Origin of the sequence: Acinetobacter sp. (assembly GCF_039596015.1) — a bacterium.
Classification (GTDB): domain Bacteria; phylum Pseudomonadota; class Gammaproteobacteria; order Pseudomonadales; family Moraxellaceae; genus Acinetobacter.
Window position 1 is genome coordinate 173,015 of sequence record NZ_JBCNKN010000003.1, and the last position, 57,671, is coordinate 230,685.

Genomic DNA, 57,671 nt, shown 5'->3' on the forward strand with positions numbered 1-57,671 from the left:
GCCTTTTTGTGCTGCAATGGTGCTGGCTAAAATGACATCAATACGTTCCGATGCGCTGATAATCAGTTCACCTGCTACGAACTTATTGAGCTCATGTTCAATGCTCGATGCAATCAGACTACTATGCAAAATACGACGTTGTTCGGCTTCGCCTTGATTGACCCATGTTGCCTGAATGCTTTGGGCTATATCTAAGGTGCGGGGAACGCTAAGTGTATTACTAAAAGGGACAAGACCGATTACAGGCAACTGTTTAGTGCCAATATACCGATTGTGTTGTTGCAATTGTATTGTGAAATTTTGGATTTCCGATTCAAGACGTAAGGTCGTATCAACCGCAACAGGAACTTGTGCTGAGGTTTCAGGCAGACCTTTTGTTCGCATGAGTAGAATGCCAGCAACCCGTTGACTTTCTGCTCCACCAAAATAGCGTAAACTGGCTTCGATTTTTTGTGCTGTTTGCTGTGGTTGGTTTAAGTCCGCTTTGCTGACGAGAATGATTTTGGCATCAAGTGCTTTAGCAAGCTGTGCATTTAACTCATTGGCAAAGTAGTCTTCGGCTGTTGCAACCAAACCTTCAACAATCACAACCTGATGTTGTTTGGCTGTTTCACGATGCAGCCGCACTGCATCTTCGAGTAACTCATCAATTTCATCTGAAGCAACTGCGTTGAGCAAATCTTGATGTGGAATTGAAGCGACAATAGGTGTCTTAAAAAGTTCGTTATATAAAGAAGCCGTCCCGTGGTCTGTGTTGTCCTGACTTTGACTGAATGGCTTTATAAAACCTGCTTTAATCCCGTTGCAGTCTAATGCGTAAATCATTCCTAAACAGGCAGAGGTTAAACCGACACCTTCACCTGTTGGAATTAAAAGTAGGGTATTCATAGAGACACCTAATGCTTTGCTTGTTGTATAAATATTTTTTAAGCAATTTCAGCTTGCTTGATTTGTTGTAACTCTTCTACCACGCATTCAGTTTCTTTGGCAATACGACCTTCCTCATCGGTTGGAATCACCCAGATTTGAGGACCTGTGCCTGCATCAATTCGACCTTCAGTACCACGTTTTAGGGTGTTGTTGCCATCTTTGTCGAGTTTGAAACCGAAGAGATGTAAATAACCAACCGTTTTTTCACGAATATGTGCTGAGTTTTCACCAATTCCACCAGTGAAAATCAAACCATTCAGTGTTGGTAATCCACAGCTAATACCGGCAAGTGATTTTGCAAGCCGATAACAGAACACCTCAATGGCAAGTGCAGCATCTTCATTGCCAGATTCAGAGGCTTCAATTAAGGTACGCATATCATTGGATAAGCCAGATAAACCGAGTAGACCGCTTTGGCTGTTAAGCATACGGTCAATTTTATAAATATCCCAGCCGAGGTTATTGGCAATAAAACTGTGCAAGCTTGGGTCTACGTCACCGCTACGTGTTCCCATTACCACCCCTTCAAGCGGTGTTAGACCCATAGACGTATCAATACTATTGCCGTTCCAGATTGCACAAGTTGAGCTACCATTACCTAAATGTGCTGTGAGCCAGCCACCTTGTTTAAATTGCCCTGCAAGTTCTGAACCGCGTTCTGAGACATAAGCATGACTTGTCCCGTGAAAGCCGTAACGACGGACATTGTGTTCTGTATAAAGAAATTTTGGCACTGCATAACGATAGGCATGGGCAGGCATAGTTTGGTGAAATGCCGTATCAAAGACCGCGATTTGTGGTAGCTCTGGGAACAAACGCATGGTGGCTTCAATTCCGACCAAGTGCGCAGGGTTATGCAATGGCGCAAGAGGCGTTGCATCACGAATACGTTGAATAATAGCAGGCGTGAGTAATTCTGCTTTGGTCAGGGTTCCACCATGAACAACACGGTGTCCAATGGCTTGTGGATTATAATGGGCCAAGCGTCCGAGTAGAATTTCTAGCGCCTGTTGATGATTTGCATTTGGAATATTTAGTTCAAGTGGTTCGCCTCCAGCAGTAATTCCTTTAATGCGGGCATTTTCTGAACCAAGATTCTCTGCAAGTCCATAAATACGATCTTCACGGCGCTCAGACACCAAAGCATATTTAATTGAAGATGAACCACAATTGATTACTAAAATAGCTTTAGACACGTTGTTATTCCCAATTCTAATTTAAAATCTTAATTCTGTTTTGATCTGAGTCGGTACATTGCACAGATCTGATTTCCATATTTTTAACATGGGTTATTTTTTATACCAAGCTAGACTTTAGCACATTAGACTTAAGCACTATCGATCTTATATCTCTATTTAATATCCCGCCAGACTCGTATTTTACATTTTTAATATGTGTTTTTCTTATAAAATTAATCGTTTTTTTATATATGTTTATAGCGGGATTTTAAGTTTAATAAAGCAGATTTTGTATCATTTAAGCGCTATAAATTTAATGTTTTTTGAATGTGATTTTGTTGTTTTGACTCCCCTTTAAACATTGTTTTACAAATTGTATACACAAGCACAATTAAGATAAAACATTAACAGTATGTATTCAGCAATGATGAGTTAAATTGCAATTTGTCCATTTAACTTTAGTGGATAAAGACATTATTTTTATTTTAAAAATATATTTTATATTGTTGATTTGGCATGAATTGTATCGTATTTTTTTGGTATCTATCATCGCCGCATTCATCATTAAATGTTAGGGGTGTTTACTTGGTTGTCAGCCCCTTTGGTCGAGGTGGGGCGCTAATCATTTTTTTAAATCAGACCACTTTTACGAAAATGAGCAGGGGGCTTGCATGTCACTTTACGCCCGAATAGTATTGAGTGTCTCTTTTTTCCAAATGATCTAAAAAGATATATCGTTTATTTGTATTTATTTTACCGGTTTTATCCGGTTGAAAGGAGCGTACATGGTCTTGCCGAATGTTACTCTGGCAAAAGTTACCGAGCGTGTGATTGCACGTAGTCAAGCAACTCGTTCTGCATATTTGCAACGCATTGAACATGCGCAAGGCAAATTTCCTGCTCGTGGTGCATTGTCATGTGCCAATTTAGCTCATGGTTTTGCCAGTATGGATGGCAATGATAAATTAATTATTAAAGTGGGGCGCGAACCAAATATTGGGATTGTGTCTTCATATAATGAAATGCTTTCAGCACATGCACCGTATAAAACTTTTCCAGATTTGATCAAAGCTGCGGCTCGTGAAAATGGTGGTGTTGCGCAATTTGCGGGCGGAGTACCTGCGATGTGTGATGGCATTACGCAAGGTAATGCCGGAATGGAGTTGTCATTATTTTCTCGTGAAACCATTGCAATGGGAACAGCGATTGCTTTGTCACATAACATGTTTGATGCAGCGTTGTGTCTAGGTGTTTGCGACAAGATCGTGCCGGGATTGTTGATTGGTGCTTTGCAATTTGGTCATCTTCCAACCATTTTTGTTCCAGCAGGCCCAATGACCAGCGGTTTGTCAAATGATGATAAAGCCAAAATCCGTCAGCAATTTGCAACGGGTCAGGTGGGGCGAGATGCCTTGCTTGAAGCTGAGTCGGCTGCATATCATGGTCAAGGGACATGTACGTTCTATGGTACTGCGAATAGTAACCAAATGTTGATGGAAGTGATGGGCTTGCATTTACCAAGCGCTGCATTTGTTCATCCACATACGCCATTACGTGATGCTTTAACTGAAGAGGCTGCCAGACGTGTACTCGACTTAACCGTTGAGCGTGGGAACTATACACCGATTGGTCATGTCGTGGATGAAAAGTCGATTGTGAACGGTATTGTGGCATTACTGGCAACAGGTGGTTCGACCAACCATACCTTACATCTTATTGCGATTGCCCGCGCGGCAGGTATTTTGATCGATTGGGATGACTTTGATGAGTTGTCTTCGGTTGTACCATTGTTGGCTAAAGTTTATCCAAATGGTAAGGCGGATGTGAATCATTTCCAAGCTGCGGGCGGGGTTGCTTTTCTCATTCGTAACTTACTGGCAGCAGGTCTATTGCATAACGATGTTACAACTGTCGCTGGTAAAGGTCTGGAACATTACACCAAAGAACCAAAGTTGATTGATGGTCAGTTGACATGGGTTGATAGCGTGGTTGAAAGCCTAGATCGCAATGTATTGCGCAGTTTTGATGAGCCATTCCAGCCTGATGGTGGTTTACGCCTTATGCAAGGGCGTTTAGGTCGTGGTGTCATCAAAATTTCAGCAGTTGCTCCCGAGCATCGCAAAGTGACTGCGCCCGCTATTGTGTTTGATTCTCAAGAAGCCGTTCAGGCTGCTTTTGACCGTGGTGAATTACATCGTGACTTTGTGGCGGTGGTCCGTTTCCAAGGTGCTCGTGCGAATGGTATGCCTGAATTACATCGTCTAACCCCTGTATTGGGTGTGTTGCAAGATCAGGGTTTTCATGTGGCATTAGTAACGGATGGCCGTATGTCTGGAGCCTCAGGTAAGGTTCCAGCAGTCATTCATTTATCTCCTGAAGCGTTGCTCAATGGCCCGATTGGCAAAGTTCAAACGGGTGATGTGCTGGTGATTGATGCTGAAGCTGGTGTGTTAGACATCGAGTTGGATGAACAAGTGTGGCAGTCACGTGCTGTTGCCCAACCACAGCATCAGGCTGAAAACGAAGTTGGCTTTGGTCGTGAGTTGTTTGGTGTGTTCCGCGCGGCGGCTGCACCAGCTGAGCATGGGGCTTCTGTGTTTGGTACATTGGTTGGCGAAGTCGCTCAACCTTAGACTTAAAGAATAAAGGGAATAGAAAAGTCATGATGAAGATTGAAGATGTTGTTCAATTAGGGCCTGTAATTCCAGTACTGGCATTTGATTCTGCTGAACAAGGCGAACAGGTATCGCGTGCGTTGCATACAGGTGGCGTGAAGGTCTTAGAAATCACGTTGCGTACCGCAGCTGGTCTTGCTGCGATTGAGCGTGCGAGTCAGTTGGCTGACGATATTGTTGTTGGTGTAGGTACGATTACCAAGCCTGAGCACTGTGCACAGGCCAAAAAAGCTGGGGCTAAATTTGGTGTGTCTCCGGGCTTGACCAAAGATTTGCATTTGGCGGCACAAGATGCAGGTTTGCCATTATTGCCAGGTGTCATGACACCAAGTGATTTGATTCAAGCCATTGAGTTGGGTTATGACATTGTCAAGTTTTTCCCAGCACAACAAGCGGGTGGTGTGCCAATGCTTCAGGCATTTTATGGCCCATTTCCAAACCTACGCTTTTGCCCTACGGGTGGAATCACAGCAGAGACAGCGCCGAATTTCTTGAAACAACCGAATGTCGTGTGTGTTGGGGGGTCATGGTTAACACCGAAAGCAGCAGTTGCTTCACAAGATTGGGCTGAGATTACACGTTTGGCTCAAATCGCAAGTCAACTACGCATTGTGTAAATGCGGTTTTACAAAGGTCAGAGTTATATCGACGTGACCAATGGATGCTGGGCACACTTAAATATGAAAGTGTCTCAATGATGGGAAATGAGTTGATTGAAGACACTCGTTTGGGGAGTTTGCCCAAGATAGTATAACTCCAGGGAGAAATTGACATGGAAACCGTTCAAGGCGGTATGTTGCTGATCTATACAGTAATTGCGGTTATTGCATTGGTCGTGATGATTGCGAAGTTTAGAATCTATCCGTTTCTAGTGCTTATTATTGTTTCGCTTGGCCTTGCGCTTGCTGTTGGTATGCCAATGGAAGGGATTGTCAAATCATATGAAGCTGGGACAGGAAAAACCTTAGGTCATCTCGCGATTGTGATTGCATTGGGGACCATGCTTGGCAAAATGATGGCCGAGTCAGGTGGGGCAGAACGAATCGCAATCACTTTAATTAAATGGTTTGGCGAAAAAAATGTTCATTGGGCAATGATGTTTATTGCGCTCATTGTTGGCTTGCCTGTATTTTTCGAGGTCGGTTTTGTACTGCTGATTCCAATTGCTTTTAACATTGCCAAAAAAACCGGTAAATCACTTTTGGTGGTGGGATTACCGATGGTTGCAGGATTATCTGTTGTACATGGTCTGATTCCACCGCATCCAGCGGCTTTATTAGCGGTACAGGCTTATCATGCGGATATTGGTAAAACCATTGCTTACAGTTTAGTGGTGGGGATTCCAACAGCAATTATTGCAGGGCCGTTATATGCGCTGTGGATCAACAAATACGTCAAGTTACCTGAGCATAACGTATTGGCGGCACAATTTGTCGAACCAGATTCCAATGCCAGAACCCGCGAACTACCAAGTTTCAGGATTACATTATTTACAATTTTGTTGCCAGTCTTTTTGATGTTAATCGGAAGCTGGGCTGATCTTTTCTTTGCACCAAAAACTTTCCCAAATGACCTGTTGCGTTTCATTGGTACATCTGACATTGCCTTGTTAATTGCAGTATTAGTCAGTTTTATTACCTTTGGTACGATGCAGGGTTTTAACCGTGAGCAGATTGAAAAATTTTGCGGTGGCTGTTTGGCATCTATTGCTGGTATTACGCTGATTGTCGGTGCTGGTGGTGGTTTTGGGGGGATTCTGCGTGACAGTGGTATTTCTGATCAAATTGTATCTACAGCATTACAGGCTAATTTATCCCCGTTGTTATTGGGCTGGTTTGTTGCGGCATTGATTCGTTTGGCAACAGGTTCTGCTACGGTTGCGATGACCACGGCTTGTGGCATTGTCGCGCCGATTGCATCGGCTGCTGGGGGCGTTGTAAGACCTGAACTGCTAGTTTTGGCAACAGGTTCTGGTTCATTGATTTTCTCGCATGTGAACGATGCAGGGTTTTGGTTAATTAAAGAATATTTTGGCATGACCGTGGGTCAAACACTGAAAACATGGTCTGTTTTGGAAACGATTATTTCGGTGTTGGGTTTATCTTTCACCTTGCTGCTTAGTGCTGTTTTGTAATTAAAGGTAGGTAATCATGATTGTGATTGCAATGGGTGTCTGTGGAACAGGCAAAACACGAATTGGTGAGCTGTTGTCGGAACGCTTGGCTTGTGAATTTATTGATGGAGATACACTGCATTCAGCTGCGAATAAAAGCAAAATGCAACAAGGTATTCCATTAACTGATGAAGATCGTATGCCATGGTTGCATGCGATTCGTCAGGTGATTGAAGCAAAACAACGAGGGGGAGAAACAGCGGTCTTGACCTGTTCATCTCTCAAGCGGGCTTATAGAGATATATTGCGTGGTCATGATGAAGATATCCTATTTATTTATTTGAAAGGCTCGTATGAATTATTACAGCAGCGACTTGCTGAGCGAGCTGGTCATTTCTTTAACCCATGTTTGTTACAAACACAGTTAGATACTTTAGAAGAACCAGATATGAATGAAGCAATTGCCATTGATATTGTACTCACACCAGAACAGATAATTGAGCGAATTACCGAGAAGCTAGGGGAGCTGACAGTATGTGCTGGGGGTAACCTCATTTAGAAACGTTATCAAAGTCTTGAGATATTTGCCTTGTGGTATGCAAGGCGGATATCACTAATGGAATTAGTGTTGACATGAACAAGGCCTTATTACCAGTGGGCAAGGTTCGGATATATAAATAAAGGGGCAAGACGAATGAGTCATTCAAATAATTTGAAGCAAAAATTTCCTGTAGCAGACAATATTCCTGAGAGTGTGCGTCTGCCATCCCAAATTCATCAGCGTGTCTCATTGGTGGATGGTGAGCTTAAGGTATGGGATGGTGCAATCAAGACGACATTGTCCCCAATCTGGACTCAGCAGCCAGATGGTAGCTTGCAGCAAGTTGAGCTTGGCAGTTATCCAGTCATGGGCGAGAAAGAAAGTGACGAAGCGTTGGAAGCCGCAGTACGAGCCTATAACAATGGCCGTGGCGTATGGCCAATGATGAAAGTCGCTGAGCGCATTGCCTGTATGCAGAATTTCATTCAGCGTATGGTGGAACAGCGAGACTTGATTATTAAATTAATCATGTGGGAAATTGGCAAGAGCTTAGCTGACTCTGAGAAAGAGTTTGACCGAACTGTCACCTACATGCGTCAAACGATTGATGCCCTAAAAGATCTGGACAATGCCAACTCTCGCTTTGTGATTGCTGAAGGTACTATTGGCCAAATCCGACGTACCCCATTGGGTGTGGTGTTGTGTATGGGGCCATACAACTATCCGTTGAATGAAACCTTTGCAACCTTAATTCCAGCCATGTTGATGGGGAATACCATCGTTTTTAAACCACCTCAATTCGGCACCTTGCTGTTTGAACCATTGTTAGAAGCGTTCCGTGAATCATTCCCGAAAGGTGTGATCAATACCATCTATGCACCTGGTTCTCTGGTAGTTCCACACATGCTAGCATCTGGAAAAATCAATGTTTTGGCGCTGATTGGCTCTAGTACAGTGGCCGATTACTTGAAAAAACAACACCCTAAGTCCCACCGTCTACGTGCAATTTTGGGATTGGATGCGAAAAACGCAGCGATTATTTTGCCAGATGCAGACTTGGATCTAACTGTGAAAGAGTGTCTGTTGGGTGCGTTGTCATTCAATGGTCAGCGTTGTACCGCATTGAAAATGCTGATGGTACATCGCTCGATAGCGGATGAATTTGTGAACCGCTTAACGGCTGAATTGGCTAAACTAAAAGTGGGTATGCCGTGGGAAAAAGGTGTGTCTATTACTCCGTTGCCGGGTATGCATCGCACGACTTACATGACTGAAGTCATTGAAGATGCCGTGGCTAAAGGCGCCAAAGTGGTTAACCCAGCGGGCGGTGAATTCTGCCAAACGATGTTCTATCCAGCTGTAGTTTATCCAGTGACTGAGGGGATGAGACTATATCGTGAAGAACAGTTCGGCCCAGTCGTACCCGTCACTGTTTATGATGACATTGAAACTGTGCTGGAATATGTAACAACTTCTGATCATGGTCAGCAGGTCAGTATTTTTGGTAGCGACCCTGAGCAAGTTGGTCATTTGGTTGACCCGTTAGTTAATCAGGTTTGCCGTGTAAATATTAACTGTCAGTGTCAACGTGGTCCAGATGTGTTCCCATTCGGCGGTCGTAAAGATTCTGCGGAAGGTACATTATCTGTGCATGATGCGCTGCGTGCGTTCTCTATCCGTTCTATGATTGCGGCTAAACAGACTGATGACAGCAAAGGCATGTTGGCTTCTATGGTGTCTGAGCACTACTCTAAATTTGTGAATACCGACTTTATTTTTTAAGTGGTATATGGTTAAAAACCAGCCTTCTGGCTGGTTTTTTATGGCTATAAAATTTGAATAATCAATAAAAAATACCCGATATGCTGATCAGGTATTTTTTGAAATAAGAGCTTGATTATTGACGAATTTGTCCATCGCCAAACACAATCCATTTTTGTGAAGTGAGCCCCTCTAAACCAACAGGGCCACGTGCATGAATTTTGTCTGTTGAAATACCAATTTCTGCACCTAGACCATATTCAAACCCATCTGCAAAACGTGTTGATGCATTAATCATGACTGAGCTTGAGTCAACGCGCGCTAAGAACTGACGAGCCAGAGTATAATTTTCGGTCACAATCGCATCGGTATGGTGTGAACCATATTTGTTGATGTGGCGAATGGCTTCGTCCATGTCTGCAACGGTTTTGACTGCCAAAATTGGACCTAGATATTCAGTGTACCAGTCGTCTTCTGTTGCAGCCTTCACTTGGTCACCTAAAATGGCTTGAACCTCTGGTGAGCCACGTAACTCCACTTGTTTTTCAGCATAGCGTTTCGCAATTTGCGGTAAAAATGTTGTAGCAACATCCTGATGAACCAATAAAGTTTCCATCGCATTACATACGCCATAACGATGTGTTTTTGCATTGTAAGCAATGTCGAGCGCTTTGGTTAAATCGGCTTGTGAGTCGACATAAACATGGCAGTTCCCATCTAAATGTTTAATTACAGGAATACGTGCTTCTTTACTAATACGTTCGATTAAGCCTTTACCGCCACGTGGAATAATGACATCTACATATTCGGTCAGGGTAATCAGTTGCCCGACAGCAGCACGGTCACTCGTTGCAATGACTTGAACAGAAGATTCAGGCAATCCGACTTGTTTTAATGCCTGCTGAATTGCATTTGAGATGGCTTTATTGGACTCTAATGCTTCTGAACCACCACGTAAAATAATGGCATTGCCAGATTTAAGTGCTAAAGACGCGGCCTCTAACGTGACATTTGGGCGAGACTCGTAAATCATGCCCACCACACCTAAAGGCACACGCATTTTGCCCAGTTGAATGCCTGATGGACGATAGGCTAAATCTGTAATTTCACCAATAGGGTCAACCAAGGCAATCACATCTTGCAGACCTTCTAACATGCCTGCAAAGCGTGTGGGAGTGAGTTCTAGTCGATCGAGCAAGGCGCTATCCAGTTGGTTGTCACGTCCTTTTTGCATGTCAATTTGATTGGCTGCCAAAATTTCAGCCTGCTGAGCTTGCAAGCTGTTATAAATGGCTTGTAATGCAGCATTTTTAATTTTGGTTGGCGCACTTGATAAAATCTGAGAAGCTTCTCGTGCTTGTTGTCCAACGGTTTGCATGTATTGTTCGATTGACTGTTGCATCTCGGTAAAATCACTTATTGGATTAGCTTGATAGTAACAGTCTCATCTGAGAAATTGAACTACTTAACAGTATTCTGAAAAAATAAAGGTGAGGAATCAATAAGTCATTTTAGATTTACCTATGATTCACTCACCTTTGGTTTAAAATCAGAAGACTATTTATTGGCGATGGTTTGTTTAAATTGCTCAATGGCATGTTTTGCAGTTTGCCATTCGCTGCCTAATGCCAGTTGCTCACCGATGTCGATATCAGGAATTTTACCACGCATACGTTCTAGACGGGTTTGGTCTGGGAAAGGAAAACCCTCAAGCCCTTGAAGAGCAAGGCTAGCAGCTTCGCGGTCATTACAGACCAGTCCCATATCACAACCTGCTTGTAATGCTGCCTGAATACGTGCATCTGCACCACCCACAACACATGCTGCTTGCATGGTGAGATCATCAGAGAACAGCACACCATTAAATTTCAGTTGTTTACGTAAAATTTCCTGAATCCAGTAGCTTGAGAAACCAGCAGGGTTAGAGTCAACCTGTGGGTAGATGACATGGGCAGGCATCACTGCATCCAGTTCAGGCATTAACTGAATAAAACTTTGCATGTCTTTTTCATAAATTTCTTTGTAGCTGCGCATATCAACCGCAGCGGCCACATGCGAATCTGCTTTTACAGAGCCATGTCCAGGGAAATGTTTCCCTGTGGTTGCCATTCCTGCACGGTGCATGCCTTTCATGAAAGCACCTGCCAGCTCAGGAATATCTTCGACATTTTTGGCAAAGCCCCGATCACCAATCACATCACTGACATCATCAACATCAAGTACAGGCGCAAAGCTAAAGTCGATACCAACTGCCAGAACTTCGGTTGCCATCAACCAACCACACTGTTCGGCAAGAACTAATGCTTGCTCAGGATGCTGTTGGTATAGCTCGCCAAAACGTCCCATGGCAGGTAAAAGTGTAAACCCATTTTTTAAGCGCTGAACCCGTCCACCTTCTTGGTCAACGGCGATCAGAATCTCTGGACGGATACGACGAATATGGTTGGTGAGTGCTCTGACTTGTTGAGGGGATTCGATGTTACGTGCAAATAAAATCAGACCGCCAACTTGAGGGGCTTGTAAAATTTCAATATCTTGCGGAGTCAGCGTTGTCCCAGCAATATCCAACATTAAAGCGCCAATCATAAAAGCTTCCGTCGAGTTAATTTCAAAAATAATTTGGATTTTGCAATGAATTGCTACATTTTGTCAGCACAGAATATGATAAAACTACACGACAGAATATAAATAGATTGATTAAGATCTTGAATCTTATCACATCTGCTCATGATATATTGTTCATGAAAAAATACGATAAACTTGTCTGCACGTCAAAAAACGAGCAGCAATCCAAAATTTGGTGAACTCCAAGGAAGTATGATTAATATATGAAACTTCAAACAATTGCATGTGCAGTTGCATTAGCAACTGGTGGTTTGTTTTTTACCCATGCTATCAACGAGGCTATTGCTGCAACCAATACAGAGTCAGTTGTTAAAAATATACAACCAACACAGGCGCAGAAATTAGTTACTCGCCAACTTGCAACCTTGGTCGATCGCCAGCATTATTTGAATATGCGCTTAGATGCCGACACATCTGGTCGTATTCTTACGATGTATCTAGATAGTTTGGACCCTGACCATACGATGTTCCTTGCATCGGATATTTCAGGCTATAAAAGTAAATATGGGGCAAGTTTAGGCGCTGCATTAAAAGCAGGGGATTTAACACCTGCGTATACAATTCATGCGCAATATCGTGAGCATTTAAAAGAATTCTATAGCTTTATGCTTGCCGAACTGAAAAAACCGCAAAATTTACATCAAAAAGATGTTTATATTGATACAGATCGGGAAAAAGCACCTTATTTTAAAACCTCAGCAGAACAACAAAATTACTGGCGTAAAATGCTGGTTTCCCAGTTGATTAATTTGACGATTAGTAAACAAGAAGATTTGGCAAAACAGGCAGCACTGAAAAAAGATCCGTCATTGGCTGATGGTCAGGATCTTACCAGTTCAGAAGATTTAACGCCTGAGCAGACGTTAACCAAGCGCTATACACGTCAGCTTGAAAGAATTAGTCGTATTAAAAGCGATGATGTTCTCGACAAAATCTTAAATGCGATGACTTTAACGTATGATCCGCATAGTAATTATTTCCCACCTGTGGATGCGATGGAACTGAATCGCCAAACGACTTTACAGTTAGAAGGGATTGGGGTCTCGATTCGTCCTGAACGTGGCAATGAAGACTATACCAAAATTGAAACCATTGTTGATGGTGGCCCTGCAAGTAAATCTGGTCAGGTAAAAGCCGGTGATCGCATTGTTGGGGTTGCCCAAAACGGCGAAAAAATGGTAGATGTGATTGGTTGGTCTAGTCAGGAAATTGTTGGGTTAATCCGTGGTAAACGTGGTACTAAAGTCACCTTGAAATTATTAGGTACTGGCGCACCGATGAGTCAAGCGCGTGTTGTGACGCTTGTCCGTGATGTGATTAAAGAAGATGATCAGGGTGTTCAATCTAGAACGGTAAAAATTACCCGTGATGGCAAACAGCATACATTTGGTGTGATTGAAATTCCTTCATTCTATTTAAATTACCGTGCTCGCCGTGAAGGGACAGATTATCGCTCTGTTGCAGAAGACACTAACAATGCACTCAAAGCGTTGTCTGCTCAAAAAGTCGAAGGAATTATTATCGACTTGCGTAATAACCCAGGTGGTTCGCTAGAAGAAGTTTCAAAAATGATTGGACAGGTGATTAAATCTGGTCCAGTAGTACAGATTCGTGATGGCAATGGTAACGTCAGTGTCTTTGAAGATACCGATGGTGGGCACCAAACCTATACTGGGCCATTGGCTGTTCTAGTGAACTTGGCATCGGCTTCGGCAAGTGAAATTTACTCTGCTGCAATTCAGGACTATGACCGCGGTATTGTGATTGGTAGTACCACAACGGGTAAAGGTACGGCTCAGATTCAACTGGATTCGTTGGCATATGGTCAGGCAACGCTGACACAACGTAAATTTTATCGTATCACAGGTGGTAGTACGCAAAATAAAGGTGTCATTCCAGATGTGAAACTGGTTGATATCTGGAACGACGAGTTCGGTGAGCGTAAAGCGAAGAATGCGTTGAAGTGGGATACGATTCCGACTGCGCCATTTAAGCGTGAAGGTTCAATTAAGCCGTATGTAGCTGCTTTGGATCAACTTTCTGAAAAACGTGTTGTGAAAGATCCACAATTTATGTATTTGGAAAAACGTCGCCAGTTGTCTAAAAAGTCAGATGACGAAAAACGTATTGTGTTGGATATTGATCAGCGTAAAGTGCAACTCCATGATTTGGAACAACAAACTTTGGATGCTGAAAATCAACGCCGTGTAGCGACAGGTTTAAAACCATTTACAAATTGGGAAAGTTATCAGGCTTCTTTGGATGGTTTAGGTGAAGCACGTGCCAAAATGAAAGCTAGTCAGCGTCCTCCTTTACCTGAGGAAGAAGCTTTCGTTCAGGAAGCTGGCAATGTTTTACTTGATTATGCAAAGTTGCAGTCAAATAAACACCCAGAATAAGCATAAAAATCAGCAAAAGGAATCTGCCCAATTGATGGGTGGGTTCCTCATTATATTTTGGTAAAAAAATAAATAACTTAAATAAAAAAATATAGCGCTACTCAATAATGTGATTTAAAAACAACCGCTATCGTAGAAATCTGTAAAATATGAACAAACCCTATTGTTTTTTATAAGAAATAGTTCTTGATCTTATTTTAGATGGTGTTAATGTTACGGGTGCTATAAATCATGGAAATTATAATAGCCCAAGCGTTATTGAGCATGATGAGTAGAAATAAGTAGAATTAGCTTTGGAAAGATGAAATGGCCGTATTTAAGTATGACATGACCTTTGTCATTGGTTCTATCATCATTGCAACATTGACATGTTATGCGACTATAGCAATTATCCAGTTGCTATTTAAAACATTAAAAACAAAATATAAAACAGCCTTAATATTAACTGCGGGTACGCTTCTCGGTACTGCGATTTGGGGAATTCTGGTTTCTGTTGTATTGATTATCAATATGACAACCGCAAGTTCTTGCAATTTATTATTGGGTGTTTTGTCTTATGTTGTCGCGGTGGTCATCTCCACATGTGCAATTTGGGTGGTAAAACATAGAGAATTACCTCTTGCCTTGTTATTGCTTTTTGCCATTGCATTTAGCATAGGGTATTGGGGAAGTTATGAACTTGCCGTGAGGGCATTCTTACCATTACAAAGCATTTATTCCTCACCTATGGAATGGCATGTCTTTGCCATATTGCTCGCAAGTCTGGGGATGTCGGGTACTTTATGGGTGATATTTAAATCTAAAGAATTTGGAAAAACTGCCATATTAAGATTAGCTGTTTCTTTTATTTTTGGAAGCAGCTTAATCGCAATTCAATCAATTTACATGTTCCATTTTGAGAAATTCTTAAAAGCATATCTGTTGCCTGTTGTACATAGTGCGCAGGTGATTTGGGGTGGAATGGTTGTATTTGGTGGTTTTGCTGCTGTTATTGTGGCTTTATTTCATTGGTTTAAATGGTGTTTGGATGATCGAGAAAAAAGGCTCTATCAAGTCAATAAAAAATTAACCAGTTTAGTCCAACATGATGTTCTAACTTCATTACCCAACCGTACTTATTTAAATGACTATGCAAAATCAATGCTGGCAGAACACCGTTTGCATAAACAAAGTGCAGCATTTATTGGTATCGATTTGGATCGTTTTAAAGCGGTAAATGATGCCTTTGGTTATCATATTGGGGATGAATTACTGCTGAAGTTTGCTTGTCGGATTTCAAGTGTGCTTGGAGAGAATCAGACCTTATTTAGGATGGGAAGCGATGAGTTCTTATGTGTTGCAGAACATTGTTCTATGGCGCAGGCGGAACAGTTGGCTCAGACCATCCTAGATAGTATTAAAAAAGCATTCGTGATTTCAGGGCGAAATATCAATATTACTGCAAGTTTGGGAATCGCACTTTATCCAGAACATGGGGCAAGTTTACAGGAATTGTTAATGCATTCCGATATTGCGATGCTTGAGGCAAAATCGGTAGGGCGTAATACCTTTCATGTCTTTAACTTTAATCTGGAACAATACGAAGAGCGTCACCAATCAAAATTAATTAATGACTTGTTCCGAGCACTTGAAGAAGACCAATTCATTCTTTTTTATCAGCCGAAGTTTACACCTGAGCGTGAAATTTGTGGGGTTGAAGCACTCATTCGCTGGCAACATCCAAAACTAGGACTACTAGGCCCTAATATGTTTATTCCTTTAGCGGAAACAACAGGATTAATGATTCCACTGGGATATTGGGTGATGGAGCAAGCATGTAAGCAAATTCAGGAATGGGAAGCGCAGAATCTTAATTTTTATCCGATTTCAATTAATCTATCGGCTGTTCAAGTTGAGCATAAAAGCTTGATTTCTCGAATAAAAAGTCTGATTCAACAATATCATATCAATCCTGATCATCTGATTATTGAAATTACAGAAAGTACAGCAATGCATAACATTGAGTTTAGCATTGAGATTTTCCAGAAAATTCGTGAGTTAGGCATTCGATTATCCATTGATGATTTTGGAACAGGGCATTCAAGTTTCGTGTATTTAAAAGACTTGCCTGTGAATGAATTAAAAATTGATCGTGCATTTATTCGTAATTTGATGAAAGGTTCCAAGGATGAATTGGTTTTAGCCAGTCTGATTCAACTGACTCGGAACTTGGGTTTGACGGTCACGGCGGAAGGGGTTGAAACCGAAGCTCAATTTGGAATTTTAAAAGGATTGGGCTGCCAACAATTTCAGGGTTTTTTACTTGGAAAACCGACACCGAAAGAAGTACTTGAAATTCAAATGCAAAATAGGACTCGTCAGATTTGAATCATTTTTTCAGATCTAAAAAATAGAAATATCAGTCATACATCATGGCTGATATTTTTTATCCAGAGATCACAATGACGCAGAATGTGACATTGTTTGGAATGAGCATCTATCATAGCCTCCACAAGTTGAATCATATATAATCAGCCCAATTTTATTGACACTCCTTCACACAGCGTTAAGACATTTTGATTGGTGTCTAACTGTGTACAAATTGCAGATTTATTGAATGTTAAAAGACGAATTAGCCAAAGAAGTAAAAGCTCGTAGAACTTTTGCGATCATTTCCCACCCCGATGCGGGTAAAACCACCATGACAGAAAAACTGCTGTTATGGGGTAAAGCCATTCAGGTTGCGGGAATGGTAAAAAGCCGTAAATCCGACCGTGCAGCAACGTCTGACTGGATGGAAATGGAAAAAGAGCGTGGGATTTCGATTACCACATCTGTGATGCAGTTTCCGTTTAAATCACACGTGATTAACTTACTCGATACTCCGGGACATGAAGATTTCTCTGAAGATACCTACCGTACCTTAACTGCTGTTGACTCAGCGTTAATGGTCATTGACGGTGCAAAAGGGGTCGAGGAACGTACCATCAAATTGATGGATGTGTGTCGTATGCGAGATACGCCAATTGTTTCATTTGTCAACAAAATGGATCGTGAAATTCGTGAGCCATTAGAACTTTTAGATGAAATTGAAAACGTACTGAAAATTCGCTGTGTTCCGATTACATGGCCTTTAGGGATGGGGCGTGATTTTGCAGGGGTGTATAACATCCTTGAAAACAAACTGTATGTTTATAAAGCTGGTTTTGGCTCAACCATTACCGACATCGAAATCCGCGATGGTTATGATCATGCAGATATTCGTGAAAAAGTAGGCGAGTTGGCGTTTAAATCGTTTGAAGAGTCGCTAGAGTTGGTGCAAATGGCGAATGAGCCATTAGATCGTGAACAATTCCTTGCAGGTAAGCAAACACCCGTCTTGTTTGGTACGGCTTTGGGGAACTTTGGCGTTGACCATGTACTCGATACTTTTGTGGAGTGGGCGCCAGAGCCGAAGGCGCATCCGACTCAAGAGCGTTCGGTTGAAGCGACTGAAGAAGGTTTCTCCGGTTTTGTCTTTAAAATTCAGGCAAATATGGACCCGAAACATCGTGACCGTATTGCATTCATGCGTATCTGTTCAGGTAAATATGAAAAAGGTCTGAAAATGAACCACGTTCGTCTTGGTAAAGATGTCCGTATTTCAGATGCCTTGACCTTTTTGGCAGGTGAACGTGAACACCTAGAAGAAGCATGGCCGGGTGACATTATTGGTTTGCATAACCACGGTACAATCCAGATTGGTGATACTTTCACCAGTGGTGAAAAACTTCACTTCACGGGGATTCCTCACTTTGCACCAGAAATGTTCCGCCGTGTACGTTTAAAAGATCCATTGAAATCTAAACAGCTTCAAAAAGGCTTGAAAGAGCTTTCAGAAGAAGGTGCAACACAGGTGTTTATGCCGCAAAACAGTAACGATTTGATCGTTGGTGCGGTGGGTGTACTCCAGTTTGATGTTGTGGCGTATCGTTTAAAAGAAGAATACAAAGTAGATTGTATTTACGAGCCAGTGAGCATTAATACTGTACGTTGGGTTCATTGTGATGATGAGAAAAAATTCAATGAATTCAAGAAAAAAGCTCATGATCAATTGTCTGTTGACGGTGGTGGTCATTTAACCTATTTGGCGCCAAGCCGAGTAAATTTACAGTTAATGCAAGAACGCTGGCCTGATATTAAATTCAGCAATACCCGCGAGCATTAATTGAAATATTCAAGCAGCTTCTTCGGAAGCTGTTTTGATTTGTATGGAAATTCAAAATATGTGTTTGGTTTTAGCCCAAGTGCATATCCATATAAAATTTGGGTGTAAATAAAAAATTGTTTATAAAAATGACTGACTACGTGCAAGGTGATCCGATGCGTCATAATGTGATGAAAGGAATGTTGATTGGGGCTGTGGTGTTACTTTCAGCATGCCATCAAAAACCAGATGAGTCCAAAACAGCATCGGAACAGCAGACATCTGCGCCTGTACAAAACCCAGATATTTTACCGTATTTAAATATTCAAACGCAGCAAGCAAAATATGCCTTGCCATTTTGTGAAAAGAAAAACTGTATCGATATCGATATTCAAAGTTTACAGACCCAAGATCACTGGTTAAATCAATGGATTGAAAAAAGCCAGAGTCAGGTGATTCAGGCACAAATTTTATTAAAACAAAATTTGAGTCTACAACAGGCGATTAATGCGTATGTGAAGGCATCTGATGAATGGCAGCAGCAATTTAGCGTAAATAAACCTTACCGTTTGCACATGAGCAGTCGAATTGCTTCACAGCGAAATCAATATGTTTTATTGCAATTACAAATCGATAGTAAACAAGCCGATATTGAAGTCAAAGACCGACAATATTTCTTTGTTGCAGATCGCAAACAGCAAAAAAATCTGATGATTTTAGATGTCATTGAAAACTCACAACAAACACAGTTAGACCAATGGGTTCAGCAGGCATATCAGGCGTGGCTGAAAAAACAGGCGAAAGACGCACAGCAAACGGCCCCTAAAAAATTATACTGGGGACAAGCCGAGTGGTTTTTTGATGGGGAAGGTGTAGGGCTTCATTTTCGAGCCAATGATATTGTCAAAAATTCTAAACAGCTCGATATCTTTTTAAACAAGGCACAAACAAAACAGGTCATGAAAGCAGACGTTTTCCGTCGCATGTTCTAGGGCAAGGGCACATTGATCATTTAAAGGGCTAAGATTTTTAAAGTCTTTTGTTGCTAATATGATGATCAATTGTTAAACCATTACATTTATGAATTGTCTCTGCTTTAAAAAAAGCGTTAATGTTGCAATGCGACAATAAATAAAGGTAAATTTTAAAGATGAATTTGCAATCTAAAATAACGACAGCCGTATTAATGGCATTGGGTTTAACATTAAGTGCTTGTCAGAAACAACAACAAGAGACACCTGCTGCATCTCAACCTGCGGAAGCCTCTGCACCTGTTGCCCCTAAAAAAGCCAGCTTTTCGGCAGATATCCAACCCGTCAACGTGCAATTACCTAAGTGTGAAGGAAATAGTTGCCCCGAGTTTCAGGTTCAGCGTTTAAAGAGCAATGTTGAGGCGATCAATAAACAAATCGATCAGGCTATTTTGACAATACTAAAAGAGAATCTGGATTTATCGGATCAACCTGCATCTGAGCTGAGTTCTTCACAACCTATGGCGACTACTCAAAATAGCGATGAGTTCACCCAAGCTGTGACAGCCTATGCTAACCATTTTATGCAGCTTGACCAGCAATTGAAAAAAATGGGCGCAAATCCACAAATTAGTTTACATATTCAACCCAAAGTTTTACCAAGCCCAAATGGAGTGGTGACGATCCAACTTAATTCAGATAACTTTTTGGGTGGGGCACATGGCACTGCTTCACAGCAGTATTTTGTTTTTGATGCGGTACACAACAAACACCTAAAACTTGATGATGTATTGCTCAAACAACAACGACCTGCCTTGGAAAAATTGGCGTATCAACAGTTTCAACAATGGGTGATGACGCAAAAACTGGCAGACAGTGTTAAAAATTATGAGCAAGCATGGCCTTTTAAACTGACCAATAACTTCTATTTCGATGATAAGGGCTTAAATTTACAATATGGTGAGTATGAAATTGGGCCTTATGTGGTGGGAATGCCAACATTTACATTAAGTTATGCCCAATTAAATGGTATTGTGAAACCACAGTATTTACCAAAATCGGCGCAGTAAACTCAATAGGATGGGTATTTGAATGTCTTTACGGTTATTTGATACCCATACCCATTTTGATGTTCCTGAGTTTGATCTAGATCGGATGCAACTGGCGCATGCTGCAAAACAAAAGGGTGTAGATGCACTGGTGTTGATTGGTTTTTTAGCCTCCAGATTTAACGACTTGGTGCAAACGCATCATTTTTTGCAGCAACTAGATGACGTACCTCGTAGTCATTTAGCGCCAGGGTTACATCCGTTTTATATCGAGCAGCATGAGCCTGAACATTTAACTGGTTTGGAGCATCTGCTGCGAACGGAACCGTGTGTGGCGGTGGGTGAGATTGGTTTAGACACGTTTTTAAAACAGCATAAACAACCCGATATTTATCAAAAACAACAAGATTATTTTTCGGCTCAGCTTGAACTGGCACAGCAATATCAAAAGCCTGTACTGCTGCATATTCGTCGGGCACATGCCGATGTATTGAAACTGCTCAAACAACACAAATTTGCATATGGCGGCATTGCTCATGCTTTTGGTGGTGGTGTAGAAGAAGCCAAAGCACTTATTAAAATGGGTTTTAAAATTGGGGTGACGGGACAAATCACCAATCCCAATGCAAAAAAACTGCATCAGGTGGTACAGGCGGTTGGTGCTGAACATGTGGTGATTGAAACCGATTGTCCTGATATGACGCCGTTGTGCTGTCAAAGTTCCACAGAACAGCGTACTCGAAATACGCCTGTAAATTTACCCTATGTTTTTGATGGACTGGCGCAAAGTTTACAGATGTCTGTAACAGAACTTGCCCCGATGCTGTGGAAAAATTCATTGCAGGCGTTACGTGTGTCGGAATAATGCGAATGCCCAACAGAACATGGCATCTTTAAATTCTTCTAAATAGATAATGCAGCATGTCACCGATATAGCTACCGTTATCTTAAATATATAACAATTTAATTACATGAAATTTATATAGTTTTTTTAGGGTTGTCGATAAAACCCAGACCTGCTGCATTTCTTACCAATTGATAACACTCCCTTGCACCAATTTGGCTTACATTAATTTGAGTGCTTAAAAATAATGCAAATTTTGCCAATGGGGGAGGACCACCGAATGGACAAATATCGTAGCCAAAATAGTTTTAACGCATTACAACAACTACAGGTCGAGGATCGGACCTATCAATATTTTAGTCTACCTGAAGCTGCTAAAAAACTGGGTGATATTCATGCCTTGCCCAAATCATTAAAAGTACTCTTAGAAAATTTACTCCGTTTTGAAGATGATCACACTGTAAAACCCGCACACATACAGGCATTGGCAGACTGGCAGAAAAACCGAACTTCTGATCAGGAAATTCAGTATCGACCTGCACGTGTGTTGATGCAGGACTTTACAGGTGTGCCTGCTGTGGTCGATTTGGCTGCCATGCGTGCTGCTGTTGCCAAAGCGGGGAAAGACCCTGACGCTATTAATCCACTTTCACCTGTTGATTTGGTGATTGACCATTCGGTGATGGTAGATCATTTTGCCTCATCTGAAGCTTTTGAAGAGAATGTCGAAATTGAAATGCAGCGCAATGGGGAGCGTTATCAATTTTTACGTTGGGGACAATCCTCATTTAACCGTTTTAGCGTGGTGCCACCGGGGACAGGCATTTGTCATCAGGTAAATTTAGAATATTTGGCACAAGCCGTATGGACAGATAAGTCAGGGGATCAAACCTTTGCTTTTCCAGATACTTTGGTGGGGACAGATTCCCACACCACCATGATTAATGGTTTAGGTGTTTTAGGCTGGGGTGTTGGGGGAATTGAAGCCGAAGCAGCCATGCTTGGACAACCGATTTCGATGCTGATTCCAGAAGTGATTGGCTTTAAGCTGATAGGTAAATTGCAAGAAGGAATTACTGCAACTGATTTGGTATTAACCATTACCCAAATGCTGCGTAAAAAAGGCGTTGTCGGTAAATTTGTTGAATTTTATGGTGATGGTTTGGCAGACTTGCCACTGGCGGATCGAGCGACCATTGCCAATATGGCGCCTGAATATGGTGCAACCTGTGGCTTTTTCCCGATTGATGACATAACCCTTAGCTATATGCGTTTAACTGGACGTAAAGCTGAACGGATTGCACTGGTTGAAGCTTACTGCAAAGCGCAAGGTTTATGGCGCAATGCTGGGGACGAGCCAGTTTTTACCGATATGCTCAGTCTAGAGATGGGCACGGTTAAAGCCAGTTTGGCAGGGCCGAAACGCCCGCAGGATCGGGTAGAATTGGGTGATGTACCCAAAGCCTTTCAAGACGTGATGGATTTGCTCGTCAAACCTGTAAAACAAGCCAAAGAGCAGCTTGAAAATGAAGGCGGTGGAACGGCAGTTGCAGCAAAAACATCCAGTATTCAAAATGATTCACCTGCCTGTGTGTTAAATGGTGAGCATTTTTCATTAAAAGATGGTGATGTCGTTATTTCGGCAATTACGTCTTGTACCAATACCTCTAACCCAAGTGTGATGTTGGCAGCGGGGTTACTTGCGAAAAAAGCCATTGAACAAGGTTTACAACGTCAGCCTTGGGTGAAAAGCTCATTGGCACCCGGCTCTAAAGTGGTAACGGATTATCTGGCTGCGGCAGGTTTAACGCCATATTTAAACCAATTGGGTTATAACCTTGTTGGATATGGCTGTACCACTTGTATCGGAAACTCAGGGCCTTTGCCTGAGGTGGTTGAAGAAGCCATTCAATGTCAGGATTTAAATGTTGCCTCAGTGTTATCCGGCAACCGTAATTTTGAAGGACGTGTCCATCCACTGGTTAAAACCAACTGGTTGGCTTCGCCACCATTGGTGATTGCTTTTGGTCTGGCAGGAACTATTCGTAAAGACTTGACCCAAGAACCAATAGGTGTAAATGCTGAAGGCAAAGCAATTTATTTAAAAGACATTTGGCCGACACAAGCAGAAGTTCAGGGAGTCTTACAAAAAGTAAATACTGACATGTTCCATAAAGAATATGCCGAAGTGTTTCATGGTGATGAAAAATGGCGAGCCATCCAAATTCCAGACAGCAAAACATACGCATGGGATGAAGACTCAACCTACATTCGTCATCCGCCATTTTTTGATGGTATTGATCAGCCACCTGAACCGATTCACGATATTTTAAATGCTAATATTTTGGCGGTATTGGGTGATTCAGTCACTACAGACCATATTTCACCTGCGGGAAATATCAAAAAAGACAGCCCAGCAGGGCGTTATTTACAGGAGCATGGTATTGCACCTAAAGATTTTAACTCTTATGGTTCACGTCGTGGCAACCATGAAGTCATGATGCGTGGTACTTTTGCCAATATTCGGATTAAAAATGAAATGCTGGGTGGAGAAGAAGGCGGTAACACCTTATATATTCCATCGGGTGAAAAAATGGCAATTTATGATGCAGCAATGAAATATGCCCAAGACCAAACAGCCTTGGTGATTGTTGCAGGGAAAGAATACGGCACGGGCTCGTCACGTGACTGGGCAGCAAAAGGCACCAACCTGCTTGGGGTAAAAGCCGTGATTGCGGAAAGTTTCGAGCGGATTCATCGCTCCAACTTGGTTGGTATGGGGGTTTTACCACTTCAGTTTGTTGATGGACAAACACGACAAACATTAAACCTGACAGGGCATGAACGCTTATCCATTTTAGGATTGTCGGATGAGATTCAGCCACATCAAAAGCTCAAAGTAGACGTTGAACGGAGTGACGGCACGAAAGACAGTTTTGAGGTGCTATGTCGTATCGATACCTTAAATGAAGTCGAATACTTTAAGGCAGGTGGCATCTTGCATTATGTTCTACGTAATTTGATTGCGGCATAAGATGAGAAAAAGGCACAGATTTATAATAAGTCTGTGCCTTTTTTGATGAGATTTAAAAACTAAGAAAAGTTTAAAAATACATTAAAATTCAGTATGATGAAAATAAAATAATGTAGAATTTTAATGCAAAAGAAGTTAGTTTAATTTCAGTACCTAATGCATTAGCTTCAAGCCTTTTTATATAAAAAGAAGATAGCAGTAGGAGTATTGAAAAAATTGGTCATGCAATCATTTAAATCATTATCCTATGAAAATGTGTCCAACAATCTTTTAAGTTAAAGCGTATCTTATGGTTGCTAAAAGGCAATTTGCATGACACGTCGTGCAGAAAACTTTAGAATAGCGACTTTAAAATTTGATGTTTAGCCACATATGACTCAGTCAAACCATGAAACCACTTTAGATGATGTAATTCAAAATGACGAATATGACCGCCGTTTTGCAGGAGCCGCTAAAATTTATGGTGATTCATCCTTTGCACATTATGAAACCAGTCATGTGATGGTGATTGGGATTGGTGGTGTGGGAAGCTGGGCAGTAGAGGCTTTAGCGCGTACAGGCATTGGTGAATTGACTTTGATTGATATGGATGTACTGGCTGCATCGAATATCAACCGTCAGCTTCCGGCGCTTACATCGACATTAGGACGTGAAAAAATTGAGGTGATGGCAGAACGCTGTCGTGAGATTAATCCTCGTATTAAAATTAATTTGGTCGATGATTATTTATCAGTAGATAATCTTGAGCAGCTCATGGCAAGCCAGCCTGATCTGGTTTTAGACTGTATTGATGATGTCAAAGCCAAACTGGCATTGATGCTGTATTGCCGCTTTAATAAAATTCCGCTGATTGTTTCAGGTGGTGCGGGTGGGAAACTCGACCCGCTTAAAATTCGGGTTGCAGATTTATCTAAAACTGAACAAGACCCGATGCTTGCCAAATTGCGCAGTCAGTTACGTGCAAAGGGCATTTGTAAAAAACCAAAAGAAAAATTTGGTATTACCTGTGTTTATTCAATTGATAATCCATTTTCAGGTGCTGAAGTTTGTGCAACAGCAGGTTTACGCTGTGGTGGCTATGGTTCTGCTGTGGTGGTGACGTCTAGCTTTGCCATGGTTGCAGTAGCAGAAGTGCTGAAAAAACTGGATGCCAAGAAAAAATAACGCACATCATTAACCCACCATTTTTACAAAATTGAATGTATGTATACATCCAATTTTGATTTTGGATTACGCAAAAAAGGGTGATGACATTTTATTTTAATGTGGCATTGCTCGAATTTTTTGGGCTAATGCTGCCAATTTTGCATCGTCCTCACGTTGATAGTCGTGAGAGGAAATGTAGCCTTGATATTGATCAAAATAAAGATCTACTAAGGATTTGATGGGCTGCCAGTGATGCTGTGTATGTTGAGTTCCGTGCATGGGAAAGAGTTTGGCATGGACATGATCTACCCCAAAACCTTCAAAAACCATTGCTGTTCGAGCCACATCTTCAAAATATAAATCCAGCTTTTTTGCCACTTGTTTTGTAAATTTGACCAGTTTAAACAGAATTTCGTCATCTAAGTTGAAGGCATAGCTGGAAAAATGCTGTTTGGGAATGACGACAGTTGCCCCGAGCGTATTGGGGTAAATCGATAAAAAAGCGAGAAATTCATCATTTTCTGCAACAACATGACTTGGCAACTCACCATGAACAATTTGACAAAATACGCAGGCCATAATTTATTTTCCCTTTGAAAAAAAAGAGATTATGGCTTTTTGATTTCAGTTTAATGAAACCCATGTCATCCATCAACTTCGATCATTGACAATTGTTGATGGATAAATTGAGTTTTAATCAGTGATGATCTTTTAGGGTATTAGGTTATAAAACCTGATCTTGATGCTCGGCCAAATACGCTTCGGTACGGATAATTGCATCCTGCATATTTTGAATGGCATGTTTTACATCATTTAAAGTTTTTGCATTACCACCGCTTAACGCCTGACGCCATTTACGTGCGCCAGGTAAATTTTGGAATAATCCTAAAATATGGCGGGTGATAATAGAAAGAGGTGCACCTTCTGCAAGACGTTGTTCAATATAAGGTAGCATTTGCGCCATAATTTCAAAACGGTCAGGGGCTTCTAAGTCCCAAAGTTGCCCTAACTCAGCCAGCAAATAAGGATTGTGATATGCCTCACGTCCAATCATAACACCATCGATATGTTGTAAATGTGCTTCAGTTTCAGTAACTGTTTTAATGCCGCCATTGATTTCAATGAATAGCTCAGGACGGTCTTGTTTTAAACGATACACATCTTCGTAGCGTAAAGGTGGAACTTCACGGTTTTCTTTCGGTGATAGTCCTTGCAAGATGGCAATCCGTGCATGTACCACAAAATGTTTACAGCCTGTTTTTGCAACCGTATCGACAAAATGCAGCATTTCTTCATAAGACTGCATGTCATCAATACCGATACGATGTTTAACATGTACTGGAATTTGCACGGCATGTTGCATTTCTGCAATACATTCAGCGACCAAATCGGGTTCTGCCATCAGACATGCACCAATTTTATTATTTTGCACACGGTCACTCGGGCAGCCGACGTTGAGGTTGATTTCATCATAGCCCCAGTCTTGTGCCATTTTGCTGCAAAGTGCGAGTTCTTGAGGGTTCGAGCCACCAAGCTGTAACACAATCGGGTGCTCTTGTTGATTGAAATTTAAATGACGTTCAGCATCACCATGAATAATTGCACCCGTTGTGACCATCTCGGTGTAGAGCACGACATTGGGATTAAACATACGTGCAAAGTAACGATAATCTTTTGTCGTCCAATCCATCATCGGGGCAACACTGATTCGTGGATGTTGCTTAGTTTCAGTGTCTTGCGAGATATTCATTTAAAATCAACCTATGAAGTCAATGTGACAGCGAGAGTGTAAACAAGCCATTATTTTAGCCTATTTTTCATTTTGAAAAATGGGGCTATTACGCCATTATTTGCATTAGCAATTTATGTATATCTTCTAGAAATTCATTTCAATTACAAAGATCGAATTAGAGAAAGGCCTTAAGTTGAAAAAGATAGTGACAAGTTAAATGGCATAGCAAATAGCTAAATAATCCTGAAAAATAAATGCAAAGATAATCAACTCATCTTAAGCAAAGGCATGGTCAGTACAGTTGTGTGCTGCTGACTTAATCTCATTCAGGGATTTTGAATCGCGCGGCATAATATCACAAAAATTAAATTGGTACTTGGCTAGGCATATTACTTTTGAAGTTGTTTTTAGCTCTTAAATAATCGGGTGCCCATGTATCAAATTTGATTTATGGACACACGTTATCATATTAAAAAATGGCATGTTTGGTTTTACATGTTTTCAACTTTCTAATGAATGTAGAAAATCAATCATTTTTTGATTCACTTGGTCGGGTGCTTCTTGCTGTAACCAATGTCCTGAGTTTGGAATGATATGTGAGCCTTGTAGATTTGCGATGAATTTTGGCATTTCTGCAATAATTTGCTGCATACCGGGCATGGCCAGACCTGTATCGTGCTCGCCAACCAAATAAAGCGCAGGTACTTTGATTTTTAAGTCATGAAAAGCACCTTGTTGTTCCCAGTTTTGGTCTAAATTTCGATAATAATTTAACCCACCACTAAATCCTGACTTTTTAAATGAATTTACAAATACCTCAAAATCTTCTTGTGTTAACCACTTTGGTCGGTTGTCAGGCAGAGGGAGTGAACCCAATAAACCATCTTGTTTTGACAACATGCTAAAGGGATTATGTGATGCTTCAGGATTATGATTTCCTTCTGAGGATGCCCAAAAATAAATCTTTTTAAGACTGGTTGATATATCTTGTTCCAGTTCTTGTGCAGCCAGTAAAGGCTGAGAAAAGTAAATGGTGTAAAACCATGCCTGATCATTTTGAGGAAATAAATGGCTCGGCATTAAGGGCGCACGTGCCATGAACGGAACACCTAAAGCAACAATCGCATGAAAACGATCTGGTCGAATTTGCACACACTGCCAAGCAATATTGGCTCCCCAGTCATTGCCTATGATTGCAATTTGACAGATATTTAAGGCATCTAATAGACCAATTAAATCACTCATAATATCTAAAATGGTATAGCGATGAAATTCTGCTGGTGAATCACTTAAACCATAACCTCTAAGGTCTGGAGCAATCGCATGATAACCTGCTTCTGCTAATGCATCTAACTGGTGTCTCCATGAGAATGATGTTTCAGGAAAACCATGCAGCAGAAGTACAGGCTTTCCTTCGCCTTTTTCTGTGATATGTAAACGAATACCATTTGTTTCTATAAAAGAATGAGTCAGTGCATTCACAGCGGTTCTCCGATATTTGCATTCGTCAAAGTAAAATTGTAACATTATGAGTAACGAATTAATAGTGTTAAAACTGATGCATTTAGATACAAAATTTGCAAGGCTGCTGCATGTTCTAATTCACATGTACTTAAAGGGTGGGTCTACAACGTCTGACATCATTGCGCAAATGCTGCATACAAACCCCGCATTGGTACGCAGAACAATGGCTCCGCTTAGAGAGGCGGGATATGTGAAATCTGAACGAGGGCCGGGTGGTGGTTGGACATTAAGTTGTACATTTTCGGATGTCACAGCAAAAGATATTTACTTAGCACTTAGGTACAAGGAATTATTTATAATAGGCCTGTCTGATGATCATCCAAAATGTCCAGTTGAGTCCTCTGTAAATGACTTGCTTGATGATGCAATGCAAAAAGCTGAAAAAGAATTTCTTCAGACATTAGAGCAAATACGGCTTTTAACGATGGCAGAAAATATTGTAAAAAATGAGGGATGAGTCATTTTGGGATGAAGATCAATTGAGTATTTGAATAAATACTTCTAGGTCAAAAAAAGAGAGCTAAGCTCTCTTTCTTAACATATTACTTCTGTGCTTCACACGCCTCTAACGCTCGTAAAGCAAATGTATATGCAGCACCAGCATTTAAAGAAATTGCTGTTGCTAAAGCACCAGCCACTTCGCTTTCTGTTGCGCCGGCTTTCATTGCGGCCTCTGCATGTACTGAAATACAGCTTTCACAACGTGTAGTAATTGCAACTGCTATAGCAATAAGTTCACGTGTTTTGGTATCTAATGCTTCAGCAGCGGCAGCATCATTCAGTGAAGCATAAGCTTGAAGCATTTTAGGATGTTTCTTTCCTAAAGCTCCAAATGATTTTTTGACATGTGCTGTATGTTCTGGCCAATCTAGGAACATTCTAAAACCCCTATGATGAAATATACGTTTTTATATTAGTTGAATTAGAACTAAAAAAGGTCTTAAATTTTGTGTAAGTACAGTAATTAAAATCTTTAACTACTGGACATGTCGATGTCATTGCCTTGGTCAACCTGCTTGCTAACGAAAATTTATAAATAATTTTAAAATAGGATATTCAGGATAGAAAAAATCAAAAGAATGATTTGTGTAGGTCAAAATAATACAACTGTGAAAAGTTGCTATTGATATCTTCTGAGGTGTAGATAATCAATAAATTTAGAGTTTATAACTTGAAATCAGATTTGGAATTTTGATTAAGAGCGATAATAATCACTATAAAATGAATTTTTGTGAATTAATATGCTAATTGTTCTTAAAATAGCCAAGTGAGATGATCAAGTATCTGCTGAAAATTATTACAATGCTAAGCCTGAAAATATTGGGCTTAATTAAATTATCGAAAATTCACATCATCATATTTTGTGGTACTCAAAGTTCCAATATCGGTATATTTAAAATTCTGTTTTATATTAATAATTTTATTTTGTTATATTATGTTGGATGAGTAATACCTTGGTGTTTGTAGTTTTGTGGCCATTAAATACAGAAAATTAGTTCCGATATTCAAAAATTACAATCGTGAAATTAGCAGAAAAATAGGACGTATATTGGGTTGGTTAAACGATTTAATATTATTGCTGATCATTAATAAGTATATGAAAAAGGTCGGATTTTAGATGTAAGTTAATATCTGAAATTTTCAACATGAAATTGAATAAACAATGATTTATGACAGAAATTTGTTGAATTAAGAGCTAATCTCATTTATACTTTTTTTTAATAAAACAAATTGTATATTGTTTTTTAATAATCTCCTATTTGTAATTGTCGTCATCAATCTGCATTAATTTTTGAAAACTATTTAAAGTGAAAATAACTGAGCAATATAAATTAATTGCCGAACTTTTTTTATTTTTTCTTTAGGTTCAGGGTACTAAATACATTAGAGTTTTTGCAATTTATTATGGCAAATTCAGATTAATTCAATTTTTTAACAAGAGTGACTTTTTATGAAGATGCAAATTTTAACTGGCGTAATGGTGATATTAGGTGCAGCACAAATCGCAAATGCTGCGGATACAATTACCTTTACAGGTACGATTGATTCGAATACTTGTACCGTTGATGTTGGTGGCACTACATCATCTACCATTACGCTTCCAAATGTAGGGGCGGGCAGTTTAACAGCCGCAGGTAAAACTGCAGGTGCAACACCTTTTAGTATTAATATTAAGGGATGTGGTACTACTGCTGATGATGTGGCTGTTCGTTTTGTTGCCCATAATCCTGATGATACAAATCTAGGTTTAGACTCTAGCTCTACAGCGGCCAATGTCTCTATCCAGCTGCTAAAAGGTAGTGCTGGTTCAAGTTCTTTGGATTTTACGAATGGTGTTGCCGAAACAGATAAGCAAACAACAGCATCTGGTACTGCTACTTATAATATGACAGCACAATATTATGCAAAGGGTGCAGTTACAGCAGGGACTGTAATGGCAGTGACTGACTACGAAGTTATTTATCCTTAATGGATTTTTAATGATTCGCCATGTACCACATATATTGGTTCATGGCGTATTTGACAAAATACAAGATAGGATAAAAGATGAAAAGCATATCTAAAATCTGGCCTCACCTATTAATGGTTTGTAGTTTATCTACTGCATCTATTGCGCATTCAAATGTTGTAATGACAGGTACTCGAATCATTTATCCAGCAGAACAGCAAGAAAAAACTTTACAGTTTAGTAATAATGCTAATCAGAGTTCTATTGTTCAGATTTGGGTGGACAAGGATAATCCACAATCGACGCCTGAAACAGCAGATGGCCCTTTTGTGATTAACCCTCAAGTCTTTCGAATTAATCCAAATCATGGGCAAATGGTTCGGATGATTTATGTTGGGGTAAATACATTACCTCAAGATAGGGAGTCTATTTTTTATTTGAATTTTAAGCAAATACCCGCTTTAGAAAAAAATAAGCTCGATCAAAACAGGCTTGTTTTGTTAGTAAAAAGTCGAATAAAAATTTTTTATCGCCCAAAAACGATTATTGGTCAACCAGAAGATAGTTTTAAAAACCTGACTTATACGCTCATCCAAAATAAAAGTACGACATTACTAGAGGTAAATAATCCAAGTGGTTATTATATCAATCCAACCCAAGCAATAATAAAAAATAATGCGTTGGAATATAAAGCCTTAGACGTCAATATAATTCCGCCTAAATCAACAGTTCGTTGGAAATTAAATAAGGAAATTACTCAGGGTTCAGTTGATCAGGTAATTTTACGTTTGGTCAATGATTATGGCTCTTATATGAATCAGCAGATTAAACCAAAACAACAATCCAATTAAGGTGGCTAATGATGTTCAAGCATAGTCCTTTATTGGCATATTTATCTATTTTTATTCAATTACCTTTATTTTTCTCAGGTCAGATTTATGCTGAGAATGTAGAGTCAGAAAATGTAACAGAAGAAGATACATATACATTTGATTCTAGTCTTTTTAAAGGAACAGGATTAAATAAGGATTTGATTGAACGTTTTAATCATCCAAATCAGATACAGGCGGGCCAATATACCGTAGACTTATATGTCAATGAGCACTTTATAGATCGTCAAAAAATTAGATTTGTAGATGATCCGACTAAATCGAATAAGGTTGATGTTTGTTTGACACGGTCTTTATTAGAGCGTGCAGGTATTCTGGGGAGTTCACAATTCCAAAAAAAATTGATCAATGAAGAACATCATCAAATATCACCCAATGAATGTTTGAGGCTAGACCAGATTGCAGAGGGAAGTCGGAGTGATTTTGATTTTTCTGACTTGCGTTTAAATTTACTTATCCCACAACAGTTTCTAAAAAACTTACCACGTGGATATGTTAACCCTGCCGAGCTTGATGCTGGTGGTAGTATTGGGTTTATTAATTATTCAGGAAATTACTATCGTACAGAAAGTAAGTCCAATCATAACGCAAGCTATGAATCAGGCTTTGTCAGTCTTAATGCTGGTATTAATTTTGGTCAGTGGCAATACCGTCAGCAAAGTAATTTTTCGATTGATAATGAACATCATAGCCGTTGGAATCATATTCGAAGTTATGTACAAAGACCGATAGAATCATGGATGTCTGTTCTTACATTAGGGCAGCAGTATGGATCGGGACAGTTTTTTTCTACGCTGCCATATGTCGGATTAAATCTCCAGACAGATGACTGTATGCGACCCGATTCGATGCGTGGCTATGCGCCTATCATCCGAGGTACGGCACAAACCAATGCTAAAGTTTCAGTTGAACAAAATGGTCGAGAAATTTATCAAATCACGGTTGCGCCTGGACCATTTGAAATTAAAGACCTGTACCCAACCAACTTTGAGGGCAATTTAAAAGTTGTGGTCACAGAAGCAGATGGCACAGTACATAGTAATGAAGTGCCTTATGCTGCGGTTCCAACATCGTTGAGGGCAGGTCTTTTTAATTACAATTTTTCATTTGGGCGTACAGACCTTGATCGTACAAAGGATGCTTATTTCTCAGATTTTAATTATGAATATGGCTTAAATAACAGCATTACGCTTAATGGTGGTCTGAGATTGAGTCAGGGCTATCAGGCAGTTGTGTTGGGTGGTGTATGGGGATCATGGTTAGGAGCATTCGGAAGCAATGTGACTTATTCTCGTTCTGAACAGGGAAACCCTTCAGGTACGGACACTATGGATGGTTGGATGGCAAATTTGACCTATAGCAAAACCTTTCAGCCGACTAATACAACAATTGCGATTGCGGGATATCGATATTCGACACAAGGATATCGGGAGCTTAATGATGTACTTGGTCTTGCATATGTTACAAAACAAGGCATTGACTGGGTTTCTAATACTTATTTGCAACGCTCACGCTTTCAGCTCAATTTGAGTCAGCAATTTGGCCGATTTGGTAGTCTCTATGTTGCAGGTTCAATACAGAATTATCGAGACGAACGTAAAAATGATACGTCATTTCAGGTTGGCTTTAGCAAAAGTATTGGTATCCTGAGTTTTAATCTGAATTACACCCGTCAAAAAATGTATGTCATGCACGATGGCGGGAATAGCAAAGAAGAATATTTTGATAACTTTGGGGGAATCAGTGTACATATTCCTCTGGGCAAAGTACGTAATCCGCTACGACCAACACTGAGCACTTATTATAGCCGAAGTAAAGATAGTGATAATTATCAGCTTGCAGTCAATGGTCCGCTTGATCATGACTATAGTCTCAATTATACCCTCGGGGTGAATGGTTCATCTGATCAGAATAATACAACGTATACAGCTGGTTTATATAAGCGTTTTGCATCGCTTCAGCTTGGTGTCAATACATCTTACAGTGACCAGTATTGGCAGAATTCGATTAGTGCAAACGGTGCAATCGCATTGCATGCAGGTGGGATCACATTTGGACCTTATTTAACAGATACCTTTGGTTTGGTGGAAGCGAAAGGTGCAAAAGGGGCTAAGGTCATTAGTTCGCCTTATAGCAAAATTGATCGCTTTGGTTATGCCCTAATTCCAAGTTTAAGTCCATATCGCTACAACAGTATCACTTTAGATCCTCAGGGGATTGCCAATAATGTTGAACTCGAAGGTGGAGAACAACGTATCGCACCTTATGCAGGCGCGAGTGTAAAAATCAAATTTTTGACCCGTACTGGTTATAGTGTGCTTATTCAAAGTCATCTTAAGAACCAGCAAGTAATACCCATTGGAACTGATGTATTGAACGATACAGAAGAAGTAATTGGAATGGTTGGGCAAGGTGGACAGGTATATCTGAGGGTTGCAAAACCACAAGGTGTCTTGCATTTACGTTGGACGAACCAGAATGGTACTTCAAGCTGTGTACTCCCTTACTCAATCCGCAATTTAGATATGAACCAACCGCTTATTAAATTAAGTTCGGTATGTGAAATGGAGAATCCATAAATGATGATGAATGATAGATGTTTCCAATCAAATCTTAAGCTCGTTATTTTTACGATTTCTTTATTTTTTATATCTTTCTTAATTTCGGGCCATACTTGGGCAACTTGTCAGATTAATACGAATCCGTTATATCTTGCAACCGATGATGGAAGTGCTGCCAAAATCAGATTTGGGAATGTGCAATTGATGAGTCAGGCGATACAGCCGCTTGGGACCATTATGGCAACTACCATTGTGGCACCGACTGAGTTTCATGGACGTAATTCTACTTCAGAGTCAATTTTATGGATTTGTGATGAAGGTGATCAAAACTATATTACGTTTTTGGCTTCAACCAACGGTGATGATTATTATGGAGGTCGAGTTCAGGTTTCAGCGACAGATGCAGGTGGACAATCGGGCGTGTTTTATACCTATGCACGGCTTACAGGCCTTAGACTGACCATGGGGGGAAAGATTCTCACGCAATACTTTCAGGACATCCCCGTGAATTATGAAACTGGAACTGGTGTGAATGGTTGTGCGGTTGGCAAGATTTGTATTCGTCTAAAACATATTCCAAATTTGCAGGCAGAGCTGATACGAATACAAACTTATCCTGAGGTGAGTTCTACTGTTATCCCGCCTTTGAGTAATGGGCTTTATAGTTATGCAGGTCCCGCAGCGTATATTCAACTGAGTAATAAAACCAATGGGATAGGTCCACAACCTGTGACCTTTGGACATGATGAAATTGGTGAAAATCACCTCACCCATTATAACTTTTGGGGTGCTATTAACGGATTTGGATATACTTTATATAACGCTGTAAACATTAATTCCCCAGCAAACTCTTGTTTGACAACATTCTCTACGCCAGTAGTTAATTTTCCAAAAACCAATGCTGATGTATTAAATAGTGGTGGCGAAGTTTCAGCAGATTTTGAGGTTCAGGTGCAATGTAATAATAGTGCGAAACTTGGAACATCTACGGGTCAAAATGCCATTGGCATACAGGTATCTCCTTCAACATATACGGCATCTCAAAATCTGGGTTTAGTCAATTCATCTACAGGTGTGAGTGCTCTCGTTTCAGATAATTACACCCAAGACACTACGCTGGCTCAGAATGTTGCAATTTATCTTGTTAATCCCTCAACCAATGAGAGCATGAATTTTATCGGTCAACCTGGTTTGACCGGTTCGCTTCCAGCCACGGGTGGAACAGGTTGTACAGGTTATTGTTATAGTGCTATTAGTTATCCTAGTGGTAATTTGGCTGGTTGGTATTCGCTTTCACAAAATGCTCAAATCATTGGAACACCTATAGCAGGTTATACTTTATATCGGATTCCGTATCGTGCAGTACTTAAAAAATTACCGAAAGGCACGGTAACAGCAGGTCGTGTTTATGCAACAGCTACAGTGATGGTCAAAGTCCAATGAGATTGATTTATTTTAGCTTGATGATTTGCTGGTGTACGTGGACTATACCTACATTTGCAGGAATACTTTCTGAGAATACTAGGGTGGTTTACGATGAAAGTGCTTCATCTAAATCTTTTATTATTGTGAATAAAAATACATATCCTATTCTCGTTCAAACATGGGTGGATTATGGTTTGGGTTATCCAAACAAGGAGAATGTGCCCTTTGTGGTTTATCCTCCAGTCTTTAAAATGAAACCAGATGCCATCCAAGTCCTCAAAATTATTTATACTGGAGACAAAACGGTAACAGACAAAGAGTTGCAGTTTTGGCTAAACCTTTATGAAATTCCAGGAAAAAACAAAGAACAGTGGAGCAAAGAATCTGAGAGTACCAATCGGTTGGGACTATCCGTTCAGACGCAACTAAAACTTTTTTATCGACCTAAAAAAATTGTTCACATGAATGTAGAGGATGTTGCAAAACAACTTAAATTTTATTTGAAAAAGAGTGATCACCAAGTCTTTTTAGTGTGCAAAAACCCAACACCTTATTTTATTTCATTCTCTAAAATTGAGCTCATTTCAGATGTAAACCATATTGTGATTGAAGACCATCTTGATCAAATGGTTGCACCACAATCGGAGCAAGCATACCCAGTGAAGCATAATGTTACTGATATAAAAGATATTGCATTTAGTCTTATATCTGACGATGGTTTTGCATATTCATTTCAATATAATTTTTTTAGTTTTTAAAATTTATATAAAAGAGACGTGCTAATTGAGTTTGAGCTTCTGTGTTATATCGCCAATTTAAAAGCTGTGCTTGTCCATTTCGATGACAAGCACAAACCTAAAAAATTAAAAATAAATTATAAATAATCCAAGCCAATATCTAAATATCGCGCGCTGTGTGTGACATAGCCCAATGCAAGGAAATCAACGCCCGTCTCTGCAATGGCTGCCGCAGTTTCAGGGGTAATTCCGCCAGAAGCTTCAGTTTTTGCACGACCCTGACACATGGCAACGGCTGTTTTGAGCTGATCCAGATTCATGTTATCAAGTAATACCAGTGAAACGCCTTCATTGAGCACACGTTCAAGCTGCTCAAGTGTGTCAACTTCAACTTCAATTGGAATGAGATGTCCAGCATAGGCTTTGGCACGTTGGATGGTCAGTGCAATATCACCGCCTGCCAATGCAATATGATTGTCTTTAATCAAAATAGCATCATCAAGTCCCATACGGTGATTGCGTCCACCGCCAACACGCACGGCATATTTCTGAATGTCACGTAGTCCGGGAATAGTTTTGCGGGTACAGGTGAGTCGTGCTGCTGTATGCGCGAAACACTGTTGAATTTCATGGGTTGTGGTTGAAATGCCACTGAGATGGGTTAAAAAATTTAGTGCAGTACGTTCAGCACTTAAAATAGCACGGGCATTGCCTTGTACGCTGGCAATAATGTCGCCTGCATGCAATGTATCACCATCTTTTAAATGTGCTGAAAAGGCAATCTGTGAATCCATATTATGAAAAGCAAGTCGGGCAAGGTCGATGCCGCATAAAATGCCTGCTTCACGTGCAACAATATGCAATTGAGTGGTTTGTTTTGAATCAATCACTGCCTCAGAAGTGATATCCCCACGACGCCCTAAGTCTTCCCTTAACGCAGATTGAACCAGAGGTTGAGTCAAAACATCTGGTAATGCATATTGCATGGCGAGTTCTCCAATATATACTCAAAAGGAGTATATATCGTCAAAAGCCAAACTGGCAAATATTAATTACTCACTGTTGGTAGCTTGTAGCCTGAAAGTAAGCTTTCTTGAAGGACATTGGCTTTAAAACGATAAAGCTGGGCGGGGCGGCCACGTTCAGGTGTTGATTCTTTCCCTGTTGGTTCAACCAAGTTTTGGTTATGAATCAGGCGACGGAAATTTTGTTTGTGTAATTCGACACCATTTAAGGCTTCAATGCTTTGCTGTAACTGAAAAAGCGTAAATTCAGGAGGCATTACTTCAAAAATGACAGGACGATATTGCATTTTTGCTCTAAGGCGTGACATGGCAGTTGCCAGAACTCGGCGATGGTGGTTATGCATTGGCTTACCCACCACATGTTCAGGCAATCTTGCATCAAAATAAGGAGATTCGGCAATTAATCCGACTTCGTACATTAACTCATAGCGTAAGAGTGCATTTTCTTCATGCCACGCAAAGCCATTTAATCCCCAACATAAATTCATGCGTTGTTGGCGCATATGACGAATGGTGGTCGATGCCGCAGAGTCTACCCAGTTTTGAATATGCGGCAAAATTTGCTGAGTGATTTCTTGCGAGCGTCCTTGTCTTAAATCTTCCCACGGAAAATAGTTATACCAGTCTTGCCATTTTGCTGCCAATTTTAGATTTTTTTCGTCAGCTTCTTTTACTAAACCTAAATAACTAATATAAACAACAGGATGCCCCACTTTTTTTGAACGTTTGACATCCACAAAAGTATATAATTGTTCCATATACCCCAAAGGCTGTTCAGTTTGTTGTTGTACCCATGTGCGGGCACCAGCCTGTAATGAATGATGAATTGGGGTCAGTGGTCCATAAGGTAATAAAGCCCCGTCCTGAATGGTAAGTACCCGTGCGGAAAAATTGGTGACCGCAATCAATACTGCCACCAACTCGGTTGCAGTTTCCTGAGAATAATTAAGCCCTAAATCTGCCTGTGGCTGCATGTGTGATCTTATCTTCATTTATGTCAATTCTCATTGTATTCAAAACCAATGACAAATCAAAAAAATGGACACATTTACATACAATTGTTTGAAAAGTTGATTGTTTTTAACGCAGAAGGCGGCTCGATAAAATAAAAGGATTTGAGACTAAAAAAATATGAAATATATCGGGGAAAAATTAAAACCGATTATAAATCATTTTGTTATTTATATTTCTACTCAAAGTGAGCAAAAAGAGGTTGTTTTTATATACTCATTATGAGCATAATTAAAAAAAGGATCCTCTGAGGAAGAAAAATGAAGGAACATTTAGCCCATTTCCCTTATGAAAAACCAAGTCTGGCATTTATGCAGGCGCATGTTTCAGCGCAGCAAGAACAAGAAGCACATGCCTGTACTTTGCATGAGGCTTGGGCAAAAGTCCCTGCACGTTTAGATGCAGCAACGATTCAGCGTTATCAGCAAGAAATTACCGAGTTATTAAAGCAACAAAATGCCGTGATGGTTGCACATTATTATGTCGAACCAGAACTGCAAGATTTAGCATTGGCCACTGGGGGAATGGTAGGGGATTCCCTTGAGATGGCTCGTTTTTGTAAAGAGCATTCTGCCGATACGTTATTGGTCGCAGGGGTGCGTTTTATGGGTGAAACGGCAAAGATTTTAAGCCCGCAAAAAACAGTTCTTATGCCAGACCTAGACGCAACCTGTTCTTTAGACTTGGGTTGTCCTGCCGCAGAGTTCAAGCAGTTCTGCGATGCACATCCTGACCGCACGGTGGTGGTATATGCCAACACCAGTGCCGAAGTGAAAGCCAATGCTGACTGGGTGGTAACGTCTTCGATTGCCATTGAAATTGTGGAATATCTACAGCAAAAAGGCGAAAAAATTATCTGGGGGCCAGACCGTCATTTGGGTGAATATATTCAGCAAAAGACGGGTGCAGACATGTTGCTATGGCAAGGTTCGTGCATTGTGCATAACGAATTTAAAGGGTTGGAACTCCAGCACTTAAAACAGAAACATCCTGACGCACTGGTATTGGTACATCCTGAATCACCTGCTGAAGTGGTGGCTTTGGCAGACGTGGTGGGTTCAACCAGTAAATTATTAAATGCAGTGATTCAGCGCCCTGAACAAGAGTTTATTGTGGCAACTGATCAGGGGATTTTGCATGAAATGAAAAAACATGCACCCCATAAGGAATTTTATGCTGCACCTACGGCAGGCAATGGCGCAACTTGTAAATCATGTGCGTTTTGCCCGTGGATGGCGATGAATGGTTTAGAAGCCTGCGCCAATGTGTTGAAAAATCATCAAAATCAGATTGAACTCGATGCAGACCTGATTGAACAGGCGAAGCGGCCGATTTTACGCATGCTCAGTTTTTCTGAGGCCTACAAACACTATCACCAGCAGCACACAGATTTAGCAAGTGGTTTAACTGAGTTCAAACATTGGTTGGCAGGACAGCACAATGAAAAGTACGCAGCATTATGATGTATTAATTATCGGTGCAGGGCTTGCAGGTTTAAGCATCGCTTTATCTTTACCCCAGCATTATCGTATTGCCATTTTAGCAAAATCAGATTTAACCACCTGTTCTAGCAATTTGGCTCAGGGCGGAATTGCAGCAGTTTTAGATGCAGAAGATAGTCTGGCACAACATGTTGAAGACACACTGGTTGCAGGTGCAGGGTTGTGTGATGCGATTCAGGTTGAACAAATTTTGCAAGATGCTCCACAAGCCATTGATTGGTTGTGTGAGCAAGGTGTTCCCTTTACCTGTCAGGAAGATAACAGGTTACATTTAACTCGTGAAGGTGGGCATGGACAACGTAGAATTGCGCATGCAGCCGACCATACGGGGCATTCCATTACTGCAACTTTACAGCATAAACTGGCGCAGCAGTCGAATGTGACCTGTCTGCCGACACATACCGTTCAAAGACTGCGAGTCGAGCAAGGACAATGTGTTGGGGCTGATATTTTAAATGAGCAACAACAGCAGATTTCTATTTTTGCCGAAGATATTGTTTTGGCGACAGGCGGAATGGGACAGCTTTTTCAACTGACCACAAACCCTGCGACGGCTACAGGCGATGGTGTGGCACTGGCTTGGCAAGCGGGTTGTCGTATTGCCAATTTAGAATTTATCCAGTTCCATCCAACGGCTTTGGCACTTGATGATGCAGCAGGGTTTCTGATTTCTGAAGCATTGCGTGGTGAAGGTGGTATTTTAAGAGATCATCAAGGGCGACGTTTTATGCCTGAATATGATGATCGGGCGGAGCTCGCACCTCGAGATATTGTGGCGCGTGCCATTGCCAACGAAATGCAAAAGCATAATTATGCACCTGTTTATCTGGATATGACGCATTTGCCTGCCGAATTTATTCAGGAACATTTCCCATCGATCTATCAGCGTTGTTTAGCACTTGGTTTGGATATCTGTACACAGCAGATTCCTGTTGCGCCTGCTGCACACTATGCTTGTGGCGGTGTATTGACAGATGCAAGTGGGCATACAGATGTTGAACATTTATATGCTGTGGGTGAAGTGGCCTGTACAGGGTTGCATGGTGCAAATCGTCTAGCAAGTAATTCACTGCTTGAATGTGTGGTGGTCGGGCGTAAAGTGGCAAAATTAATTGACCAGCAAACAAGTTGGCAAAAACCTAAAGCCACCAAACAGGGCATACAGTTACAGTTCTATCCATTCGATGCTGAACCTCGGGAACGACTTGCGTTTTCATTGCCATTGTTACAGCAAAAAATGAGCCAGTCTTTTGGCATACAACGTAGTTTTGTGCAGATGCAACAGCTATATCAACAGCTTTTGTATTGGCGAAAATCGTTTATTCGGAAGGATCAAGCTGTACCGCATGTGCTTTATGCAGCATTGCTGATGGTCAAAAGTGCCCTGCAACGTACCGAAAGTCGAGGAACGCATTTTAATCGGGATTGCCCATATTTAAATGACCAAAGTGACATGAGTATTGTCGAGGGTTATAGCGTTCCTGTCTTTGAACCTTCACTGGCGTATAACTAAACTTTAACCTGCAATATCACGATTGGCATAAATGCCTTCGATGGTATCAACCAAAGTACGGGTGGTTTGATCAATCTCATAATTGAGCAAATCACCTTGTTGCACATATCGTAAATTGGTCAGACGTAAGGTTTCGGGAATCAGATCAACAGAAATTTCATGCTGAGTTTTATCGACCCGATTAACCGTTAAGCTACAGCCATGTAAACCAATAAAGCCTTTTAGAAAGAAATACTTCATTTTCTCTGCGGGAATTGATAAATCCAGATGTAGTGTTTCACCATGTCTGATGGCATTTTTGACCGTTGCCACACCTTCGACATGCCCATAAAGATTATGCCCACCATTTTCCATACCCACTTTAAATGAGCGTTCAATGTTGACGATATCGTTGGCTTTTAGTTGACCTAACGTGGTCACTTGTTTGGTTAAGTCCGAGATATCAAAACTGACAATATTGGGCTCTTTTAAAATTTGGGTCACAGTCAGGCAAGTCCCATTCACGGAAACACTTGCTCCAATGGTGACATCATCTAAAAAACCGTGTGTATTGGTGACATAGATGGTGCTGTAGCCCTCTTTTTCTTCAACACCTTGAATGTGTTCTGTACCTAAAACAATACCTGTATACATGATCTTATTTTCTGAAATAGAGAATTCATTATTATAAGCCATAAGCTGTTTTTGAATTAAAGTGAGTTGGTCATTGTTTTGTCAAAAAGATGTCATCGTGATGTCAATAAAAGAATCTATCTTATAAAAACTTTATTGAATCGCTCCGAATTTAAGCAATGAAACCAAAATTGTATGTTGCATTGGCATTGGGGATTTCTGCATTTTCATGTGTCGCTTTTGCACAGGCAGCAGATTCATTTTTAACGGCTGAACAAGCGCCCAACAGTCTGGAAATTTTACCTGTACCGCCTGCATATGACAGTGTTGATTTTTTGCGCGATAAAGCAGCGTATGATCAGGCACGGAGTATGGTTGGTACTGCGCGCTGGAAACAAGCTGCCGAGGATGCAGATTTATCTGATGCCAATATTGGTAAGCCTTTCTCTCAGGCATTTGGTGTGGATATTTCAGCAAGCAATACGCCAGTGACTTATGACCTTTTGAAAAAATTGCGTACCGATAGTGGTAACTATGCAACTAAAGCCGCCAAAAACTACTATATGCGGTTACGCCCGTATGTGTTTTTTGGCAGCCATTCCTGTACGCCCAATGATGAAGCGCATTTAAGTAAAAATGGTTCCTATCCTTCAGGGCATACCACGATTGGTTGGTCAACCGCTTTAATTTTGGCGGAAATACGCCCAGAGCGTCAGAACGAAATTTTAAAACGTGGCTATGAATATGGTCAAAGCCGAGTTATTTGTGGCGTTCATTGGCAAAGTGATGTCGATGCTGGGCGTATTACGGGGGCGGCTGAAGTGGCACGATTACATGCAGACCCTGCATTTATCAAAGAACTCAATGAAGCAAAACGTGAAATTCAAAAGAAAATAAAATGAGTCTAAGTTTACTTCGCCCCGATCTGTGAACTGCATATCGGGGTTTTCTTTTTTTAAATTGGTATTTCTTGCACATTTCCTGTTGGGGCATTGGCTTATACTGCATGTTTCAAATTTAGGTGAGAATGGGTTCATGTCCAAACGTATTTTATTGATCACAGGCTGGGGTGTCGGTACTGCGCCCTTACAACCTTTACAATACGTTTTGCAGCAACAAGGACATGAAGTTGTATGTATCGATATTTTTGATCCGCAACAACCTGAACAAGCACAACAGGCATTGCAACATGCTTTACAGGCTGATGTGTTGGTTGGTTGGTCGTTAGGCGGGCAGTTGGCATTATGCTTGGCAAAAACTTTATGGCAGACGGAAGGTCAGACAAAGCCTGTTATTGCCTTGGCAAGTAACCCGTGTTTTGTTGAAAATGAACATTGGGCTTCGGCGATGCCTCAAGCGGCATTTGATACATTTGAACAGCAGTTTTTGACAGATGCAGCCGCAACATTGAAACAGTTTTATTTGAATATTTGCCGTGGACAGCCACAAGTAAAACAAAACTGGCTTGCACTATGCAAAAACGCCAATCCACCAGAAAGGTCACAACTGGTAACAGGGTTACAGCATCTTAGACAACTTAATTTACTGGAAATGTTGCAACATTACCCAGCACCGATTAATTTTATTTTTGCTGAACATGATGCGCTGATTCCTAGCAAAATTGTCCAAGAAATAGCAAAAATCGCATCAAACAATGTCACAGTACAAGTTTTTGAACAGGCTGGACATAGCTTTCCTGCTTTTTATGTCGAAGAAACTTTGCAAGCAATCACGACTTTACTGGATGGTTGATACTTTTGACTAATCTGGCAATGGCATCTTGTGGAAAAAGATTTTAATATCCTGTCTATTATGTGAAATAGGATCATTGCAGGATGGTGGATCAATTCGATGCCAAACATTTATGGCATCCTTATACCTCAATGCTCAACCCACTGCCAACATTTAAAGTCAAACAGGCGTATGGTTCAATCATTGAACTTGATGATGGGCGTAAACTGGTCGATGGCATGTCATCGTGGTGGTGTGCAATTCATGGGTATAACCATCCTGAGTTAAATCAAGCGGTCACAGATCAACTGGCACGTATGTCCCATATTATGTTTGGTGGTCTGACCCATGACCCTGCCATTGAATTGGGTAAATTACTGCTCAGTATTACTCCGCCACAACTCGACAAAATTTTCTATGCAGATTCGGGTTCGGTTGCGGTTGAAGTTGCCTTGAAAATGGCTGTGCAATATTGGGCGGCGCAAGGTAAACCACAAAAAAGTAACTTTATTACCACACGTTCTGGGTATCATGGCGACACGTGGAACGCCATGTCCGTGTGTGACCCAGTCACAGGAATGCATCAGATTTTTGGTTCAGCTTTACCTGTGCGTTACTTTGTTGCAGCGCCACAAAGTCGTTTTGATGGCGAGTGGAATCCGCAGGATATGGCTGAACTTGAAATCATGTTACAGCAACATCATGAACAGCTTGCGGCATTGATTATTGAACCCATCGTACAAGGTGCGGGGGGCATGCGGTTTTATCATCCTGAATATTTACGTCAGGTCAAACACTTGTGTCAGAAATATCAACTGCTGTTAATTTTTGATGAAATTGCCACAGGGTTTGGGCGCACAGGTAAATTATTTGCATGGGAACATGCACAGGTCGAACCTGACATTATGTGTATTGGCAAGGGTTTGACAGGAGGATACATGACACTCTCTGCGACCCTGACCACAACAGCCGTGGCCGAAACCATTTCTCGTGGTGAAGCGGGCGTGTTTATGCATGGTCCGACCTTTATGGCCAACCCGTTAGCCTGTGCGGTAGCACTCCGAAGTACTCAGTTGTTACTTGAACAAGACTGGCAAAGTCGTATTGAGCAAATTGCAGCGACCCTTCAGGCAGCGTTACAGCCTTTGGCTGAGTTGCAACATGTGGCAGATGTACGTGTGCTAGGGGCTATCGGGGTTGTTGAATTAACCACTCCTGTCAATATGGCCACTTTGCAACAAGAATTTGTGCGACGGGGCATTTGGGTCCGTCCATTTGGCAAACTGGTTTATGTGATGCCGCCATATGTGATTACGGATGAAGAACTTAATTATTTGTTACAACAGCTCGGTGAAGTCATTGTACAAATGCAAGTGGAGAAACAATATGTCATTGCTTGAACATTATGCGATGCAACTTGATCGGTTAAAACAGCAGGGTAATTATCGGCAATTTACCGACAATCTTCAGCATGGAAAAATGATTCAGGTTGATGGACATGATATGTTGAATCTGTCGTCTAATGACTATTTGGGATTGGCGAGTCAGACCGAGTTGCGGGCGCAATTTTTTGAACAAATGCCTTTGGCAGAGCGTCATTTAACCTCATCTTCATCCCGCTTGCTGACAGGTAATTTCCCCGAATATGAAGCATTAGAAAATAGTTTATCGCAGGCGTTTTTAGGGCGAAGTGCGTTACTCTTTAACAGTGGCTATCACATGAATATTGGGATATTGCCTGCAGTAACTGACAGTAAGACCCTGATTTTGGCGGATAAACTGGTACATGCCAGTATGATTGATGGCATCCGTTTAAGCACTGCGAAATATGTCCGTTATCGACATAATGACTTGCAACATCTAAAGCAACTTCTGCAAAAATACCATGATGATGCAGACATAGAACGTATTGTGGTGGTCACCGAAAGTATTTTTAGTATGGATGGTGATGAAACCGATTTGGCGGCTCTAGCGGCATTAAAGTCGCAGTTTGCCAAAGTCATGCTCTATGTCGATGAAGCGCATGCTATTGGAGTACGTGGCGAAAAAGGATTAGGCTGTGCTGAACAATATGGTGTGATTGATCAGATTGATTTTTTGGTGGGGACTTTCGGGAAGGCGATTGCCTCGGTGGGTGGATATCTCATTTGTGACCCGATCATCAAAGTATATCTTATCAATACCATGCGCCCTTTAATTTTTAGTACGGCATTGCCACCAATGAGTATTGCATGGACACAGTTTATTTTTGAAAAAATGCAAATGATGCAGGCACAGCGTCAGCATTTACACCAAATGAGTGCGTATCTTCAACAGCAAATCACCGCATTGGGTTATGCAAGTCCATCGAGCAGTCATTTAGTGCCGATTTTGGTTGGAGCTAGTGATCTGGCGGTAGAAAAAGCAAAAATCTTGCAAAAACAAGGCTTTTATATCATGCCGGTCCGCCCACCAACAGTGCCGCAAAATAGTGCCAGATTAAGAGTGTCCCTCACCGCACACATTGAGCAACATGAGTTACAACAGCTTGTTAAAATATTGGCTTAACGATGCAAATAGATAAAACCAAAGTTCAGCAACGCTTTGCAAAAGCAAAATATAGCTATAGTGAACAGGCTGTGGCACAGCAACAGATTTGCCAGCACTTATTTGAGTTGATACAGCAACATTGTCCAGCACATTTAAAACGCATTTTTGAGATAGGATGTGGCTCGGGAAACCTCAGCCATTTACTGTTACAGCAGTTACAAGTTGACCAATATATTGTCAACGATATTTACCCTGCGGTGATGGAGTTTTTCAAACACGATACAAAAGTTGAGTTTTGTCTGGGCGATGCCGAAAGTATTGTTTATCCAAAACAATTAAGCGCTATTGTTTCGAGTTCGGCTTTGCAGTGGATGCAAAACTTGCCAGATGTTTTTGCCAAAATCCATCAGGCGTTACAGTCTCAGGGCTGGTTTTGTTTCTCGATTTTTGGTGAAGATAACCTAAAAGAAATCAAGGCCTTGACAGGGCAAGGTTTAGAATATCATTCGGCAGAGCAGTTAAAACACCTGTTACAGCAACAGGGTTTTGATGTATTGCACTGCGAGCAGCATACCATTCAATTAATGTTTAGCCATCCTTTACGGGTTTTAAAGCATTTAAAAGCCACGGGTGTCACCGCAAATACACAAAACTTTGTCTGGACGAAGCAACGTCTACAGCAGTTCTATCAAGACTACGCCCAATTTAGCCAACAGGTTGAACAAAACGACGTTTATTATCCTTTAACCTATCATCCTATTTATATCATTGCTCGGAGAATCGCATGACAGCCCAAGTCTATTTTATTAGTGGAATTGATACAGGGATTGGCAAAACCTATGCGACAGGCTACCTTGCAAAACAGCAATTGGTTCAAGGGAAAAAGGCAATTACCCAAAAGCTGATTCAAACAGGTAACATCGACACATCCGAAGATATTGAACAACATCGGGAACTGATGGGAACAGGTTGGTTGCCTCAGGATATTGAAAAACTGACCATGCCTGAAATTTTTAGCTATCCTGCATCGCCACATCTGGCGACAAAATTAGATCAGCGTGAGATTGATTTTGACAAAATTGAGCATGCTACGAAAAAATTAGCGGCTGAATTTGACGTGGTATTTTTAGAAGGTGCAGGTGGGTTAATGGTGCCTTTGACGGATGATTTATTGACCATTGACTATGTTCAACAGCACAAATTCCCTGTGATTTTAGTAACTTCTGGACGTTTAGGGAGTATTAATCATACGCTTTTGAGTTTAGAGGCAATAAAAGCGCGGAATCTTGAATTACATGCGATTGCTTATAACTTAAATGATGAATCACAAGATCCTTTAATTTCAAAAGATACCCAACAGTATTTAAAGAATTATCTTGCGAAACATTTTCCACAAGCACAGTGGATTGATATTCCTGTGATCGCTGTTTGATGAATCATACAACATGTCGTTTATGGAGAATGGATCGAGAGATTATTCGCCATAAACGATATGCGATTAGGACTAAATACCTTTTACCCAAACAAAACCAACACTAAAAAAGCCATCATGGTTGTTTAAATTTTGCCCATAACTACCAGTGATTTGTAAAACATCTTGAATCAGCCAGCGTCTTAGCCCGAACTGCCAGTCGGTATGGTCTTTTTGATTGCCATAAACTTCGGCTGCTACATTGACTTGTGGAAAGGTATATTCTGTACCTAAGCCCCATGTAAAGCGTTTCGGTTGAGAAGGTTGGTGAATCATTCCTGTATTGACATGAACTAGCCATGAGTCAATCGGCATTGAAAAAGTGACAGGAACATTCAGTGTTGTTGTGGTTTTATGAAAATCGTGGTCGGTTGCTTGCGTGGCCAAAGAAACTGCCGTGGCAACATGTTTGGAGCTCAAAAAAGGTAGTAGGGTCTTGACCTGAAGATCGAATGCAGTTGTATCAGCTTGTTCTTTAGGAGAAATGTGTGCTACACCAAATGACCATTCATAGTTCCCTGTGAAATTACATGCAGGGGCGAGCCAATATTGATTGCCGTCTTGGTTGTGTTGCATCCAGCTTTGGAATTGGCACTCTTTCGCTTGAGTAATCGAGGCATCATCAACAGTCATGGGTAGACCCGCGGAACATGTTAGCGGAATGAGCATTCCACTCATGAGAAGAGAAAAATAACCTGACAGTGACGGAGTATTATTCAATACTTTAGAAAAATTTGAAAAAACAAACATGTGTATTAATCATATAAAAATTTTTTGAACTTAATAACAATTATTTGTTTCATTAAGATGACAAGAAGTCACTTGAAGGGCAGGCATACCAAAAAACAGGTTTTGGTATGCCGATGTGTTTAGAATTTTCTAAAATTGCGTTGAGCAGGTCTTTCGTTACGTTGCGGTTGAGGTTCAGTGCCATCATCACGACGTTGTTGACGTAAGAAACCACCACGACGAGCCGCCATTGGTTTTTCTGTCATACGTTCAGCACGACGTTTAGCCATACCAAATAGGCCAGTGCCTTGACGTGGTTTTAATTCAACCAATTTAACCAGATTATCAATATCTTGTTTATCTAGTTCAGTCCAGCGACCTGTGCGAAGTTCACGTGGTAAAATCACTGAACCATAACGGGTACGTAATAAACGACTTACTTTTAAACCTTGTGATTCAAACAAGCGACGTACTTCACGGTTACGTCCTTCTTTTACCACAACTTGATACCAGCGGTTAATCCCTTCACCACCTAGTTCAGACAAAGACTCAAACTTCGCAGGGCCATCGTCCAGTGTTACGCCGTTGATCAAAGTATTACGCATTTGTGGGGTCAATTCGCCCATGACACGTACCGCATATTCACGTTCAACTTCGTTAGACGGGTGCATTAAACGGTTTGCAAGTTCACCATCATTTGTAAAAAGTAATAAACCTGTACTGTTAATATCCAGACGTCCCACCATTACCCAACGGTCATTGGCAATTTGTGGAAGGTGGTCAAATACAGTTGGACGTTGTTCAGGGTCATTACGTGAACAAATTTCGCCTTCTGGTTTATAGTAAATTAGCACGCGACGACGAATTTCGTCTTCAATTTGGAATTGTACTTTACGACCATCGATGCGAAGTTCGTCAGTTGGCTCAATACGTTCACCAACTTGGGCGATTTTACCATTTACGCTCACACGACCAGCAGCAATAACTTCTTCCATATAGCGACGAGAACCCAGTCCTATACGTGCAAGTACCTTTTGTAGTTTTTCACTCATGACAGCATAACCTTAGAATTAATCAATCAACAGTCCACCTATTCACGACTTTGGTGCATTGGCATCAAGTGTCATGAAAGCTTCCTTGGCATCCTGCAGGGGAGGCAACTGGCCTATCGTAGATAAACCAAAAGCATTTAAAAATTGAGGGGTTGTAACCAGTAGAGCTGGTCTTCCCGGGAGTTCACGGAAACCAGATTCTTTAATCCAGTTCCAGTCGAATAGGGTTCGTAAAATTTGACTATTATTGCTAACGCCTCGAATCTGTTCGATATCTGCCCGTGTTACAGGTTGATGGTAAGCAATAACAGCAATTGTTTCGAGCAAAGATGGAGAAAGCTTCGTTGGGCGTTCAGGCCATGTTTGACGAATCATATCACGATATTTAGACCGCACTTGAAAACGGAAACCTTGAGCAGTTTCAATGAGTTCAATAGAACGACCATGTTGTAAAACAGCAAGTTGTTGCAAATATTGCCGTAACTGCTGCTTATTATATTGGTTTTGAAAAGCTTCTTTCAACCGAGCAATTGAAACAGGGGCATCACTGGCGAAAATAATCGCTTCAAGCTGCATGAGCACTTCATGATGTAGCTCATCTACAGCAATATTCATCTGATCAACACCCATTAGGCTGCTCCTCGAATGGATAAAGGCGCATCAAGACCCGTTGTGACAATTTCGAGCTTTTGTTGACGTGTCAGTTCTAGTACTGCCATAAACGTCACCACCATGCCCATTTTACCCTGTTTAGGATTTAGCAAAGACTGAAAATCCAGTGTTTCCCCGCTCGCAACCATTGCTTCAATATGGGCAATCCGTTCTTCAAGTAACACAGGTTCTTGTTGAACTTGATGGATTACGGGTTCAGGACGGTTAAAAATACAAAATAAAGCATCTCTTAAGCTGTCCGCAGCATAGCCTTCATACAGTGCGTGGGTCTGTCCCAAATGCACATGTGTATTAAAGGTATCACGCTCTAAAATAGGAAGCTGACCTAAACGCTCTGCGGCTTGCTTAATGCGTAAATAAGTTTCTAAACGGTCGATAAGTGCCTGTTTGGGATCTTTTTCGATGCTAAGACTTTGTGGTTTAGGAAGTAACAAACGTGATTTTAAGTCTGCCAATAAAGCAGCCATTACCATATAGTCTGCAGTCAGTTCGATATTTAACGACTTCATTGCATCCATATAGGTTAAATATTGAGTCGCAATAGGTGCAATATCAAGTTGCAGCAAATCAAAACCATTCTTTTGAATCAGATAGATTAAAAAGTCCAATGGCCCTTCAAATTGTTCCAAAAGGATTTGAAAAGCAGCAGGGGGGATATAGAGATCTTCAGGAACATCTTCTTGCCATTCATCCAAAATACGGATGGTGGGTAAAGCGATGTCCAGTTCAGCATCGATCATTTGATTCATTGCAATAATTTTGCCACGCGAATTTTCAAAAGCATGAAGTCACAACATTTACGACGACATCTTTTATAAGACGATATCGAGGCCTATTGTTAAAGGCGCATATTCTAATTGATTCGCGCTGGGAAAGAAATCAAGTTAGGCTGTATTTATCATAAAAAACACTTTTATTTGTTTAAAACAAACACAGTAAGCTCATTTTCCCTTATTCAAAAGCGCTTACGTCGCCCACACCATGACGTATAACAACGGGATGATCATCCGATAAATCAACAATACTGGTTGTGGTGAGCGTACCAAAACCACCATCAATAAATACATCAATTCGTTTACCGAGTTGCATTTCAATATCGTATGGATCATCCAGTGGGTCTTCCTGACCTGGAAGAATCAATGTACTGGTCAAAAGAGGTTCACCTAGTTCTTTTAAAAGCATTTGGCAAATCGGGTTACTTGGCACACGCAAACCAATCGTTTTTTTCTTTGGATGCATCAAACGTCGCGGTACTTCGCTGGTTGCAGGTAAAATAAAGGTGGTCACTGCTGGCGTATTTGCTTTGAGTAGACGATATGTTGAGTTATCGACTTTTGCAAAGGTTGCAATATCAGATAAATCACTACACAAAATGGCATATTGATGTTTGTTGCCTAACTGACGAATCTGTGCGATACGCTCCATAGCGCTTTTATTACCGATTTGGCATCCAATCGCATAAGCGGCATCGGTTGGATAAACGACAACATCACCTTCGCGGATACGCTCTACTGCTTGTTGAATAAGTCTAGGTTGCGGATTTTCAGGATGAATTCGTAGATGAAGCATCATTATTCTCCATAGCTGCCTTGAATTTGGAAGTATTATGAGCGGGTCGGTCAGGCGGATGCAATCATTTTAGTCAAGCATTTCACGCTGAAATTCTACTGCATGTAAACTTTTGCCATTGCGTACACATAAACAGATACATTGAATAAATCGGGCTGCATCTCGCGGAAGTTTGGCTTCACCACTAAAATAGCGTTGTACCTGTAAAAAAACATGGTCTTTAAATTGTTGACCATTACCACCTTCACCTGTCAGGTTGTCCAGTGAAACACGAAACTTTCGTCCAAATGCTTTGGCGAATAACCATTCAATTGCTTGTGGTTTGATTTCGACCTGTTCAAATAAGTTTTGTTGTTCTTGGGTTCTGCCATCGGGTGCATACCAGTAGCCTAAGTCGGGTAGCAGTCGACGTTTTTCACCTGCAATCGTCCAGTGACTAATTTCATGCAATGCGCTATTAAAAAAACCGTGGGCAAATTGGATTTTTGCAGGTTCGTCTGATGTCGCAGGAAAATATTCAGGCTCATGCCCACCTTTGAACAAAATGACATTATGGTGGGAAAACCACAGATTAAAGTGTAATATAAGCCAATCTACTTGGTTTTCTTCTGAGTTGGCATTTGACCACAGTGAGCGTTGCACCTGATCTAATGTTAAATTCGAATCCCAAGTGGGCAGGGTGTGAACAAGTGATGACATGTTAACTTTAGGTTGCGGCTGCAACAATTGCATGACTTATTTACCCGATAGTTCTGTTTCAAAGTGCAAAATTGTATCTTAAACTTTGACAGAGTTCAGATGAATTTGTAAAATTGCCGCCTTAATTATGTCAGCTAATACCTTTCCGGCACAAATTGAGCCGTTTAAATGGGCTGAACAAGGCTACACATGGTCAGGAAAACTGCCCCTGTCAAGCTTTGCTCGAATTGCTCGTGAAGCAGTTGGACCAATTGATCATCAATGGGTTCAGGTAAATTGTAAACTATCAATGGACGCGTATTATCGTGTGGTGTGGTTAGATGCTCACGTAGAAACACAGCTTCCGATGGAGTGCCAGCGTTGTCTGGGCACTGTTGAGGTAGAACTGGTTTCAGACGTTCATTTAGCGCTTGTCGATGATGAGTCACTGATAGAGCGCTTGGATGAGGATGCTGATTTCATCGTTCTAGGTGAAAATGAGACATCAACAAAAGGCTCGTTTGATCAAGCTGCAACTGTTGATTTGCTTAGTTTACTAGAAGATGAGTTATTATTGTTGGTGCCATTATCTCCTAAACATCAAGTTTGCGAGCATAAGCATCAGCCGACCGAACAGGACATTGTTGAAGAAAAACGGGATAATCCGTTTGATGTTTTGGCAAGTTTAAAAGGTAAACTAAACTCATAAAGTATGTTATACTTGTGAGTTAGGGTAACTGAAATTGTTCTGATCCATTTTTCCGATTTTTGTAAGGAGCCATCATGGCCGTTCAGCAAAACCGTAAAAGTCGCTCTCGCCGTGACATGCGCCGTTCACATGACGCTTTAACCGAGAATGCATTAACTGTAGACCAAGCTACTGGTGAAACTCATCGTCGTCACCACGTAACTAAAGACGGTATTTACCGTGGTCGTCAATTATTCGCTAAAGCATCTGCTGAATAATTGAATTGCATTAAGGTCTATCCTTAATGACAAAAAGGGAGCGAAAGCTCCTTTTTTTGTGTCTTTAAAAAAATATGATAAAAAAAATTGTCTGAATAAATGTTGTATTTGGCAATTAAAAAGAGAAAAAAATAATGCTAAATTGCTGCTCCAAACTTCAATAGAAGGCAAAAGGATTCTTTATATGTCTGCTAAACGACTCGAGCAAATTGCTCAAGCAACAAAAACTGCATTTGTGTTTCCTGGTCAGGGTTCGCAAAAAGTCGGCATGCTCGCTGAAATTGCAGAGCAGTTTAGTAGTGTGCGAGAAACTTTCGCTGAAGCATCTGAAGCTGTTGGTTTTGATTTATGGCACATTGCCCAAAGTGGTGAAGGCTTAAATGAAACAGCAAATACACAACCTGTATTGTTAACTGCAAGTGTTGCTTTATGGCGTGTTTGGTTGGAACAAGGTGGTTTAGCACCAAAATTTTTGGCTGGACATTCTTTAGGTGAGTACAGTGCGTTAGTTGCAGGTGAAGCAATCACTTTAGCCGATGCAGCGAAATTGGTACATTTGCGTGGCAAACTTATGCAGAGTGCTGTCCCTCAAGGTGAAGGTGCAATGGCTGCAATTTTAGGTTTGGCTGATGAGCAGGTTCTGGCACTTTGCGAACAAGCGACACAAGCAGGACAGGGCTCTGTCGATGCTGCGAACTATAACACCAAAGGGCAAGTGGTTGTTGCAGGTACAACTGCATTGGTTGAAGCAGTTATGGCTGAGGCCAAAGAACAAGGCGGTAAAGCAATTGCCTTGCCTGTTTCTGTGCCTTCACATTGTTTATTGATGAAACCCGCAGCGGAACAATTCGCGCAGGCTTTGGAACAAACTGCCATTGAGCTACCACGTATTCCTGTAATACAAAATGTCAACGCTCAAGTTGCGACAGATGTTGCACAGTTACGCCAAGCTTTAACAGAACAATTGTATAAATCTGTACAATGGACAAATACAGTTCAATCTCTACAAGATCAGGGGATTGGTTATATTGTAGAGTGTGGTCCAGGTACAGTATTAAGTAATATGGCAAAACGTTTGCCAAATATTGAAAAAACATTTGCGCTTGATACACCAAGTCGCATGGAAGATGCGCTAAATGCAATTTTAGCCGCAGAAGGAACAAATGCATGACACAAGAACGTAAAGTTGCTTTAGTTACAGGTGCAAGCCGAGGTATTGGCGCAGCAATTGCACAGCAGTTGATTCAGGATGGTTTTTTTGTTGTAGGTACGGCAACCTCAGAAGCAGGTGCGGAGAAATTAACACAAGCATTTGCAGAAAACGGTGCTGGTGCAGTACTTGATGTACGTGATGGACAAGCGATTGACCAACTTGTGACAGATATTGAACAAAAATATGGTTCAGTACTGGTCTTGATCAATAATGCAGGAATCACCCGTGATAACTTATTATTGCGTATGTCTGAAGATGACTGGGATGATATTTTAAATATTCATTTGAAAGCGGTTTATCGCTTATCAAAACGTGTCCTTAAAGGAATGACACGTGCTCGCTTTGGACGCATTATTAACATTAGTTCTGTGGTTGCACATTTTGCAAACCCAGGACAAGCAAACTATTCTGCTGCAAAAGCAGGTATTGAAGCATTTAGCCGAAGCCTTGCTAAAGAAATGGGCAGTCGTCAAATTACGGTTAACTGTGTCGCACCGGGCTTTATTGCAACGGAAATGACTGAGCAGTTAAGTGAAGAAATTCGCAAAAAAATGAGCGAACAAGTTGCATTGGGACGTCTGGGTGACCCTCAAGATATTGCAAATGCAGTAAGTTTTCTCGCAAGCGATAAATCCAGTTACATTACAGGTAATGTCTTACATGTAAATGGTGGTTTATATATGGCTTAATCTAAGCCATTAACCTTTTAAATTTATTCATATTCAATTACACTAACGGCATTAAAAAACGCCACAAGCAATGAGGAGATTTCCTGTGAGCGATATCGAACAACGCGTAAAAGCAGCAGTTGCAGAACAACTTGGCTTACGTTCTGAAGAGATTAAAAACGAAGCATCTTTCACAGATGATTTGGGTGCAGACTCTCTAGACCTAGTTGAACTTGTTATGTCTTTCGAAAATGATTTCGACATCACTATTCCTGATGAAGATTCAAACGAAATTACAACTGTTCAATCTGCAATTGATTATGTAACTAAGAAACTTGGTTAATAATTAGTTTTAGATATAAAAAACCACTTCGAACGAAGTGGTTTTTTATTTTAAATACAGTGATTTGTTTCACAAATATAAAAAGGAATAGCGCGTTCTTAACATATCTTTTAGATTGAAAACATTGGTGGTATATAGTAGTTTTAAGTATTGAAATTTTATATGTTGTGATGTTTTGGAACAGAAGGGATTATTTTTTACGATTATTTTGGTTTAGGAGAGAGGCCCGTATTTTATGTCCCAACAAAAGCAAAACGACAATCTGTTTTGGATATCCTTATTGGGTGGATTAATTGGGGTATTACTATTACTTTGTATTTTTCAAATTATTTGTTTTCAATATTCTAAAAAGATAGCCGAGTCTGAAGCAGATGATATTCTCAATTTTTCACTTCAAATAAATAAAGAAATTTTAGAATCTATTGATCTTGTAAAAGCACAAAAGATTGAAACTTGCTCTCCAGAAAATTTAGATAAACTGAAAAAAATTGTCTGGGATCATGTTTTTGTGAATGATATTGGTATGACAGAAGGCCAATATATATTGTGTAGTGCCACATGGGGGGAGTTTGAACCTAAATTATCTTTGCCTAAAGTTAGCTATGTGACGGGAAGTGGTCTGGCTAAAATTAAAAATGATGGTTCAGTTTTACCTTACCAGTCTAGCGGAAATATAACTCTTAAAGATCATATTTTGGTTGTAACTACGCCAAATGCTTTTGATACTCTAATGGCATTATCAAGCCGATATGAGATTGAAATTCTTGCGAAGAAGGCAGCATATACCTATTTTTTATCGAATAAAGCCAAACTGAGAAATTCATTTTTACCATTCCAAACTTTACAGGTTAAGATTTGTCACCCTATAAGAGATGTATGTACGATTCTTTCTGATAATCAGGCGGGGATTAGTCGATTATCAAAATCTGAACTGCTTCTGATTATTCTTGCTGGATGGGTTTTTGGAACATTATTTTCTATTGTTACTGTTTATTTTATTCGTTCAAGAGATTCTTTATCAAACCGTTTAAGGCGTGCAATTAAAAATCGTCACTTATATGTCGAATATCAGCCCATTGTTCAGCTAATAGATCAAAAAATTGTAGGTGTCGAAGCATTAATCCGTTGGAAAGATGCTAAATATGGACAAGTTGCCCCTCTATTTTTTGTAAACCTTGCTGAAAAATTAAAATTAGACAAAGAAATTACCCAATTTGTATTAACTCAGTCTCTTTCAGATTTTAAACAAATTTTTGAACAAAATGAAGATTTTACTGTCTCTATTAATTTGAATAAATCAGATTTGATGACAGATTCTTTTTGTTACTATTTAGAAAGACAATTAAAAACCTTTGCTGTAAAACCGCATCAGGTGGTTTGTGAAGTAACAGAACGGGTTGATTTAACTTTAGAAGAATTATCACAGCAAATTCAAAAGATTAAAAAATTGGGGTGTCGAATCAGTCTAGATGACTTTGGTACAGGAACATCCAATCTGTCATCATTATCAGAGCTGGCATTTGACACCATAAAAATAGATAAGCTGCTATTGAAGCACGTGACTCAAAATAAATGTTGGGAAGATCTGGTCATTGCAATTATTGGATTGGCTCAGGAAAAGCAATATAAAATTGTGTT

At 40.6% G+C, this 57,671-nt stretch carries 50 protein-coding genes (2 of these 50 running past the window's edge); 33 read left to right on the plus strand and 17 right to left on the minus strand.

Features of this window, described 5'->3' with window-relative positions; translation table 11 throughout:
- On the minus strand, nucleotides 1–888 hold the 5' end (the start) of the coding sequence (gene pta, locus ABDV70_RS04390; RefSeq protein ID WP_343595724.1) for a phosphate acetyltransferase. Its footprint begins 1,272 nt before the window's first position; only the first 888 of its 2,160 coding nucleotides appear in the window; the start codon lies at nucleotides 886–888; the stop codon falls past the left edge of the window.
- Nucleotides 889–926: 38 nt separating this feature from the next.
- Nucleotides 927–2,126 (minus strand): acetate kinase, encoded by a 1,200-nt coding sequence (locus ABDV70_RS04395; RefSeq protein WP_343595726.1) that lies wholly within the window; start codon nucleotides 2,124–2,126, stop codon nucleotides 927–929.
- A 767-nt stretch (nucleotides 2,127–2,893) separates the two neighbouring features.
- Between ABDV70_RS04395 and edd the strand changes: the two genes are divergently transcribed.
- The 5 genes from edd to ABDV70_RS04420 all read left to right on the plus strand — a co-directional run bounded on the left by edd (nucleotide 2,894) and on the right by ABDV70_RS04420 (nucleotide 9,219).
- A complete protein-coding gene (gene edd / locus ABDV70_RS04400) occupies nucleotides 2,894–4,741 on the plus strand; it encodes a phosphogluconate dehydratase (RefSeq protein WP_343595728.1) in 1,848 nt (615 codons plus the stop codon).
- 29 nt (nucleotides 4,742–4,770) lie between these two features.
- A complete protein-coding gene (eda, locus tag ABDV70_RS04405; RefSeq protein WP_343595730.1) occupies nucleotides 4,771–5,400 on the plus strand; it encodes a bifunctional 4-hydroxy-2-oxoglutarate aldolase/2-dehydro-3-deoxy-phosphogluconate aldolase in 630 nt (209 codons plus the stop codon).
- A 155-nt stretch (nucleotides 5,401–5,555) separates the two neighbouring features.
- Nucleotides 5,556–6,917 (plus strand): gluconate:H+ symporter, encoded by a 1,362-nt coding sequence (locus tag ABDV70_RS04410; protein WP_343595732.1) that lies wholly within the window; start codon nucleotides 5,556–5,558, stop codon nucleotides 6,915–6,917.
- A gap of 16 nt (nucleotides 6,918–6,933) precedes the next feature.
- Complete coding sequence (locus ABDV70_RS04415) at nucleotides 6,934–7,455, plus strand: gluconokinase (RefSeq protein WP_343595734.1); 522 nt, start codon at nucleotides 6,934–6,936, stop codon at nucleotides 7,453–7,455.
- 135 nt (nucleotides 7,456–7,590) lie between these two features.
- Nucleotides 7,591–9,219, plus strand: coding sequence for an NADP-dependent glyceraldehyde-3-phosphate dehydrogenase (locus ABDV70_RS04420; protein ID WP_343595736.1), 1,629 nt, complete (start codon nucleotides 7,591–7,593; stop codon nucleotides 9,217–9,219).
- Between the two features lie 115 nt (nucleotides 9,220–9,334).
- Here the strand turns inward: ABDV70_RS04420 and ABDV70_RS04425 are convergent, their stop codons facing one another.
- Both ABDV70_RS04425 and nagZ read right to left on the minus strand, forming a co-directional pair.
- The gene (locus ABDV70_RS04425) at nucleotides 9,335–10,600 is read right to left on the minus strand and encodes a glutamate-5-semialdehyde dehydrogenase (RefSeq protein ID WP_343595738.1); all 1,266 of its coding nucleotides are present in this window, start codon (nucleotides 10,598–10,600) and stop codon (nucleotides 9,335–9,337) included.
- 155 nt (nucleotides 10,601–10,755) lie between these two features.
- Nucleotides 10,756–11,784, minus strand: a complete 1,029-nt coding sequence (gene nagZ / locus ABDV70_RS04430) for a beta-N-acetylhexosaminidase (RefSeq protein WP_343595739.1) — start codon at nucleotides 11,782–11,784, stop codon at nucleotides 10,756–10,758.
- 242 nt (nucleotides 11,785–12,026) lie between these two features.
- Here nagZ and ABDV70_RS04435 point away from each other — a divergent pair, with 242 nt between their 5' ends.
- From ABDV70_RS04435 to ABDV70_RS04470, 8 genes are all read left to right on the plus strand, one after another.
- Entirely contained in the window at nucleotides 12,027–14,222 is a 2,196-nt protein-coding gene (locus ABDV70_RS04435) for a carboxy terminal-processing peptidase (protein ID WP_343595740.1), read from the plus strand.
- A 306-nt stretch (nucleotides 14,223–14,528) separates the two neighbouring features.
- Complete coding sequence (locus ABDV70_RS04440) at nucleotides 14,529–16,589, plus strand: EAL domain-containing protein (protein WP_343595742.1); 2,061 nt, start codon at nucleotides 14,529–14,531, stop codon at nucleotides 16,587–16,589.
- Nucleotides 16,590–16,818: 229 nt separating this feature from the next.
- Nucleotides 16,819–18,408, plus strand: a complete 1,590-nt coding sequence (locus ABDV70_RS04445; RefSeq protein WP_343595743.1) for a peptide chain release factor 3 — start codon at nucleotides 16,819–16,821, stop codon at nucleotides 18,406–18,408.
- A 128-nt stretch (nucleotides 18,409–18,536) separates the two neighbouring features.
- Nucleotides 18,537–19,379, plus strand: coding sequence for a hypothetical protein (locus ABDV70_RS04450; protein WP_343595744.1), 843 nt, complete (start codon nucleotides 18,537–18,539; stop codon nucleotides 19,377–19,379).
- A 158-nt stretch (nucleotides 19,380–19,537) separates the two neighbouring features.
- Complete coding sequence (locus ABDV70_RS04455) at nucleotides 19,538–20,428, plus strand: RsiV family protein (RefSeq protein WP_343595746.1); 891 nt, start codon at nucleotides 19,538–19,540, stop codon at nucleotides 20,426–20,428.
- Between the two features lie 22 nt (nucleotides 20,429–20,450).
- On the plus strand, nucleotides 20,451–21,272 hold the full coding sequence (locus tag ABDV70_RS04460) for a TatD family hydrolase (RefSeq protein WP_343595748.1): 822 nt from the start codon (nucleotides 20,451–20,453) through the stop codon (nucleotides 21,270–21,272).
- A 259-nt stretch (nucleotides 21,273–21,531) separates the two neighbouring features.
- Nucleotides 21,532–24,285 carry an aconitate hydratase AcnA gene (gene acnA, locus ABDV70_RS04465; RefSeq protein WP_343595749.1) on the plus strand — a complete coding sequence of 918 codons (2,754 nt, stop codon included), beginning with the start codon at nucleotides 21,532–21,534 and terminating at the stop codon, nucleotides 24,283–24,285.
- 372 nt (nucleotides 24,286–24,657) lie between these two features.
- The gene (locus ABDV70_RS04470; protein ID WP_343595750.1) at nucleotides 24,658–25,449 is read left to right on the plus strand and encodes a tRNA threonylcarbamoyladenosine dehydratase; all 792 of its coding nucleotides are present in this window, start codon (nucleotides 24,658–24,660) and stop codon (nucleotides 25,447–25,449) included.
- 96 nt (nucleotides 25,450–25,545) lie between these two features.
- On the opposite strand, the gene ABDV70_RS04475 is transcribed toward ABDV70_RS04470, so the two are convergent.
- The 3 genes from ABDV70_RS04475 to ABDV70_RS04485 all read right to left on the minus strand — a co-directional run bounded on the left by ABDV70_RS04475 (nucleotide 25,546) and on the right by ABDV70_RS04485 (nucleotide 28,645).
- On the minus strand, nucleotides 25,546–26,010 hold the full coding sequence (locus tag ABDV70_RS04475) for an HIT family protein (protein WP_343595751.1): 465 nt from the start codon (nucleotides 26,008–26,010) through the stop codon (nucleotides 25,546–25,548).
- Nucleotides 26,011–26,155: 145 nt separating this feature from the next.
- The gene (gene dusA / locus ABDV70_RS04480) at nucleotides 26,156–27,181 is read right to left on the minus strand and encodes a tRNA dihydrouridine(20/20a) synthase DusA (protein WP_343595752.1); all 1,026 of its coding nucleotides are present in this window, start codon (nucleotides 27,179–27,181) and stop codon (nucleotides 26,156–26,158) included.
- 483 nt (nucleotides 27,182–27,664) lie between these two features.
- Nucleotides 27,665–28,645, minus strand: coding sequence for an alpha/beta hydrolase (locus ABDV70_RS04485; RefSeq protein WP_343595753.1), 981 nt, complete (start codon nucleotides 28,643–28,645; stop codon nucleotides 27,665–27,667).
- Nucleotides 28,646–28,691: 46 nt separating this feature from the next.
- On the opposite strand from ABDV70_RS04485, the gene ABDV70_RS04490 reads away from it, so the two are divergent.
- Nucleotides 28,692–29,144: an Rrf2 family transcriptional regulator gene (locus ABDV70_RS04490; RefSeq protein ID WP_343595754.1), complete on the plus strand. Its 453-nt coding sequence runs from the start codon at nucleotides 28,692–28,694 to the stop codon at nucleotides 29,142–29,144.
- 85 nt (nucleotides 29,145–29,229) lie between these two features.
- Here the strand turns inward: ABDV70_RS04490 and ABDV70_RS04495 are convergent, their stop codons facing one another.
- Nucleotides 29,230–29,565 carry a carboxymuconolactone decarboxylase family protein gene (locus ABDV70_RS04495; protein WP_343595755.1) on the minus strand — a complete coding sequence of 112 codons (336 nt, stop codon included), beginning with the start codon at nucleotides 29,563–29,565 and terminating at the stop codon, nucleotides 29,230–29,232.
- A gap of 1,073 nt (nucleotides 29,566–30,638) precedes the next feature.
- Here ABDV70_RS04495 and ABDV70_RS04500 point away from each other — a divergent pair.
- From ABDV70_RS04500 to ABDV70_RS04520, 5 genes are all read left to right on the plus strand, one after another.
- Complete coding sequence (locus ABDV70_RS04500; RefSeq protein ID WP_343595756.1) at nucleotides 30,639–31,157, plus strand: fimbrial protein; 519 nt, start codon at nucleotides 30,639–30,641, stop codon at nucleotides 31,155–31,157.
- 77 nt (nucleotides 31,158–31,234) lie between these two features.
- Complete coding sequence (locus ABDV70_RS04505; protein ID WP_343595757.1) at nucleotides 31,235–31,987, plus strand: molecular chaperone; 753 nt, start codon at nucleotides 31,235–31,237, stop codon at nucleotides 31,985–31,987.
- An 8-nt stretch (nucleotides 31,988–31,995) separates the two neighbouring features.
- Nucleotides 31,996–34,605 (plus strand): fimbria/pilus outer membrane usher protein, encoded by a 2,610-nt coding sequence (locus tag ABDV70_RS04510; protein WP_343595758.1) that lies wholly within the window; start codon nucleotides 31,996–31,998, stop codon nucleotides 34,603–34,605.
- Nucleotides 34,606–34,791: 186 nt separating this feature from the next.
- The gene (locus ABDV70_RS04515) at nucleotides 34,792–36,030 is read left to right on the plus strand and encodes a fimbrial protein (RefSeq protein WP_343595760.1); all 1,239 of its coding nucleotides are present in this window, start codon (nucleotides 34,792–34,794) and stop codon (nucleotides 36,028–36,030) included.
- Nucleotides 36,027–36,770, plus strand: coding sequence for a molecular chaperone (locus ABDV70_RS04520; RefSeq protein WP_343595761.1), 744 nt, complete (start codon nucleotides 36,027–36,029; stop codon nucleotides 36,768–36,770). The genes ABDV70_RS04515 and ABDV70_RS04520 overlap by 4 nt, the downstream gene beginning before the upstream one ends.
- Before the next feature lie 116 nt (nucleotides 36,771–36,886).
- On the opposite strand, the gene nadC is transcribed toward ABDV70_RS04520, so the two are convergent.
- Together nadC and ABDV70_RS04530 are read right to left on the minus strand one after the other, a co-directional pair.
- Nucleotides 36,887–37,735 carry a carboxylating nicotinate-nucleotide diphosphorylase gene (gene nadC / locus ABDV70_RS04525; RefSeq protein ID WP_343595762.1) on the minus strand — a complete coding sequence of 283 codons (849 nt, stop codon included), beginning with the start codon at nucleotides 37,733–37,735 and terminating at the stop codon, nucleotides 36,887–36,889.
- 62 nt (nucleotides 37,736–37,797) lie between these two features.
- Entirely contained in the window at nucleotides 37,798–38,748 is a 951-nt protein-coding gene (locus ABDV70_RS04530; RefSeq protein WP_343595763.1) for a hypothetical protein, read from the minus strand.
- A gap of 348 nt (nucleotides 38,749–39,096) precedes the next feature.
- Here ABDV70_RS04530 and nadA point away from each other — a divergent pair, with 348 nt between their 5' ends.
- Both nadA and nadB read left to right on the plus strand, forming a co-directional pair.
- The gene (gene nadA / locus ABDV70_RS04535) at nucleotides 39,097–40,248 is read left to right on the plus strand and encodes a quinolinate synthase NadA (protein WP_343595967.1); all 1,152 of its coding nucleotides are present in this window, start codon (nucleotides 39,097–39,099) and stop codon (nucleotides 40,246–40,248) included.
- Nucleotides 40,226–41,800: an L-aspartate oxidase gene (gene nadB, locus ABDV70_RS04540; protein ID WP_343595764.1), complete on the plus strand. Its 1,575-nt coding sequence runs from the start codon at nucleotides 40,226–40,228 to the stop codon at nucleotides 41,798–41,800. The genes nadA and nadB overlap by 23 nt, the downstream gene beginning before the upstream one ends.
- A 3-nt stretch (nucleotides 41,801–41,803) precedes the next feature.
- Here nadB and ABDV70_RS04545 read toward each other — a convergent pair whose 3' ends face one another.
- Nucleotides 41,804–42,433: a riboflavin synthase subunit alpha gene (locus tag ABDV70_RS04545; protein ID WP_343595765.1), complete on the minus strand. Its 630-nt coding sequence runs from the start codon at nucleotides 42,431–42,433 to the stop codon at nucleotides 41,804–41,806.
- Nucleotides 42,434–42,591: 158 nt separating this feature from the next.
- Between ABDV70_RS04545 and ABDV70_RS04550 the strand changes: the two genes are divergently transcribed.
- The 6 genes from ABDV70_RS04550 to bioD all read left to right on the plus strand — a co-directional run bounded on the left by ABDV70_RS04550 (nucleotide 42,592) and on the right by bioD (nucleotide 48,104).
- A complete protein-coding gene (locus ABDV70_RS04550; protein WP_343595766.1) occupies nucleotides 42,592–43,314 on the plus strand; it encodes a phosphatase PAP2 family protein in 723 nt (240 codons plus the stop codon).
- Between the two features lie 133 nt (nucleotides 43,315–43,447).
- Nucleotides 43,448–44,164, plus strand: coding sequence for an alpha/beta fold hydrolase (locus ABDV70_RS04555; protein ID WP_343595767.1), 717 nt, complete (start codon nucleotides 43,448–43,450; stop codon nucleotides 44,162–44,164).
- Between the two features lie 83 nt (nucleotides 44,165–44,247).
- The gene (gene bioA / locus ABDV70_RS04560) at nucleotides 44,248–45,543 is read left to right on the plus strand and encodes an adenosylmethionine--8-amino-7-oxononanoate transaminase (RefSeq protein WP_343595769.1); all 1,296 of its coding nucleotides are present in this window, start codon (nucleotides 44,248–44,250) and stop codon (nucleotides 45,541–45,543) included.
- A complete protein-coding gene (locus ABDV70_RS04565; protein ID WP_343595771.1) occupies nucleotides 45,530–46,690 on the plus strand; it encodes an 8-amino-7-oxononanoate synthase in 1,161 nt (386 codons plus the stop codon). The genes bioA and ABDV70_RS04565 overlap by 14 nt, the downstream gene beginning before the upstream one ends.
- Nucleotides 46,691–46,692: 2 nt before the next feature.
- A complete protein-coding gene (gene bioC / locus ABDV70_RS04570) occupies nucleotides 46,693–47,460 on the plus strand; it encodes a malonyl-ACP O-methyltransferase BioC (RefSeq protein ID WP_343595773.1) in 768 nt (255 codons plus the stop codon).
- The gene (bioD, locus tag ABDV70_RS04575) at nucleotides 47,457–48,104 is read left to right on the plus strand and encodes a dethiobiotin synthase (protein WP_343595775.1); all 648 of its coding nucleotides are present in this window, start codon (nucleotides 47,457–47,459) and stop codon (nucleotides 48,102–48,104) included. Before bioC ends, bioD begins: the two co-directional genes overlap by 4 nt.
- A gap of 72 nt (nucleotides 48,105–48,176) precedes the next feature.
- Here the strand turns inward: bioD and ABDV70_RS04580 are convergent, their stop codons facing one another.
- The 6 genes from ABDV70_RS04580 to ABDV70_RS04605 form a co-directional block, all read right to left on the minus strand.
- A complete protein-coding gene (locus ABDV70_RS04580; protein WP_343595777.1) occupies nucleotides 48,177–48,776 on the minus strand; it encodes a hypothetical protein in 600 nt (199 codons plus the stop codon).
- A gap of 236 nt (nucleotides 48,777–49,012) precedes the next feature.
- Nucleotides 49,013–49,924 carry a 23S rRNA pseudouridine(2605) synthase RluB gene (gene rluB, locus ABDV70_RS04585; protein WP_343595778.1) on the minus strand — a complete coding sequence of 304 codons (912 nt, stop codon included), beginning with the start codon at nucleotides 49,922–49,924 and terminating at the stop codon, nucleotides 49,013–49,015.
- Between the two features lie 42 nt (nucleotides 49,925–49,966).
- Nucleotides 49,967–50,554, minus strand: coding sequence for an SMC-Scp complex subunit ScpB (scpB, locus tag ABDV70_RS04590; protein WP_343595779.1), 588 nt, complete (start codon nucleotides 50,552–50,554; stop codon nucleotides 49,967–49,969).
- Nucleotides 50,554–51,345, minus strand: coding sequence for a ScpA family protein (locus ABDV70_RS04595; RefSeq protein WP_343595780.1), 792 nt, complete (start codon nucleotides 51,343–51,345; stop codon nucleotides 50,554–50,556). The genes scpB and ABDV70_RS04595 overlap by 1 nt, the downstream gene beginning before the upstream one ends.
- Nucleotides 51,346–51,547: 202 nt before the next feature.
- Entirely contained in the window at nucleotides 51,548–52,165 is a 618-nt protein-coding gene (locus ABDV70_RS04600; RefSeq protein ID WP_343595969.1) for an L-threonylcarbamoyladenylate synthase, read from the minus strand.
- 69 nt (nucleotides 52,166–52,234) lie between these two features.
- The gene (locus ABDV70_RS04605) at nucleotides 52,235–52,897 is read right to left on the minus strand and encodes an elongation factor P hydroxylase (RefSeq protein WP_343595781.1); all 663 of its coding nucleotides are present in this window, start codon (nucleotides 52,895–52,897) and stop codon (nucleotides 52,235–52,237) included.
- A gap of 94 nt (nucleotides 52,898–52,991) precedes the next feature.
- Here ABDV70_RS04605 and ABDV70_RS04610 point away from each other — a divergent pair, with 94 nt between their 5' ends.
- The 6 genes from ABDV70_RS04610 to ABDV70_RS04635 form a co-directional block, all read left to right on the plus strand.
- On the plus strand, nucleotides 52,992–53,552 hold the full coding sequence (locus ABDV70_RS04610; RefSeq protein ID WP_343595782.1) for a YceD family protein: 561 nt from the start codon (nucleotides 52,992–52,994) through the stop codon (nucleotides 53,550–53,552).
- 74 nt (nucleotides 53,553–53,626) lie between these two features.
- Entirely contained in the window at nucleotides 53,627–53,809 is a 183-nt protein-coding gene (gene rpmF, locus ABDV70_RS04615) for a 50S ribosomal protein L32 (protein ID WP_086213569.1), read from the plus strand.
- 184 nt (nucleotides 53,810–53,993) lie between these two features.
- Nucleotides 53,994–54,980: an ACP S-malonyltransferase gene (gene fabD / locus ABDV70_RS04620; protein WP_343595787.1), complete on the plus strand. Its 987-nt coding sequence runs from the start codon at nucleotides 53,994–53,996 to the stop codon at nucleotides 54,978–54,980.
- A complete protein-coding gene (gene fabG, locus ABDV70_RS04625) occupies nucleotides 54,977–55,711 on the plus strand; it encodes a 3-oxoacyl-ACP reductase FabG (protein ID WP_343595789.1) in 735 nt (244 codons plus the stop codon). The genes fabD and fabG overlap by 4 nt, the downstream gene beginning before the upstream one ends.
- Before the next feature lie 85 nt (nucleotides 55,712–55,796).
- Nucleotides 55,797–56,033 carry an acyl carrier protein gene (gene acpP, locus ABDV70_RS04630; protein ID WP_343595791.1) on the plus strand — a complete coding sequence of 79 codons (237 nt, stop codon included), beginning with the start codon at nucleotides 55,797–55,799 and terminating at the stop codon, nucleotides 56,031–56,033.
- A gap of 235 nt (nucleotides 56,034–56,268) precedes the next feature.
- Nucleotides 56,269–57,671, plus strand: partial view of an EAL domain-containing protein gene (locus tag ABDV70_RS04635; RefSeq protein ID WP_343595793.1) — the 5' portion only. 151 nt of this gene lie beyond the right edge of the window; 1,403 of the gene's 1,554 nt are visible here — the first part of the coding sequence; it begins with the start codon at nucleotides 56,269–56,271; its stop codon lies off the right edge, out of view.

Excerpts from the sequence above, each read along its gene's own strand:
- edd (WP_343595728.1), top strand. The coding sequence starts at position 2,894 with ATGGTCTTGCCGAATGTTACTCTGGCAAAAGTTACCGAGCGTGTGATT.
- eda (WP_343595730.1), top strand. The coding sequence starts at position 4,771 with ATGATGAAGATTGAAGATGTTGTTCAATTAGGGCCTGTAATTCCAGTA.
- ABDV70_RS04410 (WP_343595732.1), top strand. The coding sequence starts at position 5,556 with ATGGAAACCGTTCAAGGCGGTATGTTGCTGATCTATACAGTAATTGCG.
- ABDV70_RS04415 (WP_343595734.1), top strand. The coding sequence starts at position 6,934 with ATGATTGTGATTGCAATGGGTGTCTGTGGAACAGGCAAAACACGAATT.
- ABDV70_RS04420 (WP_343595736.1), top strand. The coding sequence starts at position 7,591 with ATGAGTCATTCAAATAATTTGAAGCAAAAATTTCCTGTAGCAGACAAT.
- ABDV70_RS04425 (WP_343595738.1), bottom strand. The coding sequence starts at position 10,600 with ATGCAACAGTCAATCGAACAATACATGCAAACCGTTGGACAACAAGCA.
- nagZ (WP_343595739.1), bottom strand. The coding sequence starts at position 11,784 with ATGATTGGCGCTTTAATGTTGGATATTGCTGGGACAACGCTGACTCCG.
- ABDV70_RS04435 (WP_343595740.1), top strand. The coding sequence starts at position 12,027 with ATGAAACTTCAAACAATTGCATGTGCAGTTGCATTAGCAACTGGTGGT.
- ABDV70_RS04440 (WP_343595742.1), top strand. The coding sequence starts at position 14,529 with ATGGCCGTATTTAAGTATGACATGACCTTTGTCATTGGTTCTATCATC.
- ABDV70_RS04445 (WP_343595743.1), top strand. The coding sequence starts at position 16,819 with ATGTTAAAAGACGAATTAGCCAAAGAAGTAAAAGCTCGTAGAACTTTT.
- ABDV70_RS04450 (WP_343595744.1), top strand. The coding sequence starts at position 18,537 with ATGACTGACTACGTGCAAGGTGATCCGATGCGTCATAATGTGATGAAA.
- ABDV70_RS04455 (WP_343595746.1), top strand. The coding sequence starts at position 19,538 with ATGAATTTGCAATCTAAAATAACGACAGCCGTATTAATGGCATTGGGT.
- ABDV70_RS04460 (WP_343595748.1), top strand. The coding sequence starts at position 20,451 with ATGTCTTTACGGTTATTTGATACCCATACCCATTTTGATGTTCCTGAG.
- acnA (WP_343595749.1), top strand. The coding sequence starts at position 21,532 with ATGGACAAATATCGTAGCCAAAATAGTTTTAACGCATTACAACAACTA.
- ABDV70_RS04470 (WP_343595750.1), top strand. The coding sequence starts at position 24,658 with ATGACTCAGTCAAACCATGAAACCACTTTAGATGATGTAATTCAAAAT.
- ABDV70_RS04475 (WP_343595751.1), bottom strand. The coding sequence starts at position 26,010 with ATGGCCTGCGTATTTTGTCAAATTGTTCATGGTGAGTTGCCAAGTCAT.
- dusA (WP_343595752.1), bottom strand. The coding sequence starts at position 27,181 with ATGAATATCTCGCAAGACACTGAAACTAAGCAACATCCACGAATCAGT.
- ABDV70_RS04490 (WP_343595754.1), top strand. The coding sequence starts at position 28,692 with ATGAGTAACGAATTAATAGTGTTAAAACTGATGCATTTAGATACAAAA.
- ABDV70_RS04495 (WP_343595755.1), bottom strand. The coding sequence starts at position 29,565 with ATGTTCCTAGATTGGCCAGAACATACAGCACATGTCAAAAAATCATTT.
- ABDV70_RS04500 (WP_343595756.1), top strand. The coding sequence starts at position 30,639 with ATGAAGATGCAAATTTTAACTGGCGTAATGGTGATATTAGGTGCAGCA.
- ABDV70_RS04505 (WP_343595757.1), top strand. The coding sequence starts at position 31,235 with ATGAAAAGCATATCTAAAATCTGGCCTCACCTATTAATGGTTTGTAGT.
- ABDV70_RS04510 (WP_343595758.1), top strand. The coding sequence starts at position 31,996 with ATGATGTTCAAGCATAGTCCTTTATTGGCATATTTATCTATTTTTATT.
- ABDV70_RS04515 (WP_343595760.1), top strand. The coding sequence starts at position 34,792 with ATGAGTCAGGCGATACAGCCGCTTGGGACCATTATGGCAACTACCATT.
- ABDV70_RS04520 (WP_343595761.1), top strand. The coding sequence starts at position 36,027 with ATGAGATTGATTTATTTTAGCTTGATGATTTGCTGGTGTACGTGGACT.
- nadC (WP_343595762.1), bottom strand. The coding sequence starts at position 37,735 with ATGCAATATGCATTACCAGATGTTTTGACTCAACCTCTGGTTCAATCT.
- ABDV70_RS04530 (WP_343595763.1), bottom strand. The coding sequence starts at position 38,748 with ATGCAGCCACAGGCAGATTTAGGGCTTAATTATTCTCAGGAAACTGCA.
- nadA (WP_343595967.1), top strand. The coding sequence starts at position 39,097 with ATGCAGGCGCATGTTTCAGCGCAGCAAGAACAAGAAGCACATGCCTGT.
- nadB (WP_343595764.1), top strand. The coding sequence starts at position 40,226 with ATGAAAAGTACGCAGCATTATGATGTATTAATTATCGGTGCAGGGCTT.
- ABDV70_RS04545 (WP_343595765.1), bottom strand. The coding sequence starts at position 42,433 with ATGTATACAGGTATTGTTTTAGGTACAGAACACATTCAAGGTGTTGAA.
- ABDV70_RS04550 (WP_343595766.1), top strand. The coding sequence starts at position 42,592 with ATGAAACCAAAATTGTATGTTGCATTGGCATTGGGGATTTCTGCATTT.
- ABDV70_RS04555 (WP_343595767.1), top strand. The coding sequence starts at position 43,448 with ATGTCCAAACGTATTTTATTGATCACAGGCTGGGGTGTCGGTACTGCG.
- bioA (WP_343595769.1), top strand. The coding sequence starts at position 44,248 with ATGGTGGATCAATTCGATGCCAAACATTTATGGCATCCTTATACCTCA.
- ABDV70_RS04565 (WP_343595771.1), top strand. The coding sequence starts at position 45,530 with ATGTCATTGCTTGAACATTATGCGATGCAACTTGATCGGTTAAAACAG.
- bioC (WP_343595773.1), top strand. The coding sequence starts at position 46,693 with ATGCAAATAGATAAAACCAAAGTTCAGCAACGCTTTGCAAAAGCAAAA.
- bioD (WP_343595775.1), top strand. The coding sequence starts at position 47,457 with ATGACAGCCCAAGTCTATTTTATTAGTGGAATTGATACAGGGATTGGC.
- ABDV70_RS04580 (WP_343595777.1), bottom strand. The coding sequence starts at position 48,776 with ATGACTGTTGATGATGCCTCGATTACTCAAGCGAAAGAGTGCCAATTC.
- rluB (WP_343595778.1), bottom strand. The coding sequence starts at position 49,924 with ATGAGTGAAAAACTACAAAAGGTACTTGCACGTATAGGACTGGGTTCT.
- scpB (WP_343595779.1), bottom strand. The coding sequence starts at position 50,554 with ATGGGTGTTGATCAGATGAATATTGCTGTAGATGAGCTACATCATGAA.
- ABDV70_RS04595 (WP_343595780.1), bottom strand. The coding sequence starts at position 51,345 with ATGAATCAAATGATCGATGCTGAACTGGACATCGCTTTACCCACCATC.
- ABDV70_RS04600 (WP_343595969.1), bottom strand. The coding sequence starts at position 52,165 with ATGCTTCATCTACGAATTCATCCTGAAAATCCGCAACCTAGACTTATT.
- ABDV70_RS04605 (WP_343595781.1), bottom strand. The coding sequence starts at position 52,897 with ATGCAATTGTTGCAGCCGCAACCTAAAGTTAACATGTCATCACTTGTT.
- ABDV70_RS04610 (WP_343595782.1), top strand. The coding sequence starts at position 52,992 with ATGTCAGCTAATACCTTTCCGGCACAAATTGAGCCGTTTAAATGGGCT.
- rpmF (WP_086213569.1), top strand. The coding sequence starts at position 53,627 with ATGGCCGTTCAGCAAAACCGTAAAAGTCGCTCTCGCCGTGACATGCGC.
- fabD (WP_343595787.1), top strand. The coding sequence starts at position 53,994 with ATGTCTGCTAAACGACTCGAGCAAATTGCTCAAGCAACAAAAACTGCA.
- fabG (WP_343595789.1), top strand. The coding sequence starts at position 54,977 with ATGACACAAGAACGTAAAGTTGCTTTAGTTACAGGTGCAAGCCGAGGT.